Source organism: Polaromonas sp. (genome assembly GCF_018780625.1).
In the GTDB taxonomy this organism is placed as follows: domain Bacteria; phylum Pseudomonadota; class Gammaproteobacteria; order Burkholderiales; family Burkholderiaceae_C; genus Polaromonas.
Genome location: NZ_JADMJK010000121.1, coordinates 1 through 52749, shown reverse-complemented (window position 1 = coordinate 52749; position 52749 = coordinate 1). Strand labels below are relative to the sequence as shown.

The window sequence follows — 52749 nt, the reverse complement described above, 5'->3', positions numbered from 1 at the left end:
CGCGCACCGACTCGGGCGGGCAAGCCAGCAACAGACGCGGCCATTGGGCGCGCTCATGCGTCACATCCAAGGGGGGTGAAGAAGGCCTCATGCGCGGGCTCCTTGTTTCAGAAAATTGATGGAGACATCTAGATAAGCAGATATCGGGAATCGGATTTGCATCGTCATCGCCGCCTTCAGATCAGCTTGGCGCGCAGGCGGGCCGAAAACTGGTCCAACACGAATACCGCAATGAAGATCGCCAGCAAAATGGTCGCGACATGCCCGTACTGGAACATGTCGAAGCGGCCCTTGAGTTCCTGACCGATACCGCCCGCGCCGACCAGGCCGATCACGGTGGCCATGCGCAGGTTGCGGTCCAGGATGTACAGGGAGTAAGCGATGTATTGCGGCAAGACCTGGGGAATGACGCCGTACCACAGCGTTTTGAGCTTGCCCGCGCCAATGGCTTCGAGCGCTTCCTGGGGTTTTTTGTCGGCGTTTTCGATGTCCTCGGCGTAGAACTTGCCCAGAAAACCCGCGGCATGCAGACCCAGCGCCAACACACCCGCGATGGGGCCAAAGCCGTAGGCCAGCACCAGAAACAGCGCGACGATCAGTTCCGGCGCCGAGCGCAGCAGGCTGATGCTTCCACGCGCCAGGGTGTAGGTGGTGCGATTGGGGCTGTAGTTGCGCGCCGCGTAATAGGCCAGCGGGACGGACAACAGCATCGACAGCAGGGTGCCCCAGATGGCAATCTCAAACGTCTCGACCATCTTGACGAACACCGTCCAGAGGTAGCCGACGGGTTGCACCAGGTACTCGATGCGTTCGGTCTCTGTCTCCATCTGCAGCGTTTGCGGGTTCAGCCGCTGCTCGGTGCGCTCCTGCACTTCGACGTGCGAGAACAAAGGCAGGCGGCTCTTGTCCAGCTCAGGCAGGCGAGCCACCTCCTCTTTCTCACCCATGACAGGCGGCCACATGGACTGCGCCACGCGCGACAGCCCGCGCACCACTTGCGAGTCGTCCGCCACACCGATGAGCTTGCCCACGGCTTGGGCGCTCATGACGACCATGCGGTCCATTTCGGTACGGTGGCCGGTGAAAAGAATGACCACCAGCAGGGCCAGGGCGATCAACACATGGCGTGCGGTGTACGGCGCGTCAAGCTGCCAATGCAGCGGGGTGCCCGGCGCGGGCACGGGAATGGGTTTGGTATTCATGATGTGTTCTCAGGCCAGGGCCGGCGCCATGGCGGGCTGCGCGTGCGCGGTGTCATCGGATTCGGTCACCTGAGCCGGTTGATCGTCCCATTGCGCGCCGTGGTACAGGGCCCGCACGCGCTCGTCGGTGAAGTCGGCGGGCGTGCCGTCAAACACCACCTGACCGTCGCGCATGCCCACGATGCGGTCGCCAAACTCGCGTGCCAGGTCAATCTGATGCAGGCTGCACAGCACCGTGGTGCCGCGCTCACGGGCGGCATCGCGGATCAGCGTCAGGATGTCGCGGGAAATTTTCGGGTCCAGGCTGGCCACGGGCTCGTCGGCGAGTACCACTTCAGGGTCGAGCATGAAAGCGCGGGCAATACCCACGCGCTGTTGTTGTCCGCCCGAGAGGTCCCCCGCCCTGCGCTGCAAATGGGCGGGCGACAGTCCCACGTTTTGCAGCAACTTGCAGGCTTTGGCCCGGTGCTCCGGCCGAAACCAGCCCAGCAGCGCACGCACCGTGGGCACCACCGGCAACAGGCCTGCCAGTACATTGCCCGCCACGCTCATGCGGTTGGTCAGGTTGAAGTGCTGGTGAATCATGGCGACGCGCTGGCGCAAGGCCCGTTCGCTTGCTGTGGACAAGGGCACGCCATCGATGGCGACGCTGCCTTGCGTGGGTTTCATCAAGCCGTTGACGGCGCGCAAGAGCGTGGATTTGCCCGCGCCAGAAGGGCCCAGAATGACGCAGAACTGACCGCGCGGGATCTCCAGCGAGACATTGGCCACCGCCTGAGTGCCGTCAGGCCAGACTTTGGAAAGAGAGTTGAAGCGGATCATGACCGTCCTAATCAGTTGGGGACAGGGCTTGCTCAGCGCCTGAAGCGCGGGCTGTCCCACAAAGTTTCATGAAGTACCGTGCGGGGACCAGGCCCCGCACGGTCGAGTTGCGAAAACGGGGCTTTAGCGCGTGCTGGCTTTTTTCATGATGTCGGTCTTGACCTGGTCGGTCACCAGGTCAAACATCTTGCCCGCGTTGGCCATGTCCTGCTCGCTGACCTTGGCGGTGTAGCCGTCAACCTTGCCGCCACCGTAACCACGAATCTGGTCCTTGGTGATGCCGGGCAATTTGTCCACATTGTTGAAGGCGTCGCGCAGCTTGGCCTTGATGGCGTCAGACACTTTGGGGTGAATGGCAATCGGCGGATAGGGAATGGGCGCGCTCTTGACCACCACCTTGACTTTGGACGGGTCGATGGCTTTGGCGTTGACGGCTTTCTCGAAGGAGTCGAACGAGGCGCCGCCCGCGTCCACCAGCCCTTCGGCCAGTGCCTTGATCACGTTGGCGTGGCTGCCCGCCATGTTGATGCTGCCGGCATCGCGCGCCGGGCTCACGCCTGCGGCCATCATCATGGCCACCGGCACGTTGAAACTGGAGGTGGAGTTGACATCGCCCAACGCAATCTTTTTGCCCTTCAGGTCGGCCATGCTGTTGATGCCCGCGTCAGTGCGCGCGAAGATGCCCGAGTAATAAACCGACTCGCCGTGGCGCACGGCCAGCGCCAGCAATTCGGCGCAACCCCGGCCCCTGGCCTGCAGGTAGCTGGCCGGGCCGTACCAGGCAATGTCCGCCGCACCGCTGCACATGGCTTCCACCACCGTGCCATAGCTTTGCCCCACTTTGATGTCGAAGTGCAGACCGGTGGACTGGCCAATGGCCGAGAAAACGGGCTGAAAATCTTTTTTGGTGCCGTCTTCGGTGCCGCCGTCAGCGGGCACCAGGATGACACGCAGCGGCTTGGCCGCGCTGCCATCGTGTTGCGCTTGTGCGAAGGCGGCCAGCGGGGCGAGCGTGGCAGCGGCCAGGCCAAGGGCCAGAAGGGCGCGGCGTTGGAACAGTTTCGGATACATTTAAGAAGCTCCTGCAGGGTTGAAAAACGAGGTTGATAGACTGGTCAGTCACGGGTTGATGCGCAGTTGGATCCGGTCGGCGCGAAACCGGGTGATGGCGTATTCGACCGGGGTTCCATCCCGGTCGTCTACATTCACACTCTTCACCCGCAGCACCGGCCGGTTCTGCGGCATGCCCAGCAACTTTGCGTCATCTCCCTGCGGGAGCACCGCTGTCACCAGGCTTTCTGTTCTTCGCAATGGGCAGCCGTACGTGGCGGTCAGAAACCGGTGCAGCGACTCACCGGTGTAGCGTGTATCGAGGTCGGCAAAGCGCTTTGCCGGGATGAAATGCGAGATCACGCACAGTGGCCGATCAGCCGCAGTGCGCAAAGTTTCAATCCAAAACACCCTATCGCCAACATTCAACTCAAGGCGTTGCGCCACGCGTTCTGTAGCGGCCAGTGTCTGTAAGCACAAGATGCGATTTTCCGGTTGTAGTCCGAGCGCTGCAAGGTTCTCCGTGAACCGCGTACCAGCACCGATCTGATAGTCAATCTGACTGTCCAGCACAAACACACCACGTCCGTGTCGGCGCTCCAGCAGGCCGGATTCCACCAACTCATCTATGGCGCGTCGCAACGTGTGGCGATTGACGCCGAATCGCACAGCAAGAAGGCCCTCCGCCGGGAGGCAATCTCCGGGCCCATAGGCTGTGGCAACTTCTTGCTCCAGTTGGCGGGCAATTTGCGCGTAAAGCGCTTCTCCGTTTTCTCTGCTGACTGCGTAAAGACTCATATGTAGTTATCTATACAAGTGGTTGTGCAGTAAGCGTAACCAGCCTATGTGTCATCTTCATGACGGCGCAGACTCAAACAAAAAAAGCGTGATTTTTTGTTGATGAGAAGTGTGGTCTTTGAGTGAAGATCACTTGACGTGATCCGCGTAGAGTGAAGCGCCCCCTCGGCGGTGCGCCCCAGCGCCTGGCAAGCGCCGCAGTGGTGTCAGACAAGAACGTTCAGGGCGAATAAATTACAGGTGTTTTGCGGACTCTTGCTGCCAGGGCGCCGGTTAGCGGGCGGTCTGCATGCGCACCCGGCGTGCGGCTTCCTCGGCGCTGGCATCGTCAATCTCGCGCAGCACGCCGCCCACGTCCACCGGGCCGGTCTTGCGCTCAAAGCGGCCCGTCAGCACCGTGTCGGGGTAGAGCACGCCGCGCTGGTACAGGTCCCAGATCTCGTTGCCGTAGTCGACCCTGAGCAGATCGGGCGCAAAGCCGCCAAAGAAGTTGCGTAAATTGGCCACGTCGCGCAGCAGCATGCGGCTGGCGTGGTTGTTGCCGGCGGCGTCCACCGCCTGCGGCAGGTCGATGATGACCGGGCCATCTTCGGCCAGCAAGATGTTGAACTCCGACAAATCGCCATGCACCACGCCGGCACACAGCATGCGCACCACCTCGGTCAGCAGCGTGGCGTGGTGGATGCGCGCCTGCTCGGGCGTGAAGGCCACGTCGTTCAGGCGCGGGGCGGCGTCGCCGTGCGCGTCGGTCACCAGTTCCATCAGCAGCACGCCGTCGCAAAAGTTGTAGGGCTTGGGCACGCGCACGCCGGCATCGGCCAGCCGGTAGAGCGCGTCAACCTCGGCGCTTTGCCAGGCGGCCTCGCTGGCTTCCCGGCCAAATTTGGTGCCCTTGGCCATGGCCCTGGCCTGGCGGGTGTTTTTCACCTTGCGATTTTCGGTGTAGTCCACCGCCTGGCGAAAGCTGCGTTCGTTGGCTTCTTTATAGACCTTGGCGCAGCGGGTCTCATCGCCGCAGCGCACCACGTAGACCATGGCTTCCTTGCCGCTCATCAGCTGGCGTACCACGCTGTCGATCAGGCCTTCTTCGATCAGGGATTGCAGTCGCTTGGGTGATTTCATGGGCGCCATTGTGCACCGCATGCCGGCTGGCAAGCGCATGAATCCATAAAAACCATCCGTGTGGATGGTGCTAAGATGGCAAACATGGAATCACGCAGAACTCCTTCCCTCGCACCCGCCAAGCCGGTCGACGAAAAAATCACCATCAACCTCGGTTATGTGGACCTGGGCCAGATCGACCTGCTGGTGCAGGAAGGCTTTTATGCCAACCGGACCGACCTGATCCGCACCGCCATCCGCAGCCACCTGGCGGCCCATGCCGAAGTGGTCAAGCAGGTGGTGGCCCGCAAAATGCTAGTGCTGGGTATCCAGCATTTCAGCGCCGACGATCTGCGCGCCGTGCAGGCCGCCGGCGAATCGTTGCAAATTCGCGTGCTCGGCCTGGCCAGCATTGCCCCCGACGTCAGCCCCGAACTGGCGCTGGCCAGCATTGACTCGCTGGTAGTGCTGGGCGCGCTGCACGCCAGCCCGGCCGTCAAGGCCGCGCTGGCCGGCCGCATCCGTTAAGTTTTTTACAGACCGCACCCCAAAGGAATTCCATGACCCCCACTTTCCAACGCATCATGGCCGAAGTCACGCGCTTGACGCGCGCCGGCAAGCTCAAAGAAGCCACGGCGGCCATCAAGTCGGCACTGGTCGGCGGTCGCGTACCCGCGAACGCCCCGCACGCCAACGTGGTGGACGTGCCGGCACGCACCGTGCCGCAGGGCACCCAGGCGCCCGCCGCCAGCCAGTTCACCAGCGCCAGCCACGCCGAAGCGGCCGGCATGCGCAAGTACAAGCTCTACGTGCCGCCACGCGCTGGCGCCAAGGCGCTGCCGCTGGTCGTGATGCTGCACGGCTGCACGCAAAACCCCGACGATTTTGCCGCCGGCACGCGCATGAACGAGCTGGCGCTGGAGCGCGACTTTGTGGTGCTCTACCCGGCGCAGGGGCAAACTGCCAATGTCTCGCGTTGCTGGAACTGGTTCAAGCACAACCACCAGCAGCGCGGCCGCGGCGAGCCGCTGATTCTGGCCGGCATGACGCAGGCCGTGATGCGCCAGCACAACATCGACCCGCAGCGCGTCTACGTGGCCGGGCTGTCTGCCGGCGGCGCCATGGCGGCCATCCTGGGCGACACCTACCCCGACCTGTTTGCCGCCGTGGGCGTGCATTCGGGCCTGGCCACCGGTTCGGCCACCAATGTTCAGGGCGCCCTCAGCGCCATGAAAAGCGGCGGCACGGCCAGCGCCACCAGCGGGCAGACGCCGCCCACCATCGTGTTTCATGGCGACCAGGACACGACCGTCCACCCGGTCAATGGCGAGCAAGCGGTGGCCGCCCGCGCCGGCACGACCGAGCCCGAGCAGGAACAAGGCCGCAGCGACAACGGCCACGCCTACACCCGGCGCATCTACCGGGAAGCCGGCGGCAACGTGCAGGCCGAGCACTGGACCGTGCACGGCGCCGGCCATGCCTGGTCGGGCGGCAGCGCAAGGGGCTCCTACACCGACGCCAAAGGGCCGGACGCGAGCGAGGAGATGCTGCGCTTTTTCTGGGCCCACAAGCTGCACACCACGCACTGAGCGCAGGCCCGGAAAAGCAGCGCCTGGTCAGTCGGGCCGCTGCAGCCAATGCGCCTTGGCCGGCACGGTTTTCCAGTATTCATGGTCCGAAAGCGGCGCCTGCTGGCGCGTGATGGGGCGCCAGCCCGGGGCGTGGGCCAGTCCGGCGTTCAGCGCGATGTAGGGCTGCTGTGCCGCATCGGCTTCGGTGGCGTTGACGATGGCCTGGACCGGGCACTGCGGCACGCAGAGCGAGCAGTCAATGCAGCCGTCCGGGTCGATGACCAGAAAGTTGGGCCCCTCGACAAAGCAGTCCATCGGACAAACTTCGACGCAGTCGGTGTATTTGCACTGGATGCAGGGCTCGGTGACGATAAAGGGCATGGCGGATGCGGGAGGCGTGGGTGCCGTTGTGCAGCGGGGAGATAAAAAGAGCCTGTCAGCGCAGGCTGCTGGCCTGCGGGCAGAAAGCGGTGCTGAAAAGCGCCGCGTGGGATGCCGAACGCCGGCGCCGCCTACCCTTGCCTGGCGCGCTGGTACAGCCCCTGCACCTTGGGCACGTTGCGCTGCAGCTGATCAATGCGGTCGGGCCCCGATGGGTGGGTCGACAAAAAGCTCGGCCCGCTGGCGCCGCCGCCGGCCTGGGCCATTTTTTCCCACAGGCTGACTGCGGCCTGCGGCTGGTAGCCGCCGCGCGCGGCCAGTTCCAGCCCGACCAGGTCGGCATCGGTTTCGTCGTCGCGGCTAAAGCGCAGCGTGAGCAACTGCGTGCCAACGCTGGCGGCCATGTCCCCCAGCGAGCCCAGGCCCAGCAACTGCGCGCCCAGCGACAGCAAGGTGCCGGTGCCCTGGCTTTTGGCAATGCGCGCGCGGGCATGCTCGCGCAGCGCGTGGGCCATTTCGTGGCCCATGATCATGGCCGTTTCGTCGTCGCTCAGCTTGAGCTGGTCCAGAATGCCGGTGTAAAAAGCAATCTTGCCGCCCGGCATGCAAAACGCGTTGACCTGCTTGCTGCTGATCAGGTTGACGTCCCAGCGCCATTGCCGCGCGCGGTCGTTCCACTGCGCGGCCTGCGGCACCAGCCGCTTGGCAATGGCGCGCAGCCGCTGCAGTTGCGGGCTGCTGGACGGCGCCAGCACGCCCTTGTTTTTGGCCTCCGCCAGCAATTCGGCATATTGCTGCGTGGCCGCGCCTTCCAGCTCGTCGGCCGGCACCAGGTTGCGCAGCCCCGAAGACCCGCCCACGTTGACCTGCGCCTGCAGCGGCATGGTCGCGGCGGTAGCGGCAGCCCCGGCAGCGGTCAAAAGAAAAGCCCGGCGACCTGGCCAGGCGGCATGTTTAGCGTCACATAAAAAGCACATGCGTGAATAATAGTCACAAACCGAAAACCCCATGTCAGACAAAACCACCGCTTCTCCTATTCCCCTCGCCGCGCCCGTCAAAGCCAAAACCGCCTGGCGCGACGTCTGGCGCGTCTACACCGAAGCGGCCACCTTTCGCATGCTGCTGCTGGGCTTTTCAGCCGGGCTGCCGCTGCTGCTGGTGTTTGGCACGCTCAGTTTCTGGCTGCGCGAAGCGGGCATTGACCGCACCACCATTGGCTACCTGAGCTGGGTCGGCTTGGCCTACGGCTTCAAATGGGCCTGGGCGCCGCTGGTCGACCGCTTGCCGATTCCCCTGCTCACGCGCTGGCTCGGGCGGCGGCGCAGCTGGCTGCTGCTGTCGCAGCTCATCATCGTGACGGCACTGGTGGCCATGGCCCTGACCGACCCCAGTGTGGCGCTGCAGCCGGTGGTGTGGTGCGCGCTGGCCGTGGCCATCGGCTCGGCCACGCAAGACATCGCGCTGGACGCCTACCGCATCGAGTCGGCCGATGTGGAGCGCCAGGCGGCGCTGGCAGCAAGCTACCAGACCGGCTACCGCATCGCCATGATCTGGGCCGGCGCCGGCGCACTGTGGATTGCCGCGCGGGCTGAAGTGACAGGCGGCGCGGTCTACCAGCATGGCGCCTGGCAGGCGGCCTACCTGGTGATGGCCGCGTCGATGCTGCTGGGCGTGGCCACCGTGCTGTTGTCCCCCGAGCCGCTGCGCCGCGAACTGCCGCCCAGCAAAAACGCGGCCGACTGGCTCAAGGGCGCGCTGATCGAGCCGTTTGCCGACTTCCTGCGCCGCTACGGCAAGCAGGCGCTGCTGATCCTGGCGCTGATCGCGGTCTACCGCATCAGCGACGTGGTGATGGGCATCATGGCCAACCCGTTTTATGTGGACATGGGCTACACCAAGGACGAAGTAGCCAGCGTGACCAAGGTCTTTGGCGTCATCATGACGCTGGTGGGTGCCTTTGTGGGCGGCGCGCTGGCCATGCGCTTTGGCGTGATGCGCGTGCTGATGCTGGGCGCCGTGCTCAGCGCGGGCAGCAACCTGCTGTTTGCCTGGCTGGGCTCGCGCGGCCACGATGTGAACGCGCTGATCGTGGTGATTTCGGCCGACAACCTGTCCAGCGGCATCGCGTCGGCGGCCTTCATTGGCTACCTGTCGGGCCTGACCAACGTCAACTATTCGGCCACCCAGTACGCGCTGTTCAGCTCCATGATGCTGCTGCTGCCCAAGTTTTTGGCGGGCTATTCGGGCCAGTACGTGGACGCGTTTGGCTACAGCCACTTTTTCACGGCAACTGCGCTGCTCGGTGTGCCGGTGCTGCTGCTGGTGTGGCTGGCTTCGCGGTCCAATACGATTCAAGCCAAATAAATACGGCCACAGTTAGCTATATTTTTTATAGCTATCCGCAAACCCCGGATGGCCGGATCAAGCGTGTATGCTGCACGCTTGGCTGCGCTTTTTACCGCAACTTTACGGATGCTTCAAGCCCGATTGTTGCGCGGCGCGCACCATGGATTTCATTGTGATTGAACCGAAGGGACAGCCCCTGCAACCCAGGAAAAAGCCATGACCCAACAGCTTTTGATGATTGAGGACGACACCCGCCTGGCCACCATGGTGGGGGAATACCTGCGCCAGTCGGGGTATGGCTTTACCCACGCCGCCGATGCGGCCAGCGGCCTGGCCGCGCTTGAAGCCAGCCCCGCCGACCTGGTGATCCTGGACCTGATGCTGCCCGACATGGACGGGCTGGAGGTGTGCCGCCGCATCAAGGGCAACCCCAGCAGCCAGCTGGCGCGCACCGCCGTGCTGATGCTGACGGCCAAGGGCGACCCGATGGACCGCATCGTGGGCCTGGAAGTGGGCGCCGACGACTACCTGCCCAAACCGTTTGAGCCGCGCGAGTTGCTGGCCCGCATTCGGGCCGTGCTGCGCCGGGGCGGCGACACCAGCGACGCCGTTGCCACGGGCGGCCACAAGGTGATGCGCTTCGGCTCGCTTGAAATCGACCGCGACGCGCGCAGCGTCACGGTGGCGGGCAAGCTGTGCGAGCTGACGTCCTACCAGTTCGACCTGCTGGCGGCGCTGGCCGAGCGCGCCGGCCGGGTGCTCAGCCGCGACCAGATCATGGAAGCCGTGCGCGGGCGCGAACTTGAAGCATTTGACCGCTCCATCGACGTGCACATGGGCCGCATCCGCAGTGCCATCGAGCTCGACGCCAAAGACCCCAAGCGCATTTTGACGGTGCGCGGCGTCGGCTACGTCTTTGCCAAGCAGCAAGACTGAGCACAGCGTGCGCTCCCGCATGTGGTCCCGCTTCACCTCGCACCTGTACGTGCGCATCTGGCTGGCCGTGGTGGCCACGGTGGCGGTGCTGACGTTTCTGGTCGGCGCGGCCTGGCATTTCAGCGCCGACCCGCCACAGCTGCCGATACGCGAAGTGCTGGTGCGCAACGCCGCCGGCGAGCTCATTGGCCGCGCGCAAACCAGCCCCGACCGCAAGCGCGGCGACAACATTGAATTTGACATCATCACCACCGACGGCCAGACCCTGAACCTGCTGATGCCCCGGCCCGCACGCCCGCCCGGCAGCGCGCCCGGCCGGCCGCCGCTGGGCTTTGGTTTTGGCTGGATGCTGGGCCTGGTCGGGCTGGCCGTGGCGCTGGGCGCCTACCCCGTGATGCGGCGCCTGACGCTGCGGCTCGAAGCCCTGCAGCGCGGCGTCGAGCGCTGGGGCGCGGGCGATTTGTCGGCGCGCATCAACACCGAAGGGCACGACGAAGTCGCCTTTCTGGCCCGCCGCTTCAACCACGCGGCCGAGCGCATCGAAACCCTGATGGACTCGCACAAGTCGCTGCTGGCCAACGCCTCCCACGAGCTGCGCTCGCCGCTGGCGCGCATCCGCATGGGGCTGGAGTTGATGGATCAAGAGGCCCCCACGCTTGTCGCTTCGCGTACTACGCTGCCCCCCGAGGGGGCTGAACTTGCTTGGGGCGGCCCGGCGCAGCGTTCCCTTCGGAAAGCTGAGATTTCCCGGAGCATCAACGAACTCGACCAGCTGATCGACGAAATCCTGCTGGCCAGCCGGCTGGATACGAAGCAGGCCGATGCCGAGCCGTTTGAAACCCTGGACCTGACCGGGCTGGCCGCCGAGGAATGCGCGCGCGTGAACGCCGACCTGAACGCCGAGCTGCCCGGCGGCCACAGCCTGGTGGTGCAGGGCTCGCCCCGGCTGCTGCGCAGGCTGATCCGCAACCTGCTGGAAAACGCCAGGCGCTACGGGCGCGGCGACATCAGCCTGGAACTGGCGCACATGGACGCGGGCGGCAAGCCGTCTGCCGTGATCCGGGTGCTGGACCGCGGCCCAGGCGTTCCCGCCGACAAGCGCGAGCGCATCTTTGAGCCGTTTTACCGCCTGCCCGGCGCCAGCGAACGCGAAGGCGGTGTGGGCCTGGGCCTGTCACTGGTCAAGTCCATCAGCGAGCGCCACGGCGGCTCGGTCCGTTGCGAAGACCGCCCCGGCGGCGGCGCCGCCTTCATCGTCGAATTGCCCCTGACCGCGCACAACACTTGAGATATATCAAGGGGCCCTGCGGTTGCCCTCAAAGAACCCGCCGATCTCCTCTACTTGCGGGATGGTCAGCGCCCCTGCCTTGCGCGACATTACATTCGTTGCTGTCACAACAATCGAGGCTTGAGGGGAAAAAATGGACACGTTGAAGAACCACCCCGGTGGTTCTTCAACGAAGTTCATGAATTCAGGAGGACTTTCAGAAAGCTGCCGCAAGGCGGCTTTTTTTTGGCTGCGCCTCGAGTTCAGCGGTTCCGCGCCAAGTCCAACAGCAAGTCTTGGCGGTGAGCGTGTTAACTTTTCCATTGATCACGGCAACCTGCGACGCCATCGCCGGACTGGTTACCGCGATTGCTTTTTGCATTTTTCGACTGAAATCTAGTTTGGATTACTGCCGGCCAGCGCTCGCAAGGGCTGACTCAAGACGGCAGCGCCAACAAGCGCAAGCGGCAGCGGCTACCGCAATGCGAAGCAACGGGAAACAGCGTTAATGTGCATGCTCGCCATGGCTCTGAGCGTTGGACTGCGTCTTGCTGCTTGCCACATTGACCATCCCCTTCATGCCTGCGTCAAAGTGGCCAGGCTGAAGGCAAGCGAAATCGACCTTGCCTGCCTTGGTGAACTGCCAGATGATTTCGCCGCTTTTGCCCGGCGCCACCGTGACCATGTTTTCGTCTGCGTGTTCCATCTCAGGATTTTTCTTCATCACCTCGTAGTGCTCCTTAAGCTCCTTTGCGGTCCCCAGCACCATTTCGTGCTTGACCTTACCGGAATTCTTGGCGACAAAACGGATTGTTTCGCCTTGCTTGACGGCGATTTTTGAAGTGTGGAAGCGCATATCGTCGGTCATGTCGACGTTCACGGTGCGCGTCACATTGGAGGCAACGCCGGGTTTTCCGATCTCCTCGACGCTGCCATGGCCGCCTGCGTGGTTACCTGCGGCCATGACCGTAATGGCCAGAAAAATACCGGGAATTGCGATCAGGATGTTGCGTGATTTCATGAAATACCTTTCAAGGGTGGTTGGTTAAAAACTGACTCAATGCTTCATCGTGCCCATGACGGCCTTGCGGATCTGAACTTCGACTTCTTTCATCGGCATGTTCTGCGCTTTCATCGATTGACCGCCTTCGGCTGCAAAGCGTGCCGGATTGGGCAGGGCGCCTGTCCATTCATAAGCCACTTCACCTGCCGGATGCTTGAACCAGCCCGGATCTTTGTAGTCACCGGCTTTCTGGTCACGACGCACCTTGACGACGGAGAACATGCCGCCCATTTCGACCGAGCCGAATGGCCCCTCGCCGGTCATCATCCTTTCGGCGTTGTCCGGCAAAGGCATTTCCATCTCGGCCATGTCGGCCATGCCGCGCTCGCCCATCACCATGTAGTCGGGTATCAGACTGGTAATTTCCTTGGCCACTTTTCGGTGATCGACGCCAATCAGGGTGGGCACGTCGTGACCTATGGCGTTCATGGTGTGGTGGCTTTTGTGGCAATGAAAAGCCCAGTCGCCTTCTTCGTCGGCCAGGAACTCAATTTGCCGCATCTGGCCCACGGCGACATCGGTCGTTACCTCGGGCCAGCGGGTCGATTTGGGCATGGGGCCGCCGTCCGTGCCGGTCACCAAAAACCCATGCCCATGCAAGTGCATGCTGGTATGTCCCGGCAGCCTGTTGATCACAAAGATGCGCACCCGGTCACCTTCAACCACTTCAATGGTGGATCCCGGTGACTGGCCGTTGTAGCCCCACAAGTGGGCCTTGCAGCCGGGCGACATTTCGCGCACCACCGGTTCGGCCACCAGGTGGAATTCCTTCACGCCGTTGTTCATGCGCCAGGGAAGCGTCCAGCCGTTGAGCGTGACCACCGGGTTGTAGGGGCGGCCCGTGTTGGGCACCAGCGGTGCCATGGTGTCGGGCATGCTCTGGAACACCGGCTCAGGCAACGCGGCCATGGCAACTTTTCTGACGCACGGGCAGCAGAGCGATCATAAAGTTGAGGAAAAAGTGGCGCATAGGATGGTCGGATTCGGGACTGTACACATAGCAAACATTTACTACAGCGAAGCCCAAGCCAAAATACCGAGTGAACTAAGTTCTAGCGCCTCATGTGTGCCTGCATGGCATTGGAAAGTCTGGCAACCTCATCACCGTTCATGGCAATTGATTTGCCATCCGTGGTTTCCATCATTTTTCCTTCGCGCATGCGGTAGGGGCGCCCGAATTTATTTTCCATTGCCATCTTGCCGTCTTTGAACAGGTGCACTGTCGAGCCATCTTTAGGTTCTACAGACTTTTCAATGCCCCCTTGATCGACTGCAAAGGCCGACAGACTTGAAAAAATGAGACCGAGTCCAACGATGGATTTGAGAAAGGACATGATAAAAATCTTTCTTGGTGCTTTGTAATAGGCCCAAGGAAATCTACCAAGCCTGTGATGCCAGCCTTTGCATCACTGATGGAAATGTAGAGGACGGGGTCAGACAGTTGCCTGACCGGAACATTACGATTTTGATATATTCCCTCCAGTCAATCATCTTTGCCAGGTACAGCAGCGGATCTCGATGGATTTAGTCGAGAAACAATTTTTGCTGGAAATGACAGCGTGAAAATTGTTCTGCCGCTCATCAGACTTTGCGCGCTCACCCGTCCCCCATGCGCTGACATGATGGATCGCACAATCGCCAAGCCAAGACCTGCGCCACCGTCAAGACGGGCTCGGGCAGAGTCAACCCGGTAAAAGCGGTCGAAAATGTGTTGCAAATGATCCGGGGCGATACCATCCCCTTCATTGACTACAGCCAATGTGGTGCTCTCATTTTCAACAGTTATCAACAAGTCGACTTTGGAATTGGCTTGCGCATGACGAATCGCGTTGGACACGAGATTTGTAATTGCGCGCTGCACCAACAGGCGGTCGCCCAAGACAGTCGCTGCGCCTGTGACTTCAACCGTCAATCCTCGCTCTTCCGCAATCAGCGATAAATACTCCGCGACCTGCTGGGCCTCTCTGGCCAGTTCGACCGGCTCACATTTGAGAATATTCTCGTTGTGGTCTGCGCTGGCGATGAAAAGCATGTCGGAAATTAAGCGGGACAGGCGTTCGAGTTCTTCGACATTGCCTTCCAGTACCTCTCGCAGGTCAGCAACCGTGCGAATTTGACAAAGCGCAACCTGCGTTCTCCCCAAAAGCGTTGCAACGGGGGTGCGCATTTCATGGGCGAGCTCACCCGAAAACTCCTGCAGTCTTTTATAACCGTCATCAATGCGCTCCAGCATGCTATTGAACTCCTCCGCAAGCTCATAGAGCTCCGTTGGCAATCCCGAAGAAGACACCCTGCGGCTGAGGGACTGAGTTCCGATGGATGCGGCCAATCGATGGAATCGTCGCAGTGGAGCCAAACTGGTGCGCGCAATGAGCCAGGCGCCAAGTGCCACGATGAGCAACAGTATTGGCAACGCAACCAATGTGGTACGGATGAAGCCACTCAGCAGCTTGCGGTCATGGCGCCGGTCCAAAGATAGGTAATAACGCACCGCTTTACCACTGACGACCGGACCGATGCCTCGAATGGCATTGAGTTGGTCACCGTTGGGCATCCTCCACACTTCAATGGACGCATTGATAACCGCACTGGCGTCCAGCGCAGACACTGATTGCGTTGCGATTTCGGAAAAGCTCGTCACCCATTGACCACTGGCTGGGTCAGTCAAGGCCAAATGCAGGTCATCATGGCCAATCATCAGATCCCCAAACCTGTGCTGGTTCTGAAGAATTGCTTCAGGTGTTGGCATTTCAGACAATATATGCAGCAGCAGGTTGCGCTTTCCCTTGAGCTCTTCGGCTGCACGTGCATCGAGCTGTTGTGACAGGGCATAAAAACCGACCACAATGGCCCCGCCCGTGACGATGAGGCCGAAGAATGCGCTGGTGGCCGCGATTCGTGCCGCCAGTGACTTCTGAGACCAGAAGCTGAGTAGCGCGCGTTGCGTCACACCGGATTCCGGCGTTCGAGAACGTAACCTACGCCGCGCACCGTGTGAATCAGCTTTACGTCAAAAGGATCGTCGATCTTGGCGCGTAGCCGTCTGATCGCCACTTCGACAACATTGGTGTCCGAATCAAAATGGATGTCCCATACAAGCGACGCAATCTGTGTCCTGGAAAGCACCTCACCCGTCTTCTGGGCCAGAAGGGTCAGCAAGGCGAACTCTTTGGCGGAAAGGTCGATCCGCTGGCCTGCCCGGGTTGCCCGGTGACGCACTGGATCTATCTCAAGATCGGCTGCCCGTAAAACGGGATCACTTGTAACTGGCTGGCCGCGTTTGAGCAGTGCGCGCACCCTTGCCAACAGCTCAGGAAACTGAAAGGGCTTGACCAGGTAATCATCAGCGCCCAAGTCAAAGCCGCGCACCTTGTCGTCGGTCTTGCCGCGGGCGGTGAGCATCAAAACGGGTACTTGCTTGGAGGTGCGCAGCGCTGACAGCACGGCAAATCCGTCAATGCCTGGCAGCATGATGTCCAGAATCACCAACACATGATCGCCGTTGGCAGCCGCGTGAAGGCCGTCCGTTCCGTTGTGGGCAACCTCAACGGCGTAGCCACTTTCCGTCAGGCCCTGGCGCAAATACTCTGCGGCCCTGGGCTCGTCCTCAATCACCAAAATCTTCAAAATGGGCTCCCGTCGTACATAACGTATTCGTAATCTGCAGGTCAGCATGGTGTTGCCGTCTGGCTTCTACATTGGGAACCGTGATGCAGCAGTTGCATCCGGGTTGTTCCAAAGCGCGGGACAGCTCAAATGATATTAAAGGACTTTAACCATGTTATTTCGCAAGACCGTATTTGCCCTGACCCTTGTTGGTGCAGCCATTCCCGCCGCATTTGCCAGCAGCGACGCCATTGGGCTTGGCAGCGACAAAGGCTTTGTGGCTTATCCCGGCACCAGCAACAGCACCAAAAACCGCGCTGATGTCCAACAAGAGTTGGCGGCCTTCGGCAAGAACCCCGTCACTGCAGACGGCGTCAAGATCGTCAATACGGACAAAGGATATATCAGTCCTCAGCACAGTTACGCGTTTCAGGGTGGCACCCTTGTCCATACGGACAGCATTGCACATGAAACCCCCAAGCCCAGCCTGGCGATGACGGATGCAGATAAGCGCCTGCAGTTTGAACTGTACCGTCGATAAACACCACTTGCCCATTGATAAACCACACGTAGGAGTTTTATGAAGACAAAAATCAATGCTTTGCTGGCCGCTGCAGCCCTGTTTGCGGGGAGTTCCGGGCTGGCAATGGCGGCTTCTGACGCGCAGACTGCGCCCTTGAGCGCAACTGCAACGCCTGCCGCTTCAACAATGCTGACGTCCGGAGAGGTGCGCAAGATCGACACCGAGCAGGGCAAACTCACCATCAAGCACGAGGCAATCGAAAACCTTCAAATGCCCGGCATGACCATGGTGTTCAAGGCGACTGATCCTGCCATACTTCAGAAATTGAAGGTCGGAGACAAGATCAAGTTCGCGGCCGATAAAGCCGATGGCTCTATTGTTGTAACCAATATCAAATTTGCAAAGTAACTTTCAGTCGGCAAGGACTGGCTCTAAATGGCATCCGACAAGGTCATTGAACGCGGCTTCAAGGTTCTGAAGTCCGTTGAGATTGGCCCGGTCTGTTACCGCTCGCCCGAGCGGGCACTGCAATCTTTAAAACGTCTCTAGCATCGCTGCATGGCCATCAAAAGTGATGCCGCCGCTGTCGGGCGTGTCGTGGATGACTGCCGAGTTGCGAGGTGTTCAAGGCGCTGAAGGTCAAAACACCCGGTCATACGCAACAACTGTGTCTCATGCAGGAGCGCGTTTGTAACTCAGACGCAATGAAATCATAGACTTGCGTTAGTAACTCTAGAACTCGGGCTGTCCATCACCAAGGCCATATTGGAAGCGTACAGTGACAGCGCATCGGTCACGTCCACCGAACAAATCCCAACTTCTTTTGGTGCCTCCAACCTGAAGCAGGTGTGTTCGGTTCTCCAAGGAATCCCGCTACGCCTGTTTGTCGCCCAGAAAAACGGCCTGACGCGCCTTACAACCCCTGCAACAGCCGCAACACCTGATCGGCGCTGATGTCATTCAGGCAGCGCGTATGCCCCAGCGGGCATTCGCGCGCAAAGCACGGCGCGCAGTCCAGCGGTGGCTGGTAGGCGGGGTCGGTCTTGAGCCAGAGCACGGTGGCCCGGTCATTGAGCGGGGGGGTATGCAGCGGGCTGGATGAGCCAAAAATCGCCACTTGGGGCACGCCCAAGGCGGCGGCCACATGCATCAGGCCGGAGTCGTTGCTGACGGTGCTGCGGCTGCTGGCGATCAGGCTCAGGGCCTCGGGCAGCGAAGTTTTGCCGGCCAGGTTCAGGCATTTGCCGGCTTGCGCCGCATTGGCCGGCGCGGCAATCTCGTCGCACAGCGCGGCTTCCTTGCCCGAGCCGAGCAGCACCACCGGCAAATCCAGCCGGGCGGCCAGTTCTGAAAAATGCGCGGCGGGCCAGCGCTTGGCCGGGCCGTATTCGGCGCCGGGTGCAAACACGACAAAGCCGCCCGGCTGCAAACCCAGGCGCTGCAAGGTTTGCCCGGCGGCGGCGGGGTCCACCTGCAACTGCGGCCGGTCGCCTTCCAGGCCGGTTTCACCGCTCAGGGCCGAATAAAACGCCACCATGGGCGGCTTGTTTTTCGGATTTTTCAGCCGGTGCGTGAGCAGGCCGACGCGCGCCTCGCCCAGATAGCCAATGCGCTGCGCAATGCCGGCCAGCAAGGGCAGCAGCGCGCTTTTGAGCGAATTGGGCAGCACGTAGGCTTTGTCAAACTGGCCTTGCATGGCCTTGGCCAGGGTGCGCCGCGCCTTGAACTGCAGGCCGCCATGGGCGAACGGAAATTCAATGACCTCGGCCACCTGCGGCATGGCGCGGTACACCGGCGCCACCCAGGGCAAGGCACCCACGGTGAGGCGCTCGCCGCGCGCGTGCAGCCGGCGCAGCAGCGGCTCGGTCATGACCGCGTCGCCAATCCACTGCGGCGCGATGATGAGGGCGTTGGTCATTTATGGTTTAGCGCCGCGCAACAGCAGAGCGTGGGGGCTCAATGCCCGCCGCCGAAGTGCTCACCGGCTTTGAGCTGGTACACCGTGCCGCAATACGGGCATTTTCCCTGGCCGGTACGGGCCACGTCCAGGTAAACCTTGGGGTGGCTGTTCCAGACCTTCATGTCGGCCGTGGGGCTGGGGCAATACACGCCGCCCTGGGCGTTGAGGTCGGAGGCCAGCAACTCGACAACGGATGATTTCGTCATGATGAAGCCTTTCAGACTTTGCTGAGCCAGGAGGCGTACTTGGGGTTGCGGCCATTGACGATGTCAAAAAACGCAGCCTGGATTTTCTCGGTGATGGGGCCGCGTGAGCCGCTGCCAATTTCAATGCGGTCGAGCTCGCGGATGGGCGTGACTTCAGCCGCCGTGCCCGAGAAGAAGGCTTCATCGGCGATGTAGATTTCGTCGCGGGTGATGGATTTTTCCTTCAGTTCCAGGCCCAGGTCCTGGCAGATGGCAAAAATCGTGTTGCGCGTGATGCCGTTGAGCGCACCGGCGCTGGAGTCGGGGGTGTAGACCACGCCCTTGCGCACGATGAACAGGTTTTCGCCCGCGCCTTCGGAGGCAAAGCCCTGCGGGTCCAGCAGCAGCGCTTCGTCGTAGCCCTCGTCGGTGGCTTCCATGTTGGCCAGGATGGAGTTGGTGTAGTTGCTCACCGCCTTGGCGTGGATCATGGTGATGTTGACGTGGTGGCGCGTAAAACTGCTGGTCTTGACGCGAATGCCGCGCTTCATGCCTTCTTCACCGAGGTAGGCGCCCCAGGTCCAGGCGGCGACCATCAGGTGAATCTTGTTGCCCTTGGGGCTGACGCCGAGCTTTTCAGAGCCAATCCAGGTCAGCGGGCGGATGTAGCCGCTTTCCAGCTTGTTCTCGCGCACCACGGCAAGCTGCGCGTCCATGACTTCTTGCGGCGTGAACGGGATCTTCATGCGCAGGATCTTGGCGCTGTTGAACAGGCGCTCGGTGTGCTCTTCGAGCCGGAAAATCGCGGTGCCGCCGTCGGGCATCTTGTAAGCGCGCACGCCCTCAAAGGCGCCGCAGCCGTAGTGCAGGGTGTGCGTCAGCACATGGATTTTGGCGTCGCGCCACTCGACCATCTGGCCGTCCATCCAGATTTTGCCGTCGCGGTCTTCCATGGAGGGTGCTACTGGGGACATGGTGCTGATCCTGTGAGTGTGGGGTGGAAAGTGGGGTCTTCGGTCCAGCGGCTGCGGCCCAAGCCGCGCGCTGCTGCAAAACCCGAAACGCCGATTTTACGGGGCGGGCGGCGGCGTTTCCTGCGTCGGCCTGAAAAGCGCATGCTGCACCAGCTTGCCGCCGTCAAAGGTGCAGGTGACGTGCGATTCGGTGCCGTCGGTCCAGCGGTAGACCTCGGGCTGGATGTCCTTGGGGCTTTGCAGCGCGCCCAGGCTTTTGGTCATGGCCACCACATGCAGCAGCGTCATGCCGGGCTTGAGCTTGGCGTTGAGCATGACGGCGCTGTCGACATAGCCGATGGGCCGGTTGGCAGCGCGTTTGAGGACCTGGACCATGCGGTTGAAATGCAGCAGCGCCCACATGACCAGTACCGTCACGGCGGCTGCCACGCCGGCCCAGCCGTAAAACCAGTAGGCCAGCACAAGCGCGGCAACGCCAGCGGCGGGAACGAGTATTTTCTGATAGTTCATGGCGGTATTTTCGCAGCCGCGGCGCGGCGCCGGCGCTGTGGAGAGTGCGTACGGATTGGCGGGCCGATTTGTACGGAATTTTTCAAGCTTTTTGCGGGCCGGGCACCTCAATCGAGCCGGCGCACGAGTTCCATGGCTTCCTCGATCCGCTCCACGGGATGGATGGTCAGTCCTTCAAAGGCCTTGTCGTTCTTTTTGGGCGCGTTGGCCTTGGGCACCACGGCCACGCTGAAGCCCAGTTTGGCGGCTTCCTTCAGGCGCTCCTGGCCGCGCGGCGCGGGCCGCACTTCGCCGGCCAGCCCGACTTCGCCAAAGGCGATGAAGCCCTTGGGCAGCGCCTTGCCGCGCAGGCTGGAAGTGATCGCCAACATCACGGCCAGGTCAGCCGCCGGCTCGCTGATGCGCACGCCGCCCACGGCGTTCACAAACACGTCCTGGTCCATGCAGGCGACGCCCGCGTGGCGGTGCAGCACGGCCAGCAGCATGGCCAGCCGGTCGCGGTCCAGCCCCACGCTGAGACGGCGCGGGTTGGGACCGCCGCTGTCGACCAGCGCCTGGATCTCGACCAGCAGCGGCCGCGTGCCTTCGAGCGTGACCATCACGCAGCTGCCGGGCACGGGCTCGCTGTGCTGGCTCAGGAAGATGGCGCTCGGGTTGCTGACGCCCTTCAGGCCTTTTTCGGTCATGGCGAACACGCCGATCTCGTTGACTGCGCCAAAGCGGTTCTTGATGGCCCGCACCAGCCGGAAACTCGAATGCGTGTCGCCTTCAAAGTACAGCACGGTGTCGACCATGTGCTCCAGCACGCGCGGGCCGGCCAGCGCGCCTTCCTTGGTCACATGGCCCACCAGCACGATGCACACGCCGCTGGACTTGGCAGCGCGCGTCAGGTGGGCGGCGCATTCGCGCACCTGCGCCACCGAGCCCGGCGCCGAGGTGAGCAGGCTGGAATACACGGTCTGGATCGAGTCGATCACCGCCACGGCGGGCTGGGTGGCGTCCAGCGTGGCCAGGATCTTGTCGAGCTGGATTTCAGCCATCACCTTGACCTGGGAGCCGTCCAGCCCGAGCCGGCGCGCGCGCAGCGCGACCTGCGCGCCGCTTTCCTCGCCGGTGACATACAGCGTGTTCAGCCCGGCGCGCTGCAGCGAATCAAGCGCCTGCAGCAGCAGCGTGGATTTTCCAATGCCGGGGTCGCCGCCAATCAGGATCACGCCGCCTTCGACAATGCCGCCACCCAGCACGCGGTCCAGTTCGTCGTGGCCGGTGGGGGTGCGCGCCATGTCGGTGGCATCAATGTCGGCCAGCGCAATCACGTCGGAGGCCTTGGCCAGCCCCTGGTGCGGCGTGCTGTAGCGGTTTTTGCCGGCGGCGCTTTCCGCGACCGACTCGATCAGCGTGTTCCAGGCGTCGCAACTGGGGCATTTGCCCAGCCACTTGGGGCTGGTTCCGCCGCACTCGGTGCAGGTGTAAATCGTTTTTTCTTTGGCCATGCGGCTAGTGTAGGGACCGCGCGGTAGCATGCGGGGACCTCTTCAACTTCGCGACAGGACGACCCATGCAGACCTCCATCAATCCGTTTAAACAAGCGCTGGCCGAACGGCGCCCCCAAATCGGCCTGTGGCTGGGCCTGGCCGACGCCTACAGCGCAGAAATCTGCGCGGGCGCAGGCTTTGACTGGCTGCTGATCGACGGCGAGCATTCGCCCAACGACCTGCGCAGCATCATGGGCCAGCTTCAGGCTATCTCGCCGTATGCATCGCACCCGATCGCCCGGATCCCCGTCGGCCAGGGCCACATCGGCACCACGCTGGTCAAGCAATACCTGGACCTGGGCGTGCAGACCCTGCTGGTGCCCATGGTGGACACACCCGAGCAGGCCGCCGACCTGGTGCGCGCGATGCGCTACCCGCCACAGGGCATTCGCGGCATGGCCGGTGCGCGCGCCTCCGGCTGGGGCCGCAACGCGTCTTATGTGCATGAAGCCAACGGACAGGTCTGCCTGCTGGTGCAGGCCGAAACCGAGTTGTCGCTGCGTCATCTGGACGCGATTGCCGCGGTGGACGGCGTGGACGGCGTGTTCATCGGTCCGGCCGACCTGTCGGCGTCGATGGGCCATGTGGGCAACCCCGGCCACCCAGCGGTGCAGGCGGCGATCACGGATGCGATCGCGCGCATCGTGAAGGCCGGCAAGGCCGCAGGCATCCTGACGCCCGACGAGGCGCTGGCCCGCCACTACCTCGCGCTGGGCGCCACCTTTGTCGCCGTGGGCCTGGACACCAACCTGCTGGCGCACACCACCAGCGCACTGGCGGCGAAGTTCAAAAGCACGGTGGCGGCAACGCCCGCGAGCCAGACCTACTGAGGCGCTTGCATGCCGCTGCGGCTGTGTGGCTTCGGCCAGGGCTGAGGACGCGGATTACGCGGCATCGCGCAGCAGCACGGCCTGGCTGTAACGCAGGAACTCGTCCAGATGCTTTTCAATGATGGCAACCAGAATGGGCAGTTGCAGGCTCTGGTAGTCATGCACTGCAATATTGCGAAATCCGACCATGCGCTTGAGGCCGTCGGCCAGCGCCGCATCCACCCAGCCAGCTTGCGCCAGCAGCGCGAACACGTCGCGGGCGCTTTGCGGCACGCCCAGCTTGTCCCGGCGTATCAAATGCTGGCCCATGTCCAGCGCCGCTTCGCAGGCCCGCTGGATATTCAGGATGGCGGCGTCCTGGCGCGTGAAGTCGGTTGCAAACGTGGCCGGGCCGCGGTCATACTCCTCGCGCGCCCGCTTGACGCAGCGCTCAATGGTGGCGGCCTTGTTGATCAGCACATCATCGGCCATAGACCGTTCCCCTTTTTTGAATGTCGTCGAGCAGGCCGGCACGGGCGGTATCCAGCGCGGTTTTATCGCTCAGGATGGCCGCCTCATACAGGGCCGCCTGCGCATCCCTGGCCCACCAGCGCTGGCCGGTGGTAATGACCTGGTGCTGCATCACGGTAGAGGCAGCGCGCAAATCAAGCAAATCCACCGGGCAGCCCGCCAAATCAGCCAGGTCGCCGGACAGCTCCCACAGCACAAGGGGATCGGCGTAACCGGCTACCAGCACGGCCAGATCAAGATCGCTGTCCGGCCCCGCCGTGCCCTGAATGCGGCTGCCAAACGCGTAGACGGCCAGCAGGTTCGGCACACGGCAGCGCAGCGTTTGAAGAATCGCTTCGCGGTTCATGCAAGGGCTTTGGCAATCGGCATCACGGGCATAGTCATCGGGTGTTCCTGTTGTTCAGGGCGTATTAAACCAAGCAATCTTTGAAACTTGGCCGTCGTTTGAATCCTGAGTGGCGGTGTACAGCTTTCAGAAAATGTATTCCCAAAACACCTCATTGCCGTCTCCGGCAACACAAATGAGCCATCGTTCAACGTTCAACGGGATGGAGCAGCGGATTTCAATCCGCCACCACCGGCACGCGCGGGGCCACCGCGCACATCAGTTCATAACCCACCGTGTCGGCGGCCTGCGCCACCTCGTCAATCGGCAGCACGGCGCCTTTAGGTCCCCGGCCCCACAGCGTGACCTCGCTGCCCATGCCGGCGGCGGGCACCGGCGTGAGGTCCACGGTGATCATGTCCATGCTCACGCGGCCCACCATGCGGCATCGCACGCCGCCCACCAGCACCGGCGTGCCCGTGGGGCAGTGGCGCGGATACCCGTCGGCGTAGCCGCAGGCCACCACGCCGATGCGCATGGGCCCGTCCGCCGTAAAGCTGGAGCCGTAGCCGACCGTGTCGCCCGCCGCCAGTTGCTGCAGGCCGATGATCCGGGAGGACAGCGTCATCGTCGGCTGCAGGCCCCAGTCGGCGGCACTGCGCGCGGGCGCGTCCGGCGCGCTGCCGTACAGCACGATGCCAGGCCGTATCCAGTCGGAGCAGCCGGCCAGCACGCCCGCGTGGCGCAAGATGGCGGCGCTGTTGCTGAGCGTGCGCTCGCCGGGCAGGTCGTGGGTGACGGCGTCAAAAGCCTGGAGCTGCGCCGTGATGCCCCTGGGGCCGTCGGCATCGGGGAAATGCTGCATCAGCGAAATCTCCTCGACCTGCGGCAAGGCGTTCAACCGGATCCAGGCGGCGCGAAAGCGCTCGGGCTTGAAACCCAGGCGGTTCATGCCGGTGTTCATTTTCAGAAACACACGGTGCGGCAACTGCGTCTTGTGGGCGGCCAGCATGTCGATCTGCTCGTTGCAATGAATGGTATGCCACAGGCCCAGGCGGGAACACAGCTCCAGGTCGCGCGCGTCAAAGCAGCCTTCGAGCAGCAATATCGGGCCACGCCAGTCCAGCGCACGCAAACGCTGAGCCTCGGCCAGGTCGAGCAGGGCAAAGCCGTCGGCGCTGCGCAGCGCGTCAAAAACGCGCTCGATGCCGTGGCCGTAGGCGTTGGCCTTGACGACGGCCCAGACCCGCGCGTCGGGGGCGGCGGTGCGGACGCGCGCGAGGTTGTGGCTCAGCGCTGCGGTGTGGATGGTGGCAAGAATAGGACGGGGCATGGCGCTAACGGGGGTCAATCTGTAAGGTGGGCCGGGGCGGCAAAGCGGCGATTCAAGGGCTATGCCGATTCTGACACCAGCCCCCATGCTATAACCCAGCATTGTTTGGAGACATTCACCCTTATCGTGCAGCATCAGATCCACTGATGCGCCCTCTGCAGTGATCAATACAGATTAATGAAGCGCGGTTTTTACACCATCATGGCGGCCCAGTTTTTCAGCTCTCTGGCTGATAACGCGCTATTTGTCACGGCCGTTGAACTACTCAGAACCAGCGGCGCGCCCAAGTGGCAGCCGGCGGCGCTGGTGCCCATGTTCGCGCTTTTTTACGTGGTGCTGGCGCCGTTCGTGGGCGCTTACGCCGATGCCCGGCCCAAGGGCGAAGTCATGTTCATGAGCAACGCGATCAAGGTCGTGGGCTGCCTGATGATGCTGTTTGGCTCGCACCCCTTGCTGGCGTACGCCATTGTCGGCCTGGGCGCTGCCGCCTATTCGCCCGCCAAGTACGGCATCCTGACCGAACTGCTGCCGGCCTCGCAACTGGTCAAGGCCAATGGCTGGATTGAAGGCCTGACGATTTCCTCCATCATCCTGGGGGTGCTGCTGGGCGGCCAGCTGGTGGGCCATGCCGTGTCTGGCTGGCTGCTGTCGATTGACCTTCCCCTGGTGAGTACCGGCATCGACACCCCTCCCGAGGCGGCGATCGCGTTGCTTATCCTGCTCTACGCCGTTGCCGCGTGGTTCAACACGCGCATTCCTGTCACCGGCGTGGAAATGCGGCCCATGCCGCGCAACAAGCTGGCGCTGCTGCCCGATTTCTGGGCCTGCAATTCGGCGCTGTGGCGCGACAAGCTGGGCCAGATCTCGCTGGCCACCACCACGCTGTTCTGGGGCGTGTCGGGCAACCTGCGCTACATCGTGCTGGCCTGGAGCGCGGCCGCCCTGGGCTACAGCACCACGCAGGCCTCGTCGCTGGTCGGCGTGGTGGCCATTGGCACCGCGGTGGGCGCGGTGCTGGCCTCCATGCGCATGCGGCTGGACCAGGCCACCAGCGTCATGCCGCTGGGCATTGCCATGGGCGTGCTGGTGGTGCTGATGAATTTCATCAGCAACGTCTGGGTGGCCGCGCCCTTCCTGATTTGCCTGGGCGGCCTGGGCGGCTTCCTGGTGGTGCCCATGAATGCACTGCTGCAGCACCGGGGCCACAACCTGATGGGCGCGGGGCGCTCGATTGCGGTGCAAAACTTCAACGAGCAGGCCTGCATTCTGGCGCTGGGCGCGGGCTACAGCCTGTCCACCGGGCTGGGCCTGTCGGCCTTCGGCGCCATCACGATCTTTGGCCTGACGGTGGCCGGTTTCATGTGGCTGATCCAGCGCTGGCACAAGAGCAACAGCGTCAAATACAAAGACCAGCTGGACCACCTGATCAGCATCGCCCGCAGCGACAAATCGCACTGATGCAGCGGCTTGACGCCAGGCGCGCCAGCAGTTGGGCCGCCGCCGCGCTGGTGTTCAATGCCCTGGTCTGGGGCCTTTCCTGGTGGCCGCTTCGGCAATTGCAGGGCTACGGCCTGCACCCCCTCTGGACCACCGCACTGGTGTATCTGCTGGTCACGGCCGGCCTGCTGGCCGCGCACTTCAAGGCCTGGCGCGGCTTCGTGGCCTACCCGCAGTTGTGGTGGCTGGCGGTGGCGGCGGGCCTCACGAACGTGGGCTTCAACTGGGCGGTCACCGTGGGCGACGTGGTGCGTGTCGTGCTGCTGTTTTACCTGATGCCCGCCTGGTCAGTGCTGGTGGCGTGGGTGCTACTGGGCGAAAAGCCCACGGCCGCGTCGCTGCTGCGCCTGCTGCTGGCCATGGCGGGCGTGCTGATCGTGCTCAAAACCCCGAACTCGGCCTGGCCGGTACCGCAGGGCGGCGCCGACTGGCTGGCGCTGATGGGCGGCCTCAGTTTTGCCGTGACCAATGCCTTGCTGCGCAAATACGGCCAAGCCCCCAGCGGCTCGCGCATGCTGGCCATGTTTGGCGGCGGCGGGTTGATGGCCGCAGCCACCGCGCTGCTGGGCATGCAGCAGGCGCTGGTGCCCGCCCCCAGCCTGCAGGCCGCCGGCATCGTGGTGGCGCTGGCACTGGGCCTGGCCTTCATGGCCAGCAATGCGGCGCTGCAGTATGGCGCGGCGCGGCTGGCCGCCAGCACCACCGCCCTCGTGATGCTGACGGAAATCCTGTTTGCCAGCCTGTCAGCCGTCGCGCTGGACGCAGCCCAGTTCAGCCCGCGCATTGTGCTGGGCGGCAGCCTGATCGTGCTGGCGGCCCTGCTGGCCGCGATGGCACCGGCCAGCGAAAAATCGCACTGATACCCACCCCGCAACGATTCCCCCGGAGCCTTTTCATGCACCAGCCCACGGTTTACGACTTTGAGGTCCGCCAGATCGACGGGCAGGACCTGGCCCTGTCGGCCTTCAAAGGCAAGGTCATGCTGATCGTCAACACCGCCAGCCAGTGCGGCTTTACGCCGCAGTTTGCCGGCCTTGAAGCGCTGCATAAAACCTATGGCGGCCAAGGCCTGGTAGTACTGGGTTTTCCGTGCAATCAGTTCGGCGCGCAAGACCCCGGCAGCGACGCTGAAATTGCTTCATTCTGCCAGCTCAATTACGGCGTGGATTTTCCGATGATGTCCAAAATCGACGTCAACGGCCCGGCTGCGCATCCGCTTTATAAATGGCTCAGCGCCCAGGCACCCGGGCTGCTTGGCAGCAAGGCCATCAAATGGAACTTCACCAAGTTTTTGGTCGGCATGGACGGCCAGGTCATCAAACGTTATGCGCCACTAGACAAGCCGGCCGGCCTTGGCAAAGCCATTGAAGCCGCGCTGGCGGCCCCGCCAGCTTCTTTATTTTGATATCCCTCATCTACGCGCAGCGGCTGATGGATAAACTACAGTTTTAAAAGAGGAGCACCCCATGAAGATTCTTCTGGCCGTTGACGGCAGCGCATACACAAAAAAAATGCTGGCTTACCTGGCCACGCATGACGACCTGTTCAGTGCCAACAATGACTACACCGTGCTCACGGTCCAGTTGCCTTTGCCACCGCGCGCACGCGCCGCCGTAGGCAAGGAAATCGTGGACAGCTACTATGCCGACGAAGCCGAGAAGGTCATGGCTCCGGTGTCCAAGTTCCTGACGCGGCACGGCATCATTGCGAAAAGTGTCTTGAAGGTCGGGCCGGCGGGCGAAACCATCGCCAAGATGGCCGATGCAGGCAAGTTCGATCTGCTGGTGATGGGCTCGCACGGACACGGCGCGCTGGGCAACCTGGTGATGGGTTCGGTGGCCACCCAGGTGCTGGCCCACAGCAAGGTGCCGCTGCTGCTGGTCCGCTAAGGGCTATCGGCTCACCAGACCATCAAAACAGGTGCTCAGCACGAGCTCGACGATCTGCTCGTCGCCAAGCTGCTCGCCCATCTTGAGGAAGTCCAGCACCGGGTCGCAGGCCCGGGCATACAGGGTGTAGAGCACCGCAATGGCCGGCAGCTGCTGGTTGATCAGGCCCTGCGCCTGCGCCTGTTCGATCCAGGCACCCATCCTGTCGCTGGCCTCCATCAGTCCATCCATATACGCCTTGTTGTTCATCAGCGTCGCGCGCAGACTGGAGTTCTGGCTGGGCAGCGAGGGCATCTCACCGGCCAGCTGCAGCTGCATCATCCAGCGCACTACCGCCTTGAGCTGATCAAGCGGATGGGTATCGGGCAGGTTGGCCAAAAATGCACAGGCACGGTCCAGCACCTTGACCATGGCGGCGGCGGCCAGCGCTTCCTTGCTCGGAAAATGTTTATACAGGCTGGCCTTGGCAATCCCGACGTCGGCTGCGACCTCGTCCACAGTCATCAGGTCAAAGCCTTTTTCAGCCAGCAGGCGGCTGGCCGCCTGAACAATGGCGTCCTCCCTGACCTTGAGCATCTGCGTTTTGAACGACACCTTGGCTGGCGTAGCCTGGACCGGAGGGCTTGCAACTGTCAGGGGCTGGCGGCTGCTTGCGCGGGGAATGCGGTTTGAGGACATGGTGCTATTTTAGACAAAGCGCTGCCCTGACAGCCCAAAAAATGAACACGCATTTTCTTTTTTTAACCCTGTTGTGCAAGGCATTACCCTGCAGTATGACGCCCGGCCTTGTTTCTCACCGTCACATCGCTTCCCTGCCCAGCGTGAAGTAGAACGTGGCGCCCTGCCCCGGTGCCGACTCACCCCATATCTTGCCGCCGTGGCGCACAATAATCCGTTGCACCGTGGCCAGGCCTATGCCGGTGCCGGCAAATTCAGCCTGCGTGTGCAGGCGCTGAAAGGGACCAAACAGCTTTTCGGCGTGGGCCATGTCAAAGCCCGCGCCGTTGTCACGGACAAAGTTCACCATCTCGCCGGCGCTGCCGGTTTCCTGGCCAAAAACGATTTCTGGGCAAGCTTGGCCGGCGCTGAATTTCCAGGCATTGCCGAGCAAGTTGTCCAGCACCTGCTTGAGCAGCAGGGGGTCGCCATGCGCATGCACCCCGGCCTTGATCTGGAACTGGACCGCCCGGCTCGGCTCGCGCTCCTGGTAGCTGCTGGCCAAGGCCTGCGCCAGCGCGCTGAGGTCCACCGGCTCCCAGCGCAGAAGGGAACGCGACACCTGCGCCAGCGTCAGCATGGCCTCGATCAACTCGCCCATTTGCGCTGCGCCGGCGCGTATGCGCGCCAGGTAGTGACGGCTGCGCTCGCCCAGCGGCGCGCCGGCGGGCTGCGCCAGGCTCTTTTCAAGCAGGCCGCAGAATCCCGCGATGGTGTTCAACGGGCTGCGCAAGTCGTGGGAAACTGAATAGGAAAAGGTCTCCAGCTGCTGGTTGGCAAACAGCAGCTGGGCCGTGCGCTGCTGCACCCGCTCCTCAAGGCTGGCGTTGAGCTGCAGGATTTCCTCGCGGGCCCGCTTGCGCTCGCGGATGTCGGTGTTGATGGCCAGCACCCCGTTGATTTGGTCCTGGGCATCGCGCAGTATCGTCACCCGCGACTCCACATACACGCATGCGCCATCGCGGCTTTTCTGCTCGAGTTCACCATTCCAGTCCCCGTTGTTGGCCACCGCCTGCGCCACGGCCGCACCAAGCGCTTGAGGGTTCGGATACATGAACGCCTCCATGCTCTTGCCCAGCACCTCTTCGGCGGTCCAGCCGTAAAGGCGCTCTGCGCCCTTGTTCCAAAAACGCAGGGTTCTGTCGAGGTTGCGCACCATGATCGCGTCCTGCGCCCGGTCCAGCAGCGATGCTTGTTCGGAGACCTTGGCAACGGCCTGGCGCGCCGCCTCGTCGCTTTGCTGACGCGCCAGCCGGGCGCGCAAACTGCCGATGCCAAACGCCAGGTTGTCGGCAAGCTCCTGCATCAGCGCGACCTCCCCGGGGGTGAACTGCTGAACCTCGCCGGCGTACAGACACAGGACGCCAAAGGTTCGCTGTGCGTCGCGCAGGGGCAAACCGATGCAGCTGCGGTAGCCACACTGCATCGCAGCGTCGCGCCAGAAAAAACCCTTGTCCCGGCTGATGTCGCTGCGCTGCTGCGGCTGGCCGCTGCGAATCGCCTCGCCTGCCGGGCCCCTGCCGGTTGCATGATCCTCATTCCAGCTGATTTCGATGGATGCGAGATAGCCGCTTTCGTGGCCGGCGTGCGCCATCGGCTCAATGCTTTTCACCGCATCGTCCTGCGCGTAACCGACCCAGGCCATGCGGTAGTTGCCCGCATCGACCGCCACCCGGCACACCTCGGCCAGCAAGCGGGCTTCGTCATCGATCTGCTTGATGGCCATGCTGGAACGGCTCAGCATCTGAAGCGCCCGGTTGGTGCTCGCCAGCGCCAGGTCAGCCAGCTTGCGCTCGGTAATGTCGCGCGCCGTGCCGACCACGCGCTCCAGCACACCGGCGGCGCCAAATACCGGGTAGGCGCATTCGCGTATCCAGCGCGTCTGGCCCGCCGTGGAAACAATGCGGTACTCGATGTCGGACCGTTCGCCCGCATGGTTGCGCTGCGCGGCCTCTTTCAGCAAAGGCTGGTCCTCGGCGACCACGCTGGCGCTGTAAGACGCCGGGTCGGCATACAGACTCTCACAGCTGCGACCGCAAATTTGCGCGTAGCCCGGGCTGATGTACAGCACACGGCCGTTAGCCGCGTCGATGTTGTAGAACACGTCTTCGATGTTTTCAGCGAGTTCACGAAAGCGCGCCTCGCTGCTAACCAGCGCCTCCTCTTGGGCTAGCGCAAAACTTTCGGCAGCCTTTCGCTCGGTGATGTCGCTGAACACTGTCACGCCGCCAACCCGCTGCCGGTCCGCATCAAACAGCGGCCGCGCGCTGATGCTCAACACCCGGTCCGGGGCGCCGGCCCTGCGGAGCAGCAATTGCCTGTTGTCGGTCCGTGCGCCACGCAGAGCCTGCATCAAGGGTCCGTCAGCGCGTTCGAGGGTCGCGCCGTCCAGCGTCAGCAGGTCGTTGTCACGGCGGCAATCTTCAATCGATGCGCCGATCTCGGGCGCGTTAAAAAGCCTGTGTGCTTCGGTGTTGAACAGCAACACACGGCTTGCGGCGTCGACGGCGATCACGCCTTCGCTCATGCTGTTGAGGATCAGGTCGATCATCGCACGCTCCTCATGCGCATCGCGCAGCGCCGCATCCCGCTCGTTTTGCCGCGCCTGAAGGGATTCGGCCATGCGGTTAAAAGACCGGCCGATCTCGCCAAGTTCACCCTGGAACAAGGGGCCGATTTTGACCCGCGCGCCCAGGTTGCCCTGCCCGACCTCGTTGGCCTCCTTCAGAATCGCCCGCGCAGGATTGACGATCAGGCGCCGGCCCAGCCACCATGCGCAGGCCACGCCAAATGCGCTCATGGCCAGCAGCGCCAGCAGCTCCCGGCCCAAAAATGCACGCGGGCCCGCCATGATGAGGTCACGCGGCACGCTGATCGCCACGAACAGGCCGTCACCTGCGGGGCCGCCCAGCGGTGCAAAGGCGTACACCCGCGCCAGGCCGGCCGGATCCATGGCCTCGCGCACACCCGTCAGCCGGGCCCGGGCGGCGTCCCGCACCACAGTGTCCTGCTCCTGGGCGCCTTGCACGCCAAGTATGGCCGGGTGAATGGCCAGGATAGTGCCGCGCCGGTCAATCAAGCGGAGCTGGGCGCCTTCAAGCACCTCGCTTTCGGCCAGGGTGCGGGCCACTTCGGCGATGTCTACGGCGGCAAACGCGACGCCATTGAAAATACCTTCGCGGCTCATGACCGGCACACCGAAAGCGATACCGGGGCGTCCGCTGGAGCGCGACACCTCGAAGTCGCCGACCGCGATTTTCTGGCCCGCCATGACCTTTTTGAAAAAGGCCCGGTCGCCCAAGTCAATGCTGTTGCCGGAATCGCGCGCATGGCAGGAGATTTTTCCGTCCAGGCCAACCACCCCGAGATTGGAATAGCCCGCATCCTGCGCCTGCAGGTTCTGGAGGTATTGCACGCACAGGCGGTTTCGCGTGTCCTTGATGGACGGGCCGCTGGCCATATCCCCGAGCAACTGGGCCACCCGGTCAAACAGGCGCTGGTGGTTCGCCGCTGCCAGCAACGCCTGGGACTGCAGGCTGGCATGGGCCAGCGCCACGGCCGTTTTCTCGTTTTTGGCGGCCGAACAGGCAAACAGGGCAAATACCGGAACCAGCGCAATCAGCCCCAGCAACACCAGTCGTGAACGAAGTCCCAGCCAACTCGACATCCCGGCCACCTTGTCTTTCCCACCGTCATGCGGTGCCATACCCCCTGCGAACCGCGAACAAACGGGGGTAGCTGATAAAGACGATCAGACCACAAGCAGCCGGAGCTTACTGCTTTCGCTGCACAAACAGGTTGCGCTTGGCGTCTTCGGGATAGGCAAAGGTGATGGCACCGTTTTTCACCATGCCCATCACCAGCATGTTTTGCGTGACGGCGTCCTTGTCCTGCGCGCTGAAAGGCTGCTCGTAGGTTGCCACCACGCCGTAATAGGTGCGTTTGATGTTTTCAAGCGCGGTCTTGACGGCCGGCCCCGTGAGCTTGCCGTCACGGATGCCAAACAGGGAATAGGTCAGGATATACACGGCGTCATAGCCTTGCGCTGCCGCCATGGGCACCGGAATTCTATTGACCTTGAACTTGCGCGCGTAGCTGGTCAGAAAAGAAGACCGGCGCTCGTTGCTGGGCTCGGCAATAAAGGTTTGCGCCATCAGCGCGCCCTCGCCCGCCTCCTTGGCGCCATCAATGAAGAAAGGAAACGACAGCGGCCAGGCCCCCACCTGCGGCACGTTCCACTTGAGCGCCTGGCGGCTGCGCGCCACCACGGCGCTCTCGGGTCCCACCGCATAGCTGAACACCACGTTGGCGCCCGCTTCCCTGGCGGCCTTCAACTCTTCGCTGAGGTCTTTCACCCCCAGCCCAAAACGCGCCACGTAGACCGGTTTCAGCTTTTTCGCGGCCAGTGCGCTTTCGACATCCTTCAGGCCGGCTTCACCGTAGCCGGTGGTGTCGGCAAATACCGCCACCTTGTTCCAGCCGCGCTTGAGAATGTCGTCCACCACAAACGGCGCCTGTATCCCGTCTTTGGCCGATGTGCGGAAGATGTAGCTGTCAGGACCCGGATAGCGGGTGGTCAGCGGTGAGCCGGTGGCGCATGGAATGATCAGCGGCAGCGTGTTGCGCTGAAACACCTCCAGCGATTTGTCGGCCACGCCGGTGTTGCAAAACCCGATGGTCGCAATGACTTTTTCGGCCACCAGCTCCTGGGAGCGCTTGAGCCCCACGGCAGGGTTGCCTTCGTCGTCCTTGCGCACGATTTCAATCTTTTGGCCCAGATAACCACCGCCCGCATTGATCTCGTCGACGGCCTGCTGAATGCCGTTGAGCATGGGCACGCCGAAGTCGGCGGAGGGGCCGGTAAACGGACCGATGATGCCAATCTTGACGGTGTTGCCGGCATCGGCCTTCGGTCCCGGCGCTGCAGGCGCCGTCTGGGCGTGCACGGCAAACATCAAACTGGAACCGGCCGCAATGGCTGCAGCCCCACTCCATCGTACCCAACGTGTTGTCTCAAGCATAGCTTTATGTCCTTTTGAACATGAGTATAAACAGCCGCCTGCCCGGCAGAAACCAGGCTTACCCTGTAAAGACCCGCCCGCCGGTCATGACACCAGCGACTGCGCAGAAGACTGCTTCAGGGCCGCCGTCAGCGCATCCAGCACCTCGGAGGACAGATTCCAGCAGTGCCAGTACAGCTGGATGGGCAGGCTGCATGCCGGCGCCACATTGACCAGCAGGCCCTGGTCCAGCAAGCCTTGCACCAGCAGGCGCGGCACCACGCTGACGCCCCAGCCTGCCAGCACGGCGCGCACCTGGCCTTCCGACGAAGGCACGAACAGCTGCCTGAGCGTGACCCGCGCCAAGCCAAAGGCCTGGCCGACAAACTCGCGTTGCATGTCGTCCTTGCGGTTGAAGGCGACAAAGGACAGGTCGCGAAAATTGTGCGCGGTCAGCAGCGCCGCCCCGCCCGGGGTACTGCCAGCCAGCCGCTCCCGCGCAAACGCCGGGGTGGCCACGGCCACGTAGTCCATGGCGCCCAGCGGCACCACCTTGCAGCCGCGCAGCGCCTGCTTGAGCGTGGTGACGCAGCCCAGCACATGGCCTTCGCGCAGCCATTCCTGGGTGAAGTCCTGGTCGTCGGTGATGATTTCCATGGGCAGGCCCTGCTGCGCCAGCTCGGTCAGCGCCGGCAACGCCCAGGTGGCAATGCTGTCGGCGTTGATGGCAATGGAAATGCGCTCTTCCTCGCGCGCGCCGCGCAGCGAACTCGGCGCCAGCTCTTGCAGGTCGCGCGCCAGGTCGGCGCGCAACAGGCGCAGCATCTTGGTGTGCTTGAGCAGCAGCTGGCCGGCCGCCGTGGCCTTGAGCGGACGGCTGCGCACAATCAGCACCGTGCCCACCTGCGCCTCAAGCGCCCGCAGACGCTGCGACACCGCCGACTGCGTGATCGACAGGCGCTGCGCCGCCCGCTCGAAGCCGCCCTCTTCCACAATGGCGGCCAGGCACTCCAGCGCGTCGGGGTCAAAGGTGCTCATGGGAAACGTCCTTGTATTAGCTGCTCTGATGTTTTCACTAACAGTTTAATTTTCCTGTTAATTCAATGCAAGCGCCGGCACACTCGCAAGCAAGGAAAGGTTTGTATGAACGTTGTTGTTTTGGGCGCAGGCATTATTGGCATCAGCACCGCGTGGCATCTGCTGGAGCGCGGCCACGACGTGACCGTGGTCGACCGGCAGCCGGACGCGGCGATGGAGACCAGCTTTGGCAACGCGGCGCAGATTTCGGTCAGCTACTGCGAGCCGTGGGCCAACCGGGACACCCCGCTCAAAGCGCTGAAATGGATGTTTCGCAACGACGCGCCGCTGCTGTTCCGGCCCCAGCTCGACCCGCTGCAGTGGCGCTGGTGCCTGCAGTTTCTGGCGCAGTGCAACGACGCCGCGTTTGAGCGCAACGTGCAGCAGCTGGTGGCGCTGGGCGCCTACAGCCACACTGCGCTGAAAGCCGTGGTACACGCCACCGGCATTGAGTACCACCGGCTCGAGCGCGGCATTGCGCACTTCTACACCGACCAGAAATCGTTCGACACGGCCGGCGACGCGGCCGCGCTGATGCGCAAATACGGCGTGGAGCGCCGCGTGATCAGCACGGCCGAACTGCTGGAGATCGAGCCCGCCTTCAGCTTGTTTGCGCACCGCATCGTCGGCGCCACCTACACCGCCAGCGACGAAAGCGGCGATGCCCGCGTCTTCACGCAGGCGCTGGCGCAGCGCTGCGCCGAGCGCGGCGCCCGGTTTCTGTACGGCCACGACATCGTGCGCCTTGAAACGGCCGGCAATGCTATTGAATCCATAGCTGTTAGCGCAAACACCATCAGCACCAATGGCCAAAATGACACTGAAATCAAGCATCTGAAGCCGGATGCGGTGGTGGTGGCCTGCGGCTCTTACACCGCGCCGCTGCTACGCACCGTGGGCGTCGACCTGCCAATCTACCCGGGCAAGGGTTACAGCGCCACCTTCAAGCTGCTCAAGCCGGAGCGCGCGCCCTTCGTCAGCACCATTGACGACCAGGTCAAGTGCGCCATGAGCCGGCTCGGCGACCAGCTGCGCGTGGCCGGCACGATTGAGGTCGGCGGCTATGACCTGTCGCTCGACACGCCGCTGGCCAGGGCGCGCTGCCACATGCTGGCCAGGCGCATTGAAGAGGTGCTGCCCGGTGTCTGCGACACACGGCTGGAAGAAGAAGGCGGCGCGCCGCAGTTCTGGACCGGGCTGCGGCCCGCCACGCCGACCAACATCCCCTTCATAGGCCAGACCAAAGTGCGCGGCCTGTGGGTCAATGCCGGCCACGGCACGCTGGGCTGGACCCACGGCGCCGGCTCGGGCAAGGCGCTGGCCGAGCTCATGAGCGGCGAGCAGCCCGCCATGAATTTCGGCTTTTACGGCATGGCGGCACGCCGCAGCGCCCCGGTCGCCGCCTGAAGCCAGGCCCTGCCCCGGCAGGCCTGAGGAAAACCCCCATGTATGAACCAGATACGACCGGGTTTATTCACGACTACTCCGTTAGACTGGATTTTCATCCTCCGCCTCCAAGCGCCGGCCGCTCATAAAGCGACCAGGGGCCAGCGGGCAGAACCTGCAACCCCATGAAAAATCCAGATACCGAGGTCCCCATGACACCCTCCCCGCAGGCATTGCCGCGCTGCCCTGCGCGCGCCGCAGCCTTTTTGGCCGCCGCTGCCGCCGCGCTTGCACCTTCCATCGCCCAAGCGGCAGCGCCCACCCTGGATGACCGCATCAGCGCCGCCGTGCAACCCTATTCCGACGCCCTGTCCGGCGTCATCTTCTACTCCGTGCCAGTGGCCGGCACCGAGTTTCCACTCATCGTCGGCTGGCTGATTGTTGCCGCCATCATCTTCACCTTCTACTTTCGCTTCATCCAGCTGCGCGGCTTCACCCATGCCATCTCGGTCGTGCGCGGCCACTACTCCGACCCCAGCATGGCCGGTGAAGTCACGCCGTTTCAGGCGCTGACCACCGCCGTCTCGGGCACGGTCGGCCTGGGCAACATCGCTGGCGTGGCCGTGGCGGTGGGCATTGGCGGCGCCGGCGCCACGTTCTGGATGATCCTGGCGGGCCTGCTGGGCATGGCTTCCAAGTTCACCGAAGTCACGCTGGGCGTGAAATACCGCGAAGTACACCAGACCGCGGGCACGGTTTCAGGCGGGCCGATGCGCTATCTGTCGACGGGCCTGGCCGAGCAGGGCTGGCCGCTGCTGGGCAAATTCCTGGCGGCGTGTTTTGCGCTCTGCTGCGTTGGCGGCGCGCTGGGCGGCGGCAACATGTTCCAGTCCAACCAGAGCTTTCAGCAGGTGCTGAGCGTCACCGGCGGCGAAGCCAGCTTTCTGGCAGGCAAAGGCTGGCTGTTTGGCCTGGTCATGGCAATTTTGGTGGGGCTGGTGATCATTGGCGGCATCAAGTCGATTGCCCGTGTGACCTCAAAGGTGGTGCCCTTCATGGCCCTGCTTTACATGACCGTGGGGCTGGTCGTGCTGGCCATCAACGCCGACCAGATCTTCTGGGCGCTGGGCCAGATTGTCAGCGGCGCATTTTCGGCCGAAGGCGTGGCCGGCGGTGTCGTCGGGGCCCTGATCCAGGGCTTTCGGCGTGCTGCGTTTTCCAACGAAGCCGGCGTCGGCTCGGCGGCCATTGCCCACTCGGCGGTGCAGACCGACCAGCCGGTGTCCCAGGGCTTTGCCGCGCTGCTGGAGCCCTTCATTGACACCGTCGTCATTTGCACCATGACCGCGCTGGTGATCATCATCACCGGCCATGCCGATGCGGGTGGCGCCACGGCGCTGGCCGCCGGCGCCACCGGCGTGAACCTGACCTCTGCCGCATTCGGCAGCGCCGTGTCGTGGTTTCCCTATGTACTGGCACTGGCCGTGGTGCTGTTTGCCTTCTCGACCATGATCACCTGGTCCTACTACGGCCTGAAGGCCTGGACCTATCTGCTGGGTGAGAGCTTTTTGTCGGAACTGGTGTTCAAGCTGATGTTCCTGGCATTTGTGGTGGTGGGCTCCAGCATGCGCCTGGGCCCGGTGATCGACTTTTCGGATGCCATGATCTTTGCCATGTCGCTGGCCAACATCGTCGGCCTGTACCTCCTGATGCCGGTGGTCAAGCGCGAACTGACCCAGTACCTGGCCGGCATCCGCTCGGGGGAGATCCCGGTGCAGACCTGAGGCGCCAGGCGCGCCGCTTCAGCGCCAGCAGACCGGCCTGCGCCCGAACCATCAGGCGCGGCATGTACCGCAGCGGGCGCAGTCCAGAGGCTTGAGTTAAATTAGCAGGCTATGCCGTCCCGAGCCCCCCTTCACAAAGCCAGCAGCCCCAGCTTTTCCCCGCTGGAATTTCGCGCCTCCCTGGCCATGTTCGCCACCGGCGTCACGATCGTCACGGCACGCACGCCAGCCGGCGAGCTGGTGGGGTTGACCGCCAACTCCTTCAATTCGGTGTCGCTCAGTCCCCCGCTGGTGCTCTGGAGCCTGTCGCAGGCGGCTGGCTCCATGGCGGCGCTGAGCAAGGGCTCGCACTACGCCATCAACATTCTGGCGGCCGACCAGAAAGAGCTGGCCATGCGCTTTGCCAGCAAGCGCGAAGACCGCTGGACCGGCGTGCAGTTCACAGAAGGCGTCAGCGGCTCGCCGCTGCTGGTGGGCGCAGCGGCCACCTTTGAATGCTTTAACCGCAGCCGCTACGAGGAAGGCGACCACGTGATTTTTGTCGGCGAAGTCGAGCGCTGCAGCCACCGCAAGGGCGCCGCGCCGCTGCTGTTTCACGGCGGCAAGTTCTACACCGAGCACCCGCTGTGACGGCGCGCGCCGTCGTTGCGCGCAAAGCCCACCTCGACACCCTGGCCATTTCCCTGCTGCTGGGCTGCTGCCTGTTCTGGGGCTTTCAGCAGGTGCTGATCAAGGCGACCATGGGCGAAATGCCGCCGATGTTCCAGGCCTCGCTGCGGCTGGTAGGCGCGACCGCCTTGCTGTGGCTCTGGTGCCGCTGGCGCGGCATTGCGCTGTTTGGCCGCGACGGCTCGCTGCAGGCCGGTTTGCTCGCGGGCGCGTTGTTTGCCGGCGAATTCGCCCTGATTTACAGCGGGCTGCAGCACACCACGGCGTCCCGCCTGACGGTTTTTTTATACACCTCGCCGTTCTGGGTCGCACTGCTGGTGCCGATGTGGGTCAAGTCCGAAAAGCTGCGCGGCCTGCAGTGGCTCGGGCTGCTGGCCGCCTTTGTCGCGGTGGTGTTCGCCTTGCGCGAAGGCATGTCGGGCAACGCCGCCATGGTGCGCGGCGACCTGATGGGCCTGCTGGCCGGTCTGCTGTGGGGCCTGACCACGGTGGTGATCCGCGCCTCCGGGCTGAGCCGGGTGTCGGCCGAAAAGCTGCTGTTCTACCAGCTGGCCGTCAGCGCGCTGGCCTTGCCGATGCTGTCCCTGGGTCTGGGTGAAGTCTGGGTCTGGCACTTCAGCGCGTTTGCCGTCAGTTCGCTGCTGCTGCAGACCATCGTGGGCGCTTTTGCCAGCTACCTGGCCTGGATGTGGATGCTGGGGCGCTACCCGGCCACGCAGATTTCGGTGTTTGTGTTTTTCACGCCGCTGTTCGCACTGCTGTTCGGCGCGCTGTGGCTGGGCGAACGCGTCACGCCCGGCCTGCTGGCCGCGCTGGCCACCGTGGCGGCCGGCATTGTGCTGGTGAACCGCCGGCCGGCCCCGCTTAGCGCTTAATATTGCCGCACACGACAACAAGGAAAAATCAATGGGCATGCTGAACTGGACCAAAAAAAGCAGCGCGGTGCTGCAACAAGGCGGGGTGATCGGACCGGACGAACGGCTGTCCTGGCCGCTCACCACCGTGATGGGCGTGCAGCATGTGATCGCCATGTTTGGCGCCACCGTGCTGGCACCCCTGCTGATGGGGTTTGACCCCAACATCGCCATTTTGATGAGCGGCATTGGCACGCTGATCTTTTTCATCGTCACCGGCGGCAAGGTGCCCAGCTACCTGGGGTCGAGCTTTGCCTTCATTGGCGTGGTGATTGCCGCCAGCGGCTACGCGGGCCCCGGACCTAACGCCAACATCGGCGTGGCGCTGGGCGGCATCATCGCCTGCGGGCTGGCCTACACGCTGATGGGCGTGCTGGTGCAGGCCGTGGGCACGGGCTGGATCGAACGCCTGATGCCGCCCGTGGTCACCGGTGCGGTGGTGGCGGTGATCGGCCTGAACCTGGCCAGCATTCCCGTCAAGAACATGGCGGCCGGCAACTTTGACGCATGGATGCAGGCGCTCACATTCGTCAGCGTGGCGCTGGTGGCCGTGATGACGCGCGGCATGCTGCAGCGCTTGCTGATTCTGGTCGGCCTGATCGTCGCCACCGTGCTGTACGCGGCGCTGACCAACGGGCTGGGCCTGGGCAAGCCGGTCGACTTGTCTGGCATTGCCAACGCCGCCTGGCTGGGCCTGCCCAGTTTTGCCGCGCCGGTGTTCAACGCAAGCGCCGTGCTCCTGATCGCGCCGGTGGCCATCATCCTGATGGCCGAAAACCTGGGCCACATCAAGGCCGTGACGGCCATGACCGGCAAGAACCTCGACATCTACATGGGCCGCGCCTTCATCGGCGACGGCATCGCCACCATGGTGTCGGGCAGCGCCGGCGGCACCGGCGTGACCACTTACGCCGAGAACATTGGCGTGATGGCCGCGACCAAGATCTATTCGACCGCGGTGTTTGTGGTGGCCGGCCTGATGGCCGTGATGCTGGGCTTCAGCCCCAAGTTCGGCGCGCTGATCCAGGCGATTCCCCTGCCGGTGATGGGCGGCGTCAGCATTGTGGTGTTTGGCCTGATCGCGGTGGCCGGCGCCAAGATCTGGGTCGACAACAAGGTGGACTTTTCAGACAACAAGAACCTGCTGGTGGCGGCCATCACGCTGGTGCTGGGCACCGGCGACTTCACGCTGAAGTTTGGCCAGTTCGCGCTGGGCGGCATTGGCACCGCCACCTTTGGCGCGATCTTGCTGTATGCGCTGCTGCGGCGCGGCAAGTAGCGCGGCGCCGGTCAGGCCGCGAACTTAGGATGGGGTCATTAATAACTTCCCTGCGTCATACCCGCGAAGGCGGGTATCCAGACTCGTTGGAGCTTTCAACCCGGGTTGCTGGATTCCCGCCTACGCGGGAATGACGAAAAGTTATTGTTTGCCAGATCCTTAACGACCTGGCGAATTAACCGGCGGCGGCATCGCCGGAGTTGGCGCTGGATTTGTCCAGCGCAGCTTTGGCCGCCGCCAGTTCGCCCTCCAGCCTGGCGCGCTCGGCAATTTCAAGTGTCAGCGCCTGGTTGACCTTGTCCAAGCTCTCGGCCGACGCCTGAATCCGGTCCTCCAGCTCATCGCCTTTTTGTAGCGCCTGGGCCAAATCGTCGGTCTGGACATGGCCCGGAATTTTTTGCTTGAGCACGGTGTTGATCACCAGCAACTCGTCGGCCGAATTCTCCACCGCATCCCTGACGATCTCGTTTTGGTCAAGCGCCCGCTCAAGAGGGGTGGGCACAGAGGAGGCGGACGGTTTTTTGGACATGGTCAGGCGTTCAGTTTGAGCGGCGCAAAAGTGGCAAGCTTAGCAGAATCAAGAAAACCACCTCGCCCGCGGAACTTGCCTGCCGATCGGATTTCAAGCCAATCAACAGAGTCGCCTCAGGGCAATTTCCGGGCGGGCGCAGGACTTTTCTGGTCCGCAGGCGCTGATTCAAAAATCCGGCCCATCGCAGCGCCTATGCGGGCACCAATCGCCGTGCCAATCCCCGGCAGCACAGCCGTGCCCAGCGCAGCGCCCGCCACCGCGCCGGCGGGCACCGACACCTGGACCTGCCCCAGCGGGCCGCTGACCTTCAGCGGCACCCCCACCCACCCGTCCACCAGGTCGACGCTGAATTCACCGTCGACCTGCAAGTTGACCACCCGCACCTTGCCCGACACGCTGAGCACGCCCGAGCTGGCCTTGAGCCGGGTGAAGTCCGCCGCCATGCCGTTTGGCGTGTTGTGCGTGTCCAGCTGCCCGCTGGCGGAATTGAGCGGTGTTTCCCCTGCATGGTCCTTGCCGGCACTGCGAACGGCCTTGTTCACATCAAACCGCAGCAGCCTGGCGCGGCCCATGGTGAAGTGCGTGGTGGTGTGCAGCGACTGGGCCAGTTCAGCCACGTTGGCGCCGCGGGCCGACAGCGTGGTGTCGCCCGAGGCCGCGCCCGCCATGATGGAGCGGTGATTGAAGGCCTGCATCGCGCTGACCACATCGATACCGCGAGGCTTGAGCTGCCCGGTCAATCGCATCTCGCCCTGGCCTGCGGTGTGCAATTGCAGCTCGCCGTCGGCGGTGCCGCCGCCCAGGCGGGTGTGCGTTTGCCAGCGGTCCTCCTGCCCCTGGCGCATCAGGGTCAGGTTGGTGGCCGGCGTGACGCCAGTTCGCCGGATCTGCAGGGTGCGCGGTCGCCAGCCCGCATCAAATTGCACCTGCCCCTCGAACACCACACGGTTGCCGCGGCGCGAAACCCAGGTCACATCCTGAAAATCCAGACGCGCCAGGGGCAGATCCCCTGTGCCCGCCATGTCCGGCTGGCCCGGCGCTGCATCGGGCGGGTTGCGCCCGAATTGGGGCAATGAAAGCTGCGGCAGCACGGCCCCTTCGACCTCGACGCGGTCCACCTGGAAGCGAAGTTGCCACAGCGCCGCGATTCGGGGGTAGAGCGTGAGTTTTTTCACCTCAACGGGCTGGGCCTGCCGGGTGGCGGCGTTTTCAATCACCACCCTGGGCAACGGCAACAAGCGCCATTGCACCGCGCCCACGCTGACCGGCACGCCGAGCGCAGCCTCCAGCCGCGTGGACGCGCGCTGTGTCAGTTCCTCGCTGGACGGAAGGACGCTGGCCAGCAACACGCCGAGCAGTGCCAGCGCGCCTGCGCCAAGGAGCCATTTGCCGGCGCGCGTCATGAAACCGCTGGATTCGTTGCCATGCCCTATGGTCAAGCCGCCGGGCCCAGACGTGGGAACGACAAGACACCCCTCGCCTGTAGGCCGCCGCCTTGACCTTATAGTGAAGGCCATTTACCTCCATGGACCCGTCATGCGCATCTGGAAGCAGCCCATCTCCGTCGAATTGCTCACCGCCTCCACCGCCGACACGGCCGTCAGCCACCTGGGCATCGAGTTCCTGGAAGTTGGCGACGATTTCATTCGCGCCCGCGTGCCGGTGGACCACCGCACGATCCAGCCCTACGGCCTGCTGCACGGCGGTGTGTCGGTCGTGCTGGCTGAAACGCTGGGCTCGTGCGGCGCCGCCTATGCCGCCCCCGCAGGCCACCGCACGGTCGGGCTGGACATCAACGCCAACCACCTCAAGGGCGTGACCCAAGGCTGGGTCACCGGCATCACCCGCCCGGTGCACATAGGCCGCAGCACCCAGGTCTGGCAGATCGAGCTGCGCAATGAGGCGGGCCAGCTGACCTGCGTGTCGCGCATCACGATGGCGGTGCTGGCGCCTGAATAGGGTTTGAATGGGCTGCTTGCGCTTACTGCAAGGTCTTACGCAGCTATATATTTTGTAGCACTCAAGGCACCGAAGGATGAAAAACCCGGATGCGCGGGGTGATTTTTTTGAGGCTCTGGCGCGTCGCGACGCGCATGTCGTACTCGGTTTGCAGGTTGAGCCAGTAACGCGGCTCCATGCTGAAAAAAAGCCCCAGGCGCAGCGCCGTGTCGGCCGTGATGGGACGCGCCCCATTCACGATGTCACTGATGCGGCTGGGCGGCTCATCCATGTCGCTGGAGAGTTGCCGCGCCGTGATGCCCATCGGCTTCATGAACTCTTCAAGCAATATTTCGCCGGGGTGAATTTCGTCAAGCAATGGTTGGGCCAGTCGTTTTTTGGCCATGCCATTCGATTAAGTCGCTGCGTGATTTCGGGTCGCGGTACTGATGAAAGCATGACAACACATTCACCGTCTCGCCATCCACCACATAAAACAGCGAATACGGAAACCGATTCAAGTGGGCGCACCGCATGTCGCCCTCCGCCTTGGCGTACAGGTAGGGATTACGGGACAGAAAGCCGCTGGTGTGCTCCAACTCGACCAGAAAAACATCGCCCATTTTGATGTGCGGTTGCGCATACCAGGCAAAGGCTTCAGCCGCCTCCGCTTGCGCCAGCGGCTTGAATCTCACCACAAATGGCATGCTGACCGATTTCTAGTAAGCGGTCTTCAGCAGATTCGCTTTGAGTTCTGCAACCGTCACGCCCGGCTCATCGGGGTGGGCACGGTGGTAGGCCAAACGCGCGCGAAGCTCAGTACGCTGCGCATCGGTCAGGAGCGGTGCGGAGGCCTCGCTTTCCGCACTGTCAATCAAGACCTCGCCCAGCGCACGCTTGTCCGCGATGCTGAGATTTTCCAGGGCTTGGTGCAAGTGAGTGGACATAAAAATATGGTAGCACAAGGGTTACGGTTGGGCATGCACCTTGGCAAACGTCAGGATCACCTCGCGGATGAGCTTGCGCTGGGGCACGGGCAATTTCAGATACGCCTCAAAAATATCCCGGTCTTCATAGCCAATGCCGCTGTCCCAGCGGGCGCGGCGCGGTTCAGCGGCACGACCACTGGCGCCGCCATAACTGAGCTGCTGCACCGACACTCCCAACCATTTAGACAGCGTCTCCATCTTGCGAAAGTCAGGCATGGTCTCGCCCAGAAGCCACAGCCGCACGCCATGCAGCGACATGGGCTTGCCCCAATACCGGGTGTTGAACTCCCGCTCCAGCACCGCCGGCTTAGGCTCATAGCCCGCCGCAATCATGGCCTCACGCAATTGGCTCGCAAACTGTTTCTTGGCATCTTCCATGCCTTGACGTTATTTTCAGCGTGATTCTCAAGCGTGAATTTGACTTATAGTCACGTTTTTTAACGTTATTAATAATCACGTTGACGGATTCTGGCCAGCCAGAGGGCGGTCAACCAACGCTTCCATGCCCAAATCCCTGCTAGAACAGCTCCCGGAAATCGTCGCCCAAGGCCGCAAAGAAGCCGAAAAAATCCTGGAGAGCCTTGAGAACCGCCACCGTGTGACGCTGCAGACACGCGAGGTGGTGCTTCCCGCGAAAGACAGCGCGGCGCAGGACTGGATCACGCAGCAGGCACGGACGGGTCAGCGCGAAGTGTTCGCCCCCGGCCAGCGCAGCCTGATTGAACACCCGCAAGCGATGCTGGGGGATGGCGCCACGGTCGATGCGCAACCCTGGACCAACCGCCTGATCTACGGCGACAACCTGCTGGCCATGGCCGCCCTGCTGGCGGGGGACGAGCACACGCCGTCGATGCGCGGCAAGGTCGATCTGATCTACATCGACCCGCCGTTTGACAGCAAGGCCGACTACCGCACCAAGGTCACGCTACCCGGTGTGGAGCTGGAGCAAAAGCCCACGGTGATCGAGCAGTTCGCCTACTCCGACACCTGGAGCGACGGCACGGCGTCGTACCTGGCCATGATCACGCCCCGGCTGATCTTGATGCGCGAGTTGCTGGCCGATACCGGCTCGATCTATGTGCATCTGGACTGGCATGTGGGGCATTACGTGAAGATCGTGATGGATGAGGTGTTTGGAAAAGATAACTTTATCAACGAAATTATCTGGAAACGCTCAGAAGCGCATTCCGACTCGAATGCTTTTGGGGCAGTTCATGACGTGGTTTACTTTTACTCAAAAGCATCCAGTCAAATCTGGAACAAGCAATACGTTCCATATACCGACGAATACATTGATAAGCAGTTCAAGTATCGCGACGAGTCAACCGGAAGGCGCTATCGCTCAGCAGATTTATCCGCATCTGGTTTATCTGGGGGTGGCTACATGTACGAATGGAACAAAGTTACTCGGATATGGCGATGCCCAAAAACAACAATGGAAAGATATCGTGACGAAGGACGTTTGGACTACACCGGAAAAGGTTTGGTTCGGTACAAGTACTATCTCGACGAAATGCCAGGTCTAACCGTTCAAACAATCTGGTCTGATGTATCAAAAATTCATCACCTTGCAGACGAACGGGTGAACTATCCGACCCAGAAACCAGAGGCGCTGGTTGAGCGCATCGTCAAAGCATCTTCAATAGAGGGAAGCTTGGTAATGGATTTCTTCGGCGGCTCCGGCACCACCGCCGCTGTCGCCGAAAAACTCGGCCGCCGCTGGATCACCACCGACCTCGGCAAGCCCGCTTGCATGATCATGCGCAAGCGCCTGATCGACCAGGATGCCAAGCCCTTCCTGTACCAGGCCATCGGCGACTACCAGGTGGAAGCGGCCAAGGCCATGCTGGGGCGGGACTTCCGCATCGGCGACCTGTCGCACATCGTGCTGTCGCTCTACGGCGCGCTGCCGCTGCCGCCCGACGTGAACCCGCAGCGCAACCTGGGGCACATCGCAGGCATGGACTTTGGTGCCAGAAAAGGCAGCAAGACGCTGGTGCTGGCCGACTCGCCCAACAAGCTCACGGGCGCGGCCACGCTCAAGAAAGCGATTGCGCAGCGCGACAACCTGATGGGCGGCTGGGACCGGGTCGTGGTGCTGGGCTGGAACTTCGAGCCCTCGATTGGCGAAGCCATCACCGCGCTGAACGACGCGCGGCTTGAAGTGCTGGTGATTCCGCCCGACCTGATGGACCGGCTCAAGAAAAAAGGCGGCATCGACAAGCTGCGCGGGCAGGTGCGGTTTTCAAGTCTGCAGTATTTGACGATTCACCCGGTGGTGCGGGGAGCCCCTACCCCAACCCTCCCCCAAGGGGGGAGGGAGTCAAGCCAGGAAACGCTGACCGTCAGGCTCAAGAACTACGTGCTGCTGTCGCCCGAAGCGATCAACCTGGACGACGCCAACCGCCTCAAGCTGCAGGCCGTGATCAACCAGGAGCCGCTGGCGCTGATTGAATACTGGGCAGTGGACCCGGACTATGACGGCAAGGTATTCAGGTCGGTCTGGCAGGACTACCGGGGCAACACCGCCAACGATGAAGACGCGCTGCGCGTGGTGACGCAGGCGGTGGTCTCAACCCCTGTCAAACCCGGCCCGCGCAAGGTGTGCGTGCGGGTGGTGGATGTGTTTGGGTTTGAGGCGGAAGTGGTGGCCACTGTGGGGGCTGCATGAGCAACAAAACGGACCACCAGCTCGCCCTTTCCCTTGGCCTGACCGCCAAAACCAACCAGCTCTGCCTGGGCCTGGCGTCCGGTGCGGCTGACATTCTGGAGCTGGTGACACCCACCACCGCCGAACTGCTGATGTGGTGGTTTGGCGAGGACATGGTGCTGTCCAGAGGCGGAAATAACGGCGGGCTGAACTTTCACGCCGGGCAAAAGCAAGCGATTCTGAATGCCATCGTCGCGCATGAAGTGCTGGGCAAAGACCATGAAAACTGGACACTGCTGGACCTGTACCGCAACTGCGCGCCCGATGCGCTGCTGACCGGCACACGGCTCAACGAGGTGGCGCAGGCCAAGCACGCGCACCCCAAATACTGCTTCAAGATGGCCACGGGCACCGGCAAAACCTGGGTATTGCAGGCGCTGATGATCTGGCAGCTGCTGAACAAAACGGCGGCGCTGGCCGAAGGGCTTGACGACGCGCGCTTTACGCGCCAGTTCATGGTGGTGGCGCCGGGGCTGATTGTGTATGAACGCTTGCTCGATGCGTTTTGCGGCAAGCTGCTGGAGGGCGGCAACGGTTCGCGCGACTTTGCCAGTTCGGACATGGCCAAATTTGCCGATCTGTTCATGCCCGATGTCCACCGCGATGCGGTGTTTGCGTTTGTTCGGGGCAACGTGTGCAGCAAAACCGAGATTGGCCTGAAAGCCACCGGCAACGGCATGATCGCCATCGCCAACTGGCATTTACTCAATGAAGGCGACACCGCCGACGAGGGGGACGAACTGGAAACCCTGGGCGCGCCGCTGGAGCCGCAGCAGGTGGTCAATGCCGTGCTGCCGCTCAGCCCCGGCCGGGCCACCGGCAACAGCCTGGACGTGCTGGACCGGCGCTATGCGCGCGGCAATGTGCTGGAGTTTCTGGCCGGGCTGCCCGAGTTGATGGTGTTCAACGACGAGGCGCACCATATTCACGAATTCAAGCGCGAAGGCGAGACAACCGAAGTTGAATGGCAAAAAAGCCTGAGCCGCATTGCCGCCACCAAGGGACGGCGCTTTGTACAGGTGGATTTTTCGGCCACGCCGTACAACGACGTGGGCGCGGGCAAAAACAAGCGCAAGCTGTACTTTCCGCACATCGTCACCGACTTTGACCTGAAAAGCGCCATGCGCGCCGGGTTGGTGAAGTCGCTGGTGCTGGACCGGCGCAAGGAAATCGGCGCGTTGCCGCTGGAGTTCAAGGCCGAGCGCGACGCGGACGGCCAGCCTGTTTTAAGCGAAGGACAGCGCGTGATGCTGCGGGCGGGCCTGCAAAAGCTGCGCAAGCTGGAAACCGACTTTGCCAAAATCGACCCGACGCGTTTCCCGAAGATGCTGGTGGTCTGCGAAGACACCACGGTATCACCGCTGGTGGCTCAATTTTTGCAGGACGAAGGCTTGGGGCAAGACGAAGTCATGACGATTGACTCAGGCAAGAAAGCCGAACTGGGCGAGAAAGACTGGCTGCCCGTGCGCCAGCGCCTGTTCAGCGTGGACAGCCACGCCAACCCGAAGGTCATCGTCAGCGTGCTGATGCTGCGCGAAGGCTTTGACGTGAACAACATCTGCGTGATCGTGCCGCTGCGCTCGTCGCAGGCGCAAATTTTGCTGGAGCAAACCATTGGCCGGGGCCTGCGGCTGATGTGGCGCGACGACGAATACACCGACCTGAAACGCGAGAACCGGGAACGCATCAACGCCGGGCAAGAGCCGGGCAGCCTGCTTGATGTGCTGTCCATCGTGGAGCACCCGGCGTTCCAGTCGTTTTATGACGAACTGATCAAGGAAGGCCTGGCGGGCACCACCGGCGACATGAACGACACCAGCGCCACGGGCGACGTGATCGCAGCCGAGTTGCGCGAAGGCTACGCAGCGTTTGACTTCGGCATTCCGTTCATCCTGCAAGAAGCCGACGAGGTGCGTGACCACCATGCGCTGGACCTGGCCGCCCTGCCCGCGTTCACGGCCATGTCGGTGGCGCAGCTGACCGGGCTGCTGGGCAAGGGTGATGCCTTTATCTCGCAAGACCTGCAAAGCGCCACGCTGTTTGGCGACTACCGGGTGGACGGCGCGGTGATGAACGTGGGCGGCTACAACGAGTATTTGTCGCGCCTGACGCGGCGCATCAGCCAGGCGCTGAGCGAGCCTGTCCCCAAGGGCAACAAAGTGGCAACGCACTTGGCCAAGCCCTACCTGCAGGTCAACACGGCCGAGCTGACGGGCTGGCTGGACGACTACATCTGGACGCAGTTGTTTGACGCGGCCTTCAACCCGATGGCCGGCGAAAACTGGCGCGTGTTGCTGCTGCAGCCGGTGGTGGACCACATCACCAAGGTGTTTGCGGTGGCGTTGCTGGAGTCGGAGCAAAAGCATGTGACGGGCCAGACCGAGGTGCATCTGCGGCGCCTGTCCGAAGTGCCGCGCCTGATGATGCGGGAAAGCCATTCGGTGCAGGTCAGCAAATGCATCTACACCCGGCTGGCCTGGCCGGCGCAAAGCGGCGGGCTGGAACGCGCGTTCATTCACTGGGCGCAGGCCGATACGCAGGTTGAAGCGTTTTGCAAGATCAGCGAAAACCGCCACACCTTTGCCCGGCTGCGCTACGTGAAGGACGACGGCCTGCCGGCGTTTTATTCACCCGACTTTCTGGTGCGCACGGCGGGCGCGGTGTACCTGGTGGAAACCAAGGCGCAGCAGCAAACCATTCACCCCAACGTGCAGCGCAAGCTCCGGGCGGCGCTGGCCTGGTGCGAGCGCATCAATGGGCTGAGCCCCGAGCAGCGCGGCGGCGCGCCCTGGCATTACGTGCTGCTGGCGGAAAACGTGCTGATTGAATGGCAGGCGAAGGGTGCGCGCCTGGCCGAACTGCTGGACTATGCGCGCTTGCGCCCGATGGCAAACGCTTCGCTGCAGGGGCGGCTGATTTAGGATTTGACCAGCAGGTCGGGAAATTGGATGTGCAAAAACTGGCGCGTATGGGCCAGCAGGGCTTCGGCCTGGGTGATGCACTCGGTCACGACGGCATCCCGCACAGGGTCGCCTTCGTAGTCATTCAGGTTGCGCTGCTTGCGCAGGGCATCGAGGACGATGACTACGTTATTGGACAGGCCCATCGTGAGCGGCAAGGCTTGCAATGCGGTTTGGTGGTGACCAGGTTGGCTGGTCGAGGTCCGGTAGCCCTGTGCCCACAGCCCCAACATGGCGCATTGCATGATGCACTTGTAGGCAGCGTCAAAGCGGTTTTCAGCGCTGAGCTGCGCCAGTTTGGCGTCAAGCAGGTTGCGCATCGCGGCAGCCAGCAAGCGCTGCACGCCCTGCGCTGTCGCGTTAAACGCCTGCAGTCGCTGAATGGCCAGCAAGTTGGCCAAGGTCATGTTCAGTCCCCATCAAAAAGATCTTGGGTTTGCCCAGTAACTCAAGCACAAAAGGGTCTTGCTCCTGGGCGCGGCGCTTGAATTCCTGGGCGCTGTAGACCACTGGGTTGATCTCGCGCCCCAACTCGATTTGTGCCGGGTACATGGCGCGCACCACGTCGGCAAACCCGACATCCGCAATGATCAACACATCGACGTCGCTGCTGGCCGTTTCGGTGCCGCTGGCGACGGAACCAAAAATCAGCGCCAAAGGGGGTTGCAGCGGTGCCAGGGCCGTGGTCAGCAGTTCGGCAGCGCCGGTGGTTTTGCGCAGCAAGCCCGCCAGCTCAGGGAATACCGGGCAATTCCGGTTGGCTTGGTAGCGCACCTGGTTGCCTTGGTCTTTGCGCAGCAACAGCCCGGCGGCGGCCAGGCGGGCCAGCTCTTTGTGCAGGGTGCCTGGCGCCGTGTGGGTGGCACGCGCCAGTTCGCGAACGTGGTAGTCCATATCGGGGTGCAGCAGCAGCAGTCCGAGTACTTTCTTGCGGTAGGTTCCAAACAGGAGATCGCTTAGCATATGTAGTCTTTTGTGCTTCGATTGTAGCTTTTATGGCTACGATCGAAGCATTTTTAGCTACAAAAATCCAACATGGCTTGCCGGTTTAGCCAGTATTGCGGCGATTTGGGCGTTTGCCCCGGCACACGGCGCAGGCGCAGTGCCCGGGGTATCGGCAAAAGCAGTCCGGCTAAAAGTTCACGTTGTCCCTGCCCTTCAGATTCAACATCTGACGGGCCTCATCGGGCGTGGCAACTTCCAGGCTCAGGGCTTCGATCATGTCCCGCGCGCGCTTGACCTGGGCGGCATTGCTTTTGGCCAGCTGGCCCGGGCCGTCCCATAGTGAATCTTCCAGCCCCACGCGCACATTGCCGCCCATGGCCAGCGACTGGGCTGCAATCGGCATCTGGTTGCGGCCAGCGCCCAGTACCGACCAGATGTAGTCATCGCCGAACAGCCGGTCTGCGGTGCGCTTCATGTGCGCCACATCTTCCGGATGCGGCCCAATGCCGCCCAGCAAGCCAAACACCGACTGGATCAGGAAAGGCGGCTTGATCAGGCCGCGCTCGATGAAGTGGGCGGCGGTGTAGAGATGGCCGATGTCGTAGCACTCGATTTCAAAGCGGGTGCCGTTGTTGGCACAGCTTTCCAGGATGTGGGCGATGTCCTTGAAGGTGTTTTTGAAAACACGGTCGTCGCTGTTGGCCAGGTAGGGGCGCTCCCAGTCGTACTTGAACTCCTTGAAGCGCTCCAGCATGCCGTACAGGCCAAAATTCATAGACCCCATGTTCAGCGACGCGACTTCGGGCTTGAAGGTATGCACGGGCACCAGGCGCTCGGCGACCAGCATGGTGGGCGCGCCGCCCGTGGTGATGTTGATCACGACATCGGACGCCGCCTTGATTTGCGGCAGGAACGCTTTGAACAGTTCCGGGTCTTGCGACGGGGAGCCATCTTCCAGCTTGCGTGCGTGCAGGTGCACGATGGAAGCCCCGGCCTGGGCCGCGCCGATGGCGGCGTCGGCAATTTCTTGCCCCGTGATGGGCAGGTAAGGTGACATGGACGGCGTATGAATGGCGCCCGTGACGGCGCAGGTGATGATGACTTTTTTGGACTTTTTCATGGGGCTCTCCTGGGTAGGTTGGAAGACGTTGTAAATAAAACGGCGCTGCCGGTCAGGGGTAGCGCGGGAATTCGGGTGCCGTGCTCAAACAGACTGTTTGCGCTGGTGCGCGACCAGCGCCATCAGCCGGTTGTCGCGCCAACGGGCGCGCTCGCCCAGCTGGTCGGCTGGCAGCACCGTGCGGCGCTCGGCTTCGATGCTGGCCAGAACGCTGCTGTCCCAGTCGTTGGGCAATTGCCCTTGGGCGACTTCGCGGTAAGTCGGGCCGTAACGCTGCGCGTAATCGACCACGCCGCCGGGCGCATTCAGGTCGATGGTTTCAAACGGCCCCATGAACGCCCAGCGCAGGCCGAGGCCGTCCTTGAGCACCTTGTCCAGGTCTTCCACCGAGGCGTAGCCGTTGGCGTACAGATTAAGCGCTTCATTCAGCACGGCCCCCTGGATGCGGTTCAGCAGAAAACCGGTGATCTCTTTTTTCAGCAGCACGGGCGACTGGCCGGCGCGCGCATAGAGGT

54 protein-coding genes and 1 pseudogene are annotated in these 52749 nt (G+C 62.8%); 20 read left to right on the top strand and 35 right to left on the bottom strand.

What is annotated here, in order from left to right:
• Positions 1-176: 176 nt before the first annotated feature.
• The 5 genes from phnE to IV091_RS10815 all read right to left on the bottom strand — a co-directional run bounded on the left by phnE (position 177) and on the right by IV091_RS10815 (position 4994).
• Positions 177-1202 carry a phosphonate ABC transporter, permease protein PhnE gene (gene phnE, locus IV091_RS10835; RefSeq protein ID WP_293468530.1) on the bottom strand — a complete coding sequence of 342 codons (1026 nt, stop codon included), beginning with the start codon at positions 1200-1202 and terminating at the stop codon, positions 177-179.
• A 9-nt stretch (positions 1203-1211) separates the two neighbouring features.
• The gene (phnC, locus tag IV091_RS10830) at positions 1212-2024 is read right to left on the bottom strand and encodes a phosphonate ABC transporter ATP-binding protein (protein WP_293468528.1); all 813 of its coding nucleotides are present in this window, start codon (positions 2022-2024) and stop codon (positions 1212-1214) included.
• 123 nt (positions 2025-2147) lie between these two features.
• Positions 2148-3095 carry a phosphate/phosphite/phosphonate ABC transporter substrate-binding protein gene (locus IV091_RS10825; protein WP_293468526.1) on the bottom strand — a complete coding sequence of 316 codons (948 nt, stop codon included), beginning with the start codon at positions 3093-3095 and terminating at the stop codon, positions 2148-2150.
• 48 nt (positions 3096-3143) lie between these two features.
• The gene (phnF, locus tag IV091_RS10820) at positions 3144-3872 is read right to left on the bottom strand and encodes a phosphonate metabolism transcriptional regulator PhnF (protein ID WP_293468525.1); all 729 of its coding nucleotides are present in this window, start codon (positions 3870-3872) and stop codon (positions 3144-3146) included.
• 273 nt (positions 3873-4145) lie between these two features.
• Positions 4146-4994 (bottom strand): PA4780 family RIO1-like protein kinase, encoded by an 849-nt coding sequence (locus tag IV091_RS10815; protein ID WP_293468523.1) that lies wholly within the window; start codon positions 4992-4994, stop codon positions 4146-4148.
• A gap of 84 nt (positions 4995-5078) precedes the next feature.
• Here IV091_RS10815 and IV091_RS10810 point away from each other — a divergent pair, with 84 nt between their 5' ends.
• A complete protein-coding gene (locus IV091_RS10810) occupies positions 5079-5501 on the top strand; it encodes a CopG family transcriptional regulator (RefSeq protein ID WP_293468521.1) in 423 nt (140 codons plus the stop codon).
• 32 nt (positions 5502-5533) lie between these two features.
• Positions 5534-6562, top strand: coding sequence for a PHB depolymerase family esterase (locus IV091_RS10805; RefSeq protein ID WP_293468519.1), 1029 nt, complete (start codon positions 5534-5536; stop codon positions 6560-6562).
• 27 nt (positions 6563-6589) lie between these two features.
• On the opposite strand, the gene fdxA is transcribed toward IV091_RS10805, so the two are convergent.
• Together fdxA and IV091_RS10795 are read right to left on the bottom strand one after the other, a co-directional pair.
• Positions 6590-6925, bottom strand: a complete 336-nt coding sequence (gene fdxA / locus IV091_RS10800; RefSeq protein ID WP_293468517.1) for a ferredoxin FdxA — start codon at positions 6923-6925, stop codon at positions 6590-6592.
• Positions 6926-7056: 131 nt separating this feature from the next.
• A complete protein-coding gene (locus tag IV091_RS10795; RefSeq protein ID WP_293468515.1) occupies positions 7057-7902 on the bottom strand; it encodes a M48 family metallopeptidase in 846 nt (281 codons plus the stop codon).
• A 31-nt stretch (positions 7903-7933) separates the two neighbouring features.
• Between IV091_RS10795 and IV091_RS10790 the strand changes: the two genes are divergently transcribed.
• From IV091_RS10790 to IV091_RS10780, 3 genes are all read left to right on the top strand, one after another.
• The gene (locus tag IV091_RS10790) at positions 7934-9289 is read left to right on the top strand and encodes an AmpG family muropeptide MFS transporter (RefSeq protein ID WP_293468513.1); all 1356 of its coding nucleotides are present in this window, start codon (positions 7934-7936) and stop codon (positions 9287-9289) included.
• A gap of 198 nt (positions 9290-9487) precedes the next feature.
• Positions 9488-10207, top strand: a complete 720-nt coding sequence (locus tag IV091_RS10785) for a response regulator transcription factor (protein ID WP_293468511.1) — start codon at positions 9488-9490, stop codon at positions 10205-10207.
• Positions 10208-10226: 19 nt separating this feature from the next.
• A complete protein-coding gene (locus tag IV091_RS10780) occupies positions 10227-11495 on the top strand; it encodes an ATP-binding protein (protein ID WP_293468580.1) in 1269 nt (422 codons plus the stop codon).
• 6 nt (positions 11496-11501) lie between these two features.
• Here the strand turns inward: IV091_RS10780 and IV091_RS10775 are convergent, their stop codons facing one another.
• From IV091_RS10775 to IV091_RS10750, 6 genes and pseudogenes are all read right to left on the bottom strand, one after another.
• A complete protein-coding gene (locus tag IV091_RS10775) occupies positions 11502-11798 on the bottom strand; it encodes a hypothetical protein (RefSeq protein ID WP_293468509.1) in 297 nt (98 codons plus the stop codon).
• 181 nt (positions 11799-11979) lie between these two features.
• Positions 11980-12495, bottom strand: coding sequence for a cupredoxin family protein (locus tag IV091_RS10770; protein WP_293468507.1), 516 nt, complete (start codon positions 12493-12495; stop codon positions 11980-11982).
• A gap of 36 nt (positions 12496-12531) precedes the next feature.
• Positions 12532-13455: pseudogene (locus IV091_RS10765) on the bottom strand (multicopper oxidase domain-containing protein); the annotation flags it as partial.
• A gap of 134 nt (positions 13456-13589) precedes the next feature.
• Positions 13590-13871 (bottom strand): CopK family periplasmic copper-binding protein, encoded by a 282-nt coding sequence (locus IV091_RS10760; RefSeq protein WP_293468505.1) that lies wholly within the window; start codon positions 13869-13871, stop codon positions 13590-13592.
• Between the two features lie 149 nt (positions 13872-14020).
• Positions 14021-15487 carry a heavy metal sensor histidine kinase gene (locus tag IV091_RS10755; RefSeq protein WP_293468503.1) on the bottom strand — a complete coding sequence of 489 codons (1467 nt, stop codon included), beginning with the start codon at positions 15485-15487 and terminating at the stop codon, positions 14021-14023.
• On the bottom strand, positions 15484-16164 hold the full coding sequence (locus IV091_RS10750) for a heavy metal response regulator transcription factor (protein ID WP_293468501.1): 681 nt from the start codon (positions 16162-16164) through the stop codon (positions 15484-15486). The genes IV091_RS10755 and IV091_RS10750 overlap by 4 nt, the downstream gene beginning before the upstream one ends.
• 151 nt (positions 16165-16315) lie before the next feature.
• Between IV091_RS10750 and IV091_RS10745 the strand changes: the two genes are divergently transcribed.
• On the top strand, positions 16316-16684 hold the full coding sequence (locus IV091_RS10745) for a DUF4148 domain-containing protein (protein WP_293468499.1): 369 nt from the start codon (positions 16316-16318) through the stop codon (positions 16682-16684).
• A gap of 39 nt (positions 16685-16723) precedes the next feature.
• Positions 16724-17074 carry a copper-binding protein gene (locus IV091_RS10740; RefSeq protein ID WP_293468497.1) on the top strand — a complete coding sequence of 117 codons (351 nt, stop codon included), beginning with the start codon at positions 16724-16726 and terminating at the stop codon, positions 17072-17074.
• A gap of 505 nt (positions 17075-17579) precedes the next feature.
• Here the strand turns inward: IV091_RS10740 and waaF are convergent.
• The 5 genes from waaF to radA form a co-directional block, all read right to left on the bottom strand.
• Positions 17580-18584 (bottom strand): lipopolysaccharide heptosyltransferase II, encoded by a 1005-nt coding sequence (gene waaF, locus IV091_RS10735; protein WP_293468495.1) that lies wholly within the window; start codon positions 18582-18584, stop codon positions 17580-17582.
• 38 nt (positions 18585-18622) lie between these two features.
• Positions 18623-18832 carry a zinc-finger domain-containing protein gene (locus tag IV091_RS10730; protein WP_293468493.1) on the bottom strand — a complete coding sequence of 70 codons (210 nt, stop codon included), beginning with the start codon at positions 18830-18832 and terminating at the stop codon, positions 18623-18625.
• 11 nt (positions 18833-18843) lie between these two features.
• On the bottom strand, positions 18844-19785 hold the full coding sequence (locus IV091_RS10725) for a branched-chain amino acid transaminase (RefSeq protein WP_293468491.1): 942 nt from the start codon (positions 19783-19785) through the stop codon (positions 18844-18846).
• 96 nt (positions 19786-19881) lie between these two features.
• Entirely contained in the window at positions 19882-20295 is a 414-nt protein-coding gene (locus tag IV091_RS10720; RefSeq protein ID WP_293468489.1) for a glycerate kinase, read from the bottom strand.
• A 107-nt stretch (positions 20296-20402) separates the two neighbouring features.
• Entirely contained in the window at positions 20403-21788 is a 1386-nt protein-coding gene (radA, locus tag IV091_RS10715; RefSeq protein ID WP_293468487.1) for a DNA repair protein RadA, read from the bottom strand.
• A 65-nt stretch (positions 21789-21853) separates the two neighbouring features.
• On the opposite strand from radA, the gene hpaI reads away from it, so the two are divergent.
• The gene (gene hpaI / locus IV091_RS10710; protein ID WP_293468485.1) at positions 21854-22660 is read left to right on the top strand and encodes a 4-hydroxy-2-oxoheptanedioate aldolase; all 807 of its coding nucleotides are present in this window, start codon (positions 21854-21856) and stop codon (positions 22658-22660) included.
• 54 nt (positions 22661-22714) lie between these two features.
• Here hpaI and IV091_RS10705 read toward each other — a convergent pair whose 3' ends face one another.
• The 3 genes from IV091_RS10705 to alr form a co-directional block, all read right to left on the bottom strand.
• Entirely contained in the window at positions 22715-23131 is a 417-nt protein-coding gene (locus IV091_RS10705) for a DUF86 domain-containing protein (RefSeq protein WP_293468483.1), read from the bottom strand.
• A complete protein-coding gene (locus tag IV091_RS10700; RefSeq protein ID WP_293468481.1) occupies positions 23121-23516 on the bottom strand; it encodes a nucleotidyltransferase family protein in 396 nt (131 codons plus the stop codon). Before IV091_RS10700 ends, IV091_RS10705 begins: the two co-directional genes overlap by 11 nt.
• A 217-nt stretch (positions 23517-23733) precedes the next feature.
• On the bottom strand, positions 23734-24828 hold the full coding sequence (gene alr, locus IV091_RS10695; RefSeq protein ID WP_293468479.1) for an alanine racemase: 1095 nt from the start codon (positions 24826-24828) through the stop codon (positions 23734-23736).
• Positions 24829-25005: 177 nt separating this feature from the next.
• Between alr and lplT the strand changes: the two genes are divergently transcribed.
• The 4 genes from lplT (at position 25006) to IV091_RS10675 (ending at position 28214) form a co-directional block, all read left to right on the top strand.
• Positions 25006-26286: a lysophospholipid transporter LplT gene (gene lplT / locus IV091_RS10690; protein WP_293468477.1), complete on the top strand. Its 1281-nt coding sequence runs from the start codon at positions 25006-25008 to the stop codon at positions 26284-26286.
• Positions 26286-27185 (top strand): DMT family transporter, encoded by a 900-nt coding sequence (locus IV091_RS10685; protein ID WP_293468475.1) that lies wholly within the window; start codon positions 26286-26288, stop codon positions 27183-27185. The genes lplT and IV091_RS10685 overlap by 1 nt, the downstream gene beginning before the upstream one ends.
• A 35-nt stretch (positions 27186-27220) precedes the next feature.
• Positions 27221-27730 carry a glutathione peroxidase gene (locus tag IV091_RS10680; protein ID WP_293468473.1) on the top strand — a complete coding sequence of 170 codons (510 nt, stop codon included), beginning with the start codon at positions 27221-27223 and terminating at the stop codon, positions 27728-27730.
• A gap of 61 nt (positions 27731-27791) precedes the next feature.
• Entirely contained in the window at positions 27792-28214 is a 423-nt protein-coding gene (locus tag IV091_RS10675) for a universal stress protein (protein WP_293468471.1), read from the top strand.
• 3 nt (positions 28215-28217) lie between these two features.
• Here the strand turns inward: IV091_RS10675 and IV091_RS10670 are convergent, their stop codons facing one another.
• The 4 genes from IV091_RS10670 to IV091_RS10655 all read right to left on the bottom strand — a co-directional run bounded on the left by IV091_RS10670 (position 28218) and on the right by IV091_RS10655 (position 34969).
• Positions 28218-28790 carry a helix-turn-helix domain-containing protein gene (locus IV091_RS10670; RefSeq protein ID WP_293468579.1) on the bottom strand — a complete coding sequence of 191 codons (573 nt, stop codon included), beginning with the start codon at positions 28788-28790 and terminating at the stop codon, positions 28218-28220.
• A gap of 223 nt (positions 28791-29013) precedes the next feature.
• Positions 29014-32598, bottom strand: a complete 3585-nt coding sequence (locus IV091_RS10665) for a PAS domain S-box protein (protein WP_293468469.1) — start codon at positions 32596-32598, stop codon at positions 29014-29016.
• A 106-nt stretch (positions 32599-32704) separates the two neighbouring features.
• Positions 32705-33886, bottom strand: a complete 1182-nt coding sequence (locus IV091_RS10660; RefSeq protein WP_293468577.1) for an ABC transporter substrate-binding protein — start codon at positions 33884-33886, stop codon at positions 32705-32707.
• Positions 33887-34036: 150 nt separating this feature from the next.
• Positions 34037-34969, bottom strand: a complete 933-nt coding sequence (locus tag IV091_RS10655) for a LysR family transcriptional regulator ArgP (protein ID WP_293468467.1) — start codon at positions 34967-34969, stop codon at positions 34037-34039.
• A gap of 105 nt (positions 34970-35074) precedes the next feature.
• Here IV091_RS10655 and IV091_RS10650 point away from each other — a divergent pair, with 105 nt between their 5' ends.
• The 5 genes from IV091_RS10650 (at position 35075) to IV091_RS10630 (ending at position 41040) form a co-directional block, all read left to right on the top strand.
• Positions 35075-36415 (top strand): D-amino acid dehydrogenase, encoded by a 1341-nt coding sequence (locus IV091_RS10650; protein WP_293468465.1) that lies wholly within the window; start codon positions 35075-35077, stop codon positions 36413-36415.
• Between the two features lie 191 nt (positions 36416-36606).
• Positions 36607-38178, top strand: a complete 1572-nt coding sequence (locus tag IV091_RS10645) for an alanine/glycine:cation symporter family protein (RefSeq protein ID WP_293468463.1) — start codon at positions 36607-36609, stop codon at positions 38176-38178.
• 111 nt (positions 38179-38289) lie between these two features.
• On the top strand, positions 38290-38808 hold the full coding sequence (locus IV091_RS10640) for a flavin reductase family protein (protein ID WP_293468461.1): 519 nt from the start codon (positions 38290-38292) through the stop codon (positions 38806-38808).
• Positions 38805-39722, top strand: coding sequence for a DMT family transporter (locus tag IV091_RS10635; RefSeq protein WP_293468459.1), 918 nt, complete (start codon positions 38805-38807; stop codon positions 39720-39722). The genes IV091_RS10640 and IV091_RS10635 overlap by 4 nt, the downstream gene beginning before the upstream one ends.
• Before the next feature lie 31 nt (positions 39723-39753).
• Positions 39754-41040 (top strand): solute carrier family 23 protein, encoded by a 1287-nt coding sequence (locus IV091_RS10630; RefSeq protein ID WP_293468457.1) that lies wholly within the window; start codon positions 39754-39756, stop codon positions 41038-41040.
• Positions 41041-41215: 175 nt separating this feature from the next.
• Here IV091_RS10630 and IV091_RS10625 read toward each other — a convergent pair whose 3' ends face one another.
• Positions 41216-41569 (bottom strand): hypothetical protein, encoded by a 354-nt coding sequence (locus tag IV091_RS10625; RefSeq protein WP_293468455.1) that lies wholly within the window; start codon positions 41567-41569, stop codon positions 41216-41218.
• A gap of 116 nt (positions 41570-41685) precedes the next feature.
• Positions 41686-42975 (bottom strand): glycine zipper domain-containing protein, encoded by a 1290-nt coding sequence (locus IV091_RS10620; RefSeq protein ID WP_293468453.1) that lies wholly within the window; start codon positions 42973-42975, stop codon positions 41686-41688.
• 133 nt (positions 42976-43108) lie between these two features.
• Here IV091_RS10620 and IV091_RS10615 point away from each other — a divergent pair, with 133 nt between their 5' ends.
• Positions 43109-43531: a hotdog fold thioesterase gene (locus tag IV091_RS10615; RefSeq protein ID WP_293468451.1), complete on the top strand. Its 423-nt coding sequence runs from the start codon at positions 43109-43111 to the stop codon at positions 43529-43531.
• Positions 43532-43592: 61 nt separating this feature from the next.
• On the opposite strand, the gene IV091_RS10610 is transcribed toward IV091_RS10615, so the two are convergent.
• Genes IV091_RS10610 through IV091_RS10595 form a run of 4 tightly spaced genes read right to left on the bottom strand, consistent with a single transcriptional unit; the run spans position 43593 to position 44877 of the window.
• Positions 43593-43916, bottom strand: a complete 324-nt coding sequence (locus IV091_RS10610; RefSeq protein ID WP_293468449.1) for a HigA family addiction module antitoxin — start codon at positions 43914-43916, stop codon at positions 43593-43595.
• The gene (locus IV091_RS10605; protein WP_293468447.1) at positions 43882-44217 is read right to left on the bottom strand and encodes a hypothetical protein; all 336 of its coding nucleotides are present in this window, start codon (positions 44215-44217) and stop codon (positions 43882-43884) included. Before IV091_RS10605 ends, IV091_RS10610 begins: the two co-directional genes overlap by 35 nt.
• Positions 44218-44229: 12 nt before the next feature.
• Complete coding sequence (locus tag IV091_RS10600) at positions 44230-44457, bottom strand: addiction module protein (RefSeq protein ID WP_293468445.1); 228 nt, start codon at positions 44455-44457, stop codon at positions 44230-44232.
• 21 nt (positions 44458-44478) lie between these two features.
• On the bottom strand, positions 44479-44877 hold the full coding sequence (locus IV091_RS10595) for an XRE family transcriptional regulator (protein WP_293468443.1): 399 nt from the start codon (positions 44875-44877) through the stop codon (positions 44479-44481).
• 124 nt (positions 44878-45001) lie between these two features.
• Between IV091_RS10595 and IV091_RS10590 the strand changes: the two genes are divergently transcribed.
• Both IV091_RS10590 and IV091_RS10585 read left to right on the top strand, forming a co-directional pair.
• A complete protein-coding gene (locus tag IV091_RS10590) occupies positions 45002-47170 on the top strand; it encodes a site-specific DNA-methyltransferase (RefSeq protein WP_293468441.1) in 2169 nt (722 codons plus the stop codon).
• Positions 47167-50130, top strand: a complete 2964-nt coding sequence (locus IV091_RS10585; RefSeq protein ID WP_293468439.1) for a DEAD/DEAH box helicase family protein — start codon at positions 47167-47169, stop codon at positions 50128-50130. Before IV091_RS10590 ends, IV091_RS10585 begins: the two co-directional genes overlap by 4 nt.
• Here the strand turns inward: IV091_RS10585 and IV091_RS10580 are convergent.
• The 4 genes from IV091_RS10580 to IV091_RS10565 all read right to left on the bottom strand — a co-directional run.
• Positions 50127-50576, bottom strand: coding sequence for a DNA-binding protein (locus IV091_RS10580; RefSeq protein ID WP_293468437.1), 450 nt, complete (start codon positions 50574-50576; stop codon positions 50127-50129). The genes IV091_RS10585 and IV091_RS10580 overlap by 4 nt on opposite strands.
• On the bottom strand, positions 50530-51132 hold the full coding sequence (locus IV091_RS10575; RefSeq protein ID WP_293468435.1) for a nucleotidyltransferase domain-containing protein: 603 nt from the start codon (positions 51130-51132) through the stop codon (positions 50530-50532). The genes IV091_RS10580 and IV091_RS10575 overlap by 47 nt, the downstream gene beginning before the upstream one ends.
• Before the next feature lie 169 nt (positions 51133-51301).
• On the bottom strand, positions 51302-52234 hold the full coding sequence (locus tag IV091_RS10570; protein ID WP_293468433.1) for a 3-keto-5-aminohexanoate cleavage protein: 933 nt from the start codon (positions 52232-52234) through the stop codon (positions 51302-51304).
• An 84-nt stretch (positions 52235-52318) separates the two neighbouring features.
• A partial coding sequence (locus IV091_RS10565) for a 3-hydroxyacyl-CoA dehydrogenase family protein (protein ID WP_293468431.1) occupies positions 52319-52749 on the bottom strand: 431 nt, incomplete at its 5' end.

Excerpts from the sequence above, each read along its gene's own strand:
- phnE (WP_293468530.1), bottom strand. The coding sequence starts at position 1,202 with ATGAATACCAAACCCATTCCCGTGCCCGCGCCGGGCACCCCGCTGCAT.
- phnC (WP_293468528.1), bottom strand. The coding sequence starts at position 2,024 with ATGATCCGCTTCAACTCTCTTTCCAAAGTCTGGCCTGACGGCACTCAG.
- IV091_RS10825 (WP_293468526.1), bottom strand. The coding sequence starts at position 3,095 with ATGTATCCGAAACTGTTCCAACGCCGCGCCCTTCTGGCCCTTGGCCTG.
- phnF (WP_293468525.1), bottom strand. The coding sequence starts at position 3,872 with ATGAGTCTTTACGCAGTCAGCAGAGAAAACGGAGAAGCGCTTTACGCG.
- IV091_RS10815 (WP_293468523.1), bottom strand. The coding sequence starts at position 4,994 with ATGAAATCACCCAAGCGACTGCAATCCCTGATCGAAGAAGGCCTGATC.
- IV091_RS10810 (WP_293468521.1), top strand. The coding sequence starts at position 5,079 with ATGGAATCACGCAGAACTCCTTCCCTCGCACCCGCCAAGCCGGTCGAC.
- IV091_RS10805 (WP_293468519.1), top strand. The coding sequence starts at position 5,534 with ATGACCCCCACTTTCCAACGCATCATGGCCGAAGTCACGCGCTTGACG.
- fdxA (WP_293468517.1), bottom strand. The coding sequence starts at position 6,925 with ATGCCCTTTATCGTCACCGAGCCCTGCATCCAGTGCAAATACACCGAC.
- IV091_RS10795 (WP_293468515.1), bottom strand. The coding sequence starts at position 7,902 with ATGTGCTTTTTATGTGACGCTAAACATGCCGCCTGGCCAGGTCGCCGG.
- IV091_RS10790 (WP_293468513.1), top strand. The coding sequence starts at position 7,934 with ATGTCAGACAAAACCACCGCTTCTCCTATTCCCCTCGCCGCGCCCGTC.
- IV091_RS10785 (WP_293468511.1), top strand. The coding sequence starts at position 9,488 with ATGACCCAACAGCTTTTGATGATTGAGGACGACACCCGCCTGGCCACC.
- IV091_RS10780 (WP_293468580.1), top strand. The coding sequence starts at position 10,227 with ATGTGGTCCCGCTTCACCTCGCACCTGTACGTGCGCATCTGGCTGGCC.
- IV091_RS10775 (WP_293468509.1), bottom strand. The coding sequence starts at position 11,798 with ATGGAAAAGTTAACACGCTCACCGCCAAGACTTGCTGTTGGACTTGGC.
- IV091_RS10770 (WP_293468507.1), bottom strand. The coding sequence starts at position 12,495 with ATGAAATCACGCAACATCCTGATCGCAATTCCCGGTATTTTTCTGGCC.
- IV091_RS10760 (WP_293468505.1), bottom strand. The coding sequence starts at position 13,871 with ATGTCCTTTCTCAAATCCATCGTTGGACTCGGTCTCATTTTTTCAAGT.
- IV091_RS10745 (WP_293468499.1), top strand. The coding sequence starts at position 16,316 with ATGTTATTTCGCAAGACCGTATTTGCCCTGACCCTTGTTGGTGCAGCC.
- IV091_RS10740 (WP_293468497.1), top strand. The coding sequence starts at position 16,724 with ATGAAGACAAAAATCAATGCTTTGCTGGCCGCTGCAGCCCTGTTTGCG.
- waaF (WP_293468495.1), bottom strand. The coding sequence starts at position 18,584 with ATGACCAACGCCCTCATCATCGCGCCGCAGTGGATTGGCGACGCGGTC.
- IV091_RS10730 (WP_293468493.1), bottom strand. The coding sequence starts at position 18,832 with ATGACGAAATCATCCGTTGTCGAGTTGCTGGCCTCCGACCTCAACGCC.
- IV091_RS10725 (WP_293468491.1), bottom strand. The coding sequence starts at position 19,785 with ATGTCCCCAGTAGCACCCTCCATGGAAGACCGCGACGGCAAAATCTGG.
- IV091_RS10720 (WP_293468489.1), bottom strand. The coding sequence starts at position 20,295 with ATGAACTATCAGAAAATACTCGTTCCCGCCGCTGGCGTTGCCGCGCTT.
- radA (WP_293468487.1), bottom strand. The coding sequence starts at position 21,788 with ATGGCCAAAGAAAAAACGATTTACACCTGCACCGAGTGCGGCGGAACC.
- hpaI (WP_293468485.1), top strand. The coding sequence starts at position 21,854 with ATGCAGACCTCCATCAATCCGTTTAAACAAGCGCTGGCCGAACGGCGC.
- IV091_RS10705 (WP_293468483.1), bottom strand. The coding sequence starts at position 23,131 with ATGGCCGATGATGTGCTGATCAACAAGGCCGCCACCATTGAGCGCTGC.
- IV091_RS10700 (WP_293468481.1), bottom strand. The coding sequence starts at position 23,516 with ATGAACCGCGAAGCGATTCTTCAAACGCTGCGCTGCCGTGTGCCGAAC.
- alr (WP_293468479.1), bottom strand. The coding sequence starts at position 24,828 with ATGCCCCGTCCTATTCTTGCCACCATCCACACCGCAGCGCTGAGCCAC.
- lplT (WP_293468477.1), top strand. The coding sequence starts at position 25,006 with ATGAAGCGCGGTTTTTACACCATCATGGCGGCCCAGTTTTTCAGCTCT.
- IV091_RS10685 (WP_293468475.1), top strand. The coding sequence starts at position 26,286 with ATGCAGCGGCTTGACGCCAGGCGCGCCAGCAGTTGGGCCGCCGCCGCG.
- IV091_RS10680 (WP_293468473.1), top strand. The coding sequence starts at position 27,221 with ATGCACCAGCCCACGGTTTACGACTTTGAGGTCCGCCAGATCGACGGG.
- IV091_RS10675 (WP_293468471.1), top strand. The coding sequence starts at position 27,792 with ATGAAGATTCTTCTGGCCGTTGACGGCAGCGCATACACAAAAAAAATG.
- IV091_RS10670 (WP_293468579.1), bottom strand. The coding sequence starts at position 28,790 with ATGCTCAAGGTCAGGGAGGACGCCATTGTTCAGGCGGCCAGCCGCCTG.
- IV091_RS10665 (WP_293468469.1), bottom strand. The coding sequence starts at position 32,598 with ATGTCGAGTTGGCTGGGACTTCGTTCACGACTGGTGTTGCTGGGGCTG.
- IV091_RS10660 (WP_293468577.1), bottom strand. The coding sequence starts at position 33,886 with ATGTTTGCCGTGCACGCCCAGACGGCGCCTGCAGCGCCGGGACCGAAG.
- IV091_RS10655 (WP_293468467.1), bottom strand. The coding sequence starts at position 34,969 with ATGAGCACCTTTGACCCCGACGCGCTGGAGTGCCTGGCCGCCATTGTG.
- IV091_RS10650 (WP_293468465.1), top strand. The coding sequence starts at position 35,075 with ATGAACGTTGTTGTTTTGGGCGCAGGCATTATTGGCATCAGCACCGCG.
- IV091_RS10645 (WP_293468463.1), top strand. The coding sequence starts at position 36,607 with ATGACACCCTCCCCGCAGGCATTGCCGCGCTGCCCTGCGCGCGCCGCA.
- IV091_RS10640 (WP_293468461.1), top strand. The coding sequence starts at position 38,290 with ATGCCGTCCCGAGCCCCCCTTCACAAAGCCAGCAGCCCCAGCTTTTCC.
- IV091_RS10630 (WP_293468457.1), top strand. The coding sequence starts at position 39,754 with ATGGGCATGCTGAACTGGACCAAAAAAAGCAGCGCGGTGCTGCAACAA.
- IV091_RS10625 (WP_293468455.1), bottom strand. The coding sequence starts at position 41,569 with ATGTCCAAAAAACCGTCCGCCTCCTCTGTGCCCACCCCTCTTGAGCGG.
- IV091_RS10620 (WP_293468453.1), bottom strand. The coding sequence starts at position 42,975 with ATGACGCGCGCCGGCAAATGGCTCCTTGGCGCAGGCGCGCTGGCACTG.
- IV091_RS10615 (WP_293468451.1), top strand. The coding sequence starts at position 43,109 with ATGCGCATCTGGAAGCAGCCCATCTCCGTCGAATTGCTCACCGCCTCC.
- IV091_RS10610 (WP_293468449.1), bottom strand. The coding sequence starts at position 43,916 with ATGGCCAAAAAACGACTGGCCCAACCATTGCTTGACGAAATTCACCCC.
- IV091_RS10605 (WP_293468447.1), bottom strand. The coding sequence starts at position 44,217 with ATGCCATTTGTGGTGAGATTCAAGCCGCTGGCGCAAGCGGAGGCGGCT.
- IV091_RS10600 (WP_293468445.1), bottom strand. The coding sequence starts at position 44,457 with ATGTCCACTCACTTGCACCAAGCCCTGGAAAATCTCAGCATCGCGGAC.
- IV091_RS10595 (WP_293468443.1), bottom strand. The coding sequence starts at position 44,877 with ATGGAAGATGCCAAGAAACAGTTTGCGAGCCAATTGCGTGAGGCCATG.
- IV091_RS10590 (WP_293468441.1), top strand. The coding sequence starts at position 45,002 with ATGCCCAAATCCCTGCTAGAACAGCTCCCGGAAATCGTCGCCCAAGGC.
- IV091_RS10585 (WP_293468439.1), top strand. The coding sequence starts at position 47,167 with ATGAGCAACAAAACGGACCACCAGCTCGCCCTTTCCCTTGGCCTGACC.
- IV091_RS10580 (WP_293468437.1), bottom strand. The coding sequence starts at position 50,576 with ATGACCTTGGCCAACTTGCTGGCCATTCAGCGACTGCAGGCGTTTAAC.
- IV091_RS10575 (WP_293468435.1), bottom strand. The coding sequence starts at position 51,132 with ATGCTAAGCGATCTCCTGTTTGGAACCTACCGCAAGAAAGTACTCGGA.
- IV091_RS10570 (WP_293468433.1), bottom strand. The coding sequence starts at position 52,234 with ATGAAAAAGTCCAAAAAAGTCATCATCACCTGCGCCGTCACGGGCGCC.